General features: G+C 71.9%; 45 protein-coding genes and 1 pseudogene (2 of these 46 only partly in view). 21 read left to right on the forward strand and 25 right to left on the reverse strand.

The genetic code is table 11. From position 1 onward, the window contains the following. Positions 1-1,377 carry the 3' portion of an alpha-xylosidase gene (yicI, locus tag ACZ62B_RS32320; RefSeq protein ID WP_469693066.1) on the forward strand. The gene continues 894 nt to the left of window position 1, outside the view, so only the last 1,377 of its 2,271 coding nucleotides appear in the window; its start codon lies off the left edge, out of view; it ends in the stop codon at positions 1,375-1,377. Positions 1,378-1,382: 5 nt separating this feature from the next. Here yicI and ppk2 read toward each other — a convergent pair whose 3' ends face one another. Continuing rightward, positions 1,383-2,381, reverse strand: coding sequence for a polyphosphate kinase 2 (gene ppk2 / locus ACZ62B_RS32325; protein WP_344562528.1), 999 nt, complete (start codon positions 2,379-2,381; stop codon positions 1,383-1,385). Between the two features lie 185 nt (positions 2,382-2,566). Here ppk2 and ACZ62B_RS32330 point away from each other — a divergent pair, with 185 nt between their 5' ends. Next, complete coding sequence (locus tag ACZ62B_RS32330) at positions 2,567-3,361, forward strand: SDR family NAD(P)-dependent oxidoreductase (protein WP_344562530.1); 795 nt, start codon at positions 2,567-2,569, stop codon at positions 3,359-3,361. A gap of 13 nt (positions 3,362-3,374) precedes the next feature. Here ACZ62B_RS32330 and ACZ62B_RS32335 read toward each other — a convergent pair whose 3' ends face one another. The 3 genes from ACZ62B_RS32335 to ACZ62B_RS32345 all read right to left on the reverse strand — a co-directional run bounded on the left by ACZ62B_RS32335 (position 3,375) and on the right by ACZ62B_RS32345 (position 6,126). After that, positions 3,375-4,121 (reverse strand): sulfite exporter TauE/SafE family protein, encoded by a 747-nt coding sequence (locus ACZ62B_RS32335; protein ID WP_382052388.1) that lies wholly within the window; start codon positions 4,119-4,121, stop codon positions 3,375-3,377. A 129-nt stretch (positions 4,122-4,250) separates the two neighbouring features. After that, positions 4,251-5,042, reverse strand: coding sequence for an SAM-dependent methyltransferase (locus tag ACZ62B_RS32340; protein WP_344562534.1), 792 nt, complete (start codon positions 5,040-5,042; stop codon positions 4,251-4,253). A 91-nt stretch (positions 5,043-5,133) separates the two neighbouring features. Then, entirely contained in the window at positions 5,134-6,126 is a 993-nt protein-coding gene (locus ACZ62B_RS32345; protein WP_344562793.1) for a LacI family DNA-binding transcriptional regulator, read from the reverse strand. A gap of 367 nt (positions 6,127-6,493) precedes the next feature. On the opposite strand from ACZ62B_RS32345, the gene ACZ62B_RS32350 reads away from it, so the two are divergent. The 6 genes from ACZ62B_RS32350 (at position 6,494) to ACZ62B_RS32375 (ending at position 14,760) form a co-directional block, all read left to right on the forward strand. Then, positions 6,494-7,420: a carbohydrate ABC transporter permease gene (locus ACZ62B_RS32350; protein ID WP_344562536.1), complete on the forward strand. Its 927-nt coding sequence runs from the start codon at positions 6,494-6,496 to the stop codon at positions 7,418-7,420. A 7-nt stretch (positions 7,421-7,427) separates the two neighbouring features. Beyond that, positions 7,428-8,369: a carbohydrate ABC transporter permease gene (locus ACZ62B_RS32355; protein WP_344562538.1), complete on the forward strand. Its 942-nt coding sequence runs from the start codon at positions 7,428-7,430 to the stop codon at positions 8,367-8,369. A 68-nt stretch (positions 8,370-8,437) separates the two neighbouring features. After that, positions 8,438-9,784, forward strand: a complete 1,347-nt coding sequence (locus ACZ62B_RS32360) for an ABC transporter substrate-binding protein (RefSeq protein WP_468890521.1) — start codon at positions 8,438-8,440, stop codon at positions 9,782-9,784. A gap of 52 nt (positions 9,785-9,836) precedes the next feature. After that, complete coding sequence (locus tag ACZ62B_RS32365) at positions 9,837-11,879, forward strand: beta-galactosidase (RefSeq protein ID WP_468890524.1); 2,043 nt, start codon at positions 9,837-9,839, stop codon at positions 11,877-11,879. A gap of 126 nt (positions 11,880-12,005) precedes the next feature. Next, entirely contained in the window at positions 12,006-14,048 is a 2,043-nt protein-coding gene (locus ACZ62B_RS32370; RefSeq protein ID WP_469693069.1) for an RICIN domain-containing protein, read from the forward strand. A 118-nt stretch (positions 14,049-14,166) separates the two neighbouring features. After that, positions 14,167-14,760 (forward strand): sugar O-acetyltransferase, encoded by a 594-nt coding sequence (locus ACZ62B_RS32375; RefSeq protein WP_469693104.1) that lies wholly within the window; start codon positions 14,167-14,169, stop codon positions 14,758-14,760. Between the two features lie 17 nt (positions 14,761-14,777). Here ACZ62B_RS32375 and ACZ62B_RS32380 read toward each other — a convergent pair whose 3' ends face one another. From ACZ62B_RS32380 to ACZ62B_RS32405, 6 genes are all read right to left on the reverse strand, one after another. Then, positions 14,778-16,037 carry a vWA domain-containing protein gene (locus tag ACZ62B_RS32380; RefSeq protein WP_469693071.1) on the reverse strand — a complete coding sequence of 420 codons (1,260 nt, stop codon included), beginning with the start codon at positions 16,035-16,037 and terminating at the stop codon, positions 14,778-14,780. After that, positions 16,034-17,266, reverse strand: a complete 1,233-nt coding sequence (locus ACZ62B_RS32385) for an AAA family ATPase (protein ID WP_468890529.1) — start codon at positions 17,264-17,266, stop codon at positions 16,034-16,036. Before ACZ62B_RS32385 ends, ACZ62B_RS32380 begins: the two co-directional genes overlap by 4 nt. A 50-nt stretch (positions 17,267-17,316) precedes the next feature. Then, the gene (locus ACZ62B_RS32390; RefSeq protein WP_469693073.1) at positions 17,317-18,696 is read right to left on the reverse strand and encodes a hypothetical protein; all 1,380 of its coding nucleotides are present in this window, start codon (positions 18,694-18,696) and stop codon (positions 17,317-17,319) included. A gap of 106 nt (positions 18,697-18,802) precedes the next feature. Beyond that, positions 18,803-20,488, reverse strand: a complete 1,686-nt coding sequence (locus tag ACZ62B_RS32395) for a DUF4185 domain-containing protein (protein WP_469693074.1) — start codon at positions 20,486-20,488, stop codon at positions 18,803-18,805. Positions 20,489-20,605: 117 nt separating this feature from the next. Next, positions 20,606-22,240 (reverse strand): fucose isomerase, encoded by a 1,635-nt coding sequence (locus ACZ62B_RS32400; protein ID WP_344562554.1) that lies wholly within the window; start codon positions 22,238-22,240, stop codon positions 20,606-20,608. A 133-nt stretch (positions 22,241-22,373) separates the two neighbouring features. Next, entirely contained in the window at positions 22,374-23,852 is a 1,479-nt protein-coding gene (locus ACZ62B_RS32405; protein WP_469693076.1) for an FGGY-family carbohydrate kinase, read from the reverse strand. Positions 23,853-24,122: 270 nt separating this feature from the next. Between ACZ62B_RS32405 and ACZ62B_RS32410 the strand changes: the two genes are divergently transcribed. The 4 genes from ACZ62B_RS32410 (at position 24,123) to ACZ62B_RS32425 (ending at position 28,572) form a co-directional block, all read left to right on the forward strand. Then, the gene (locus tag ACZ62B_RS32410) at positions 24,123-25,214 is read left to right on the forward strand and encodes a glycoside hydrolase family 172 protein (protein WP_468724680.1); all 1,092 of its coding nucleotides are present in this window, start codon (positions 24,123-24,125) and stop codon (positions 25,212-25,214) included. Positions 25,215-25,383: 169 nt separating this feature from the next. Then, a complete protein-coding gene (locus ACZ62B_RS32415; RefSeq protein ID WP_344562560.1) occupies positions 25,384-26,760 on the forward strand; it encodes an ABC transporter substrate-binding protein in 1,377 nt (458 codons plus the stop codon). Continuing rightward, on the forward strand, positions 26,757-27,722 hold the full coding sequence (locus tag ACZ62B_RS32420; protein WP_344562565.1) for a carbohydrate ABC transporter permease: 966 nt from the start codon (positions 26,757-26,759) through the stop codon (positions 27,720-27,722). Before ACZ62B_RS32415 ends, ACZ62B_RS32420 begins: the two co-directional genes overlap by 4 nt. Next, positions 27,712-28,572, forward strand: a complete 861-nt coding sequence (locus ACZ62B_RS32425) for a carbohydrate ABC transporter permease (RefSeq protein WP_344562567.1) — start codon at positions 27,712-27,714, stop codon at positions 28,570-28,572. Before ACZ62B_RS32420 ends, ACZ62B_RS32425 begins: the two co-directional genes overlap by 11 nt. Positions 28,573-28,666: 94 nt before the next feature. Here the strand turns inward: ACZ62B_RS32425 and ACZ62B_RS32430 are convergent, their stop codons facing one another. The 6 genes from ACZ62B_RS32430 to ACZ62B_RS32455 form a co-directional block, all read right to left on the reverse strand. Beyond that, complete coding sequence (locus tag ACZ62B_RS32430) at positions 28,667-29,689, reverse strand: LacI family DNA-binding transcriptional regulator (protein WP_344562570.1); 1,023 nt, start codon at positions 29,687-29,689, stop codon at positions 28,667-28,669. 204 nt (positions 29,690-29,893) lie between these two features. After that, complete coding sequence (locus ACZ62B_RS32435; protein ID WP_344562572.1) at positions 29,894-31,960, reverse strand: iron ABC transporter permease; 2,067 nt, start codon at positions 31,958-31,960, stop codon at positions 29,894-29,896. A 4-nt stretch (positions 31,961-31,964) separates the two neighbouring features. Beyond that, positions 31,965-32,948: an iron-siderophore ABC transporter substrate-binding protein gene (locus tag ACZ62B_RS32440; protein ID WP_344562574.1), complete on the reverse strand. Its 984-nt coding sequence runs from the start codon at positions 32,946-32,948 to the stop codon at positions 31,965-31,967. Beyond that, positions 32,945-33,799: an ABC transporter ATP-binding protein gene (locus ACZ62B_RS32445; RefSeq protein WP_344562576.1), complete on the reverse strand. Its 855-nt coding sequence runs from the start codon at positions 33,797-33,799 to the stop codon at positions 32,945-32,947. Before ACZ62B_RS32445 ends, ACZ62B_RS32440 begins: the two co-directional genes overlap by 4 nt. Before the next feature lie 80 nt (positions 33,800-33,879). Beyond that, a complete protein-coding gene (locus tag ACZ62B_RS32450) occupies positions 33,880-35,061 on the reverse strand; it encodes a spore photoproduct lyase family protein (RefSeq protein ID WP_469693080.1) in 1,182 nt (393 codons plus the stop codon). A 259-nt stretch (positions 35,062-35,320) separates the two neighbouring features. Further along, a complete protein-coding gene (locus tag ACZ62B_RS32455) occupies positions 35,321-37,600 on the reverse strand; it encodes a catalase (protein ID WP_469693082.1) in 2,280 nt (759 codons plus the stop codon). Positions 37,601-38,108: 508 nt separating this feature from the next. Here ACZ62B_RS32455 and ACZ62B_RS32460 point away from each other — a divergent pair. Next, a complete protein-coding gene (locus tag ACZ62B_RS32460) occupies positions 38,109-40,661 on the forward strand; it encodes a discoidin domain-containing protein (protein ID WP_344562796.1) in 2,553 nt (850 codons plus the stop codon). Positions 40,662-40,685: 24 nt separating this feature from the next. Here the strand turns inward: ACZ62B_RS32460 and ACZ62B_RS32465 are convergent, their stop codons facing one another. Then, a complete protein-coding gene (locus tag ACZ62B_RS32465) occupies positions 40,686-40,910 on the reverse strand; it encodes a hypothetical protein (RefSeq protein WP_344562580.1) in 225 nt (74 codons plus the stop codon). Positions 40,911-41,087: 177 nt separating this feature from the next. On the opposite strand from ACZ62B_RS32465, the gene ACZ62B_RS32470 reads away from it, so the two are divergent. Further along, a complete protein-coding gene (locus ACZ62B_RS32470) occupies positions 41,088-41,561 on the forward strand; it encodes a carboxymuconolactone decarboxylase family protein (protein WP_344562582.1) in 474 nt (157 codons plus the stop codon). A gap of 52 nt (positions 41,562-41,613) precedes the next feature. Here the strand turns inward: ACZ62B_RS32470 and msrA are convergent, their stop codons facing one another. Further along, the gene (msrA, locus tag ACZ62B_RS32475) at positions 41,614-42,126 is read right to left on the reverse strand and encodes a peptide-methionine (S)-S-oxide reductase MsrA (RefSeq protein ID WP_344562584.1); all 513 of its coding nucleotides are present in this window, start codon (positions 42,124-42,126) and stop codon (positions 41,614-41,616) included. Between the two features lie 294 nt (positions 42,127-42,420). Here msrA and ACZ62B_RS32480 point away from each other — a divergent pair. Further along, positions 42,421-42,657, forward strand: a pseudogene (locus ACZ62B_RS32480) (ATP-binding protein); the annotation flags it as partial. A gap of 18 nt (positions 42,658-42,675) precedes the next feature. On the opposite strand, the gene ACZ62B_RS32485 reads toward ACZ62B_RS32480, so the two are convergent. The 4 genes from ACZ62B_RS32485 to ACZ62B_RS32500 form a co-directional block, all read right to left on the reverse strand. Next, entirely contained in the window at positions 42,676-43,119 is a 444-nt protein-coding gene (locus tag ACZ62B_RS32485; protein WP_344562586.1) for an ATP-binding protein, read from the reverse strand. 218 nt (positions 43,120-43,337) lie between these two features. Then, entirely contained in the window at positions 43,338-44,933 is a 1,596-nt protein-coding gene (locus ACZ62B_RS32490) for an MFS transporter (RefSeq protein ID WP_468724668.1), read from the reverse strand. Positions 44,934-45,008: 75 nt separating this feature from the next. After that, positions 45,009-45,485 (reverse strand): MarR family winged helix-turn-helix transcriptional regulator, encoded by a 477-nt coding sequence (locus ACZ62B_RS32495; RefSeq protein ID WP_344562590.1) that lies wholly within the window; start codon positions 45,483-45,485, stop codon positions 45,009-45,011. Between the two features lie 46 nt (positions 45,486-45,531). Beyond that, on the reverse strand, positions 45,532-46,416 hold the full coding sequence (locus ACZ62B_RS32500; protein WP_468724664.1) for an NAD(P)-dependent oxidoreductase: 885 nt from the start codon (positions 46,414-46,416) through the stop codon (positions 45,532-45,534). Positions 46,417-46,534: 118 nt separating this feature from the next. Here ACZ62B_RS32500 and ACZ62B_RS32505 point away from each other — a divergent pair, with 118 nt between their 5' ends. Together ACZ62B_RS32505 and htpG are read left to right on the forward strand one after the other, a co-directional pair. After that, positions 46,535-47,131, forward strand: coding sequence for a TetR/AcrR family transcriptional regulator (locus tag ACZ62B_RS32505; RefSeq protein ID WP_344562594.1), 597 nt, complete (start codon positions 46,535-46,537; stop codon positions 47,129-47,131). 69 nt (positions 47,132-47,200) lie between these two features. After that, entirely contained in the window at positions 47,201-49,099 is a 1,899-nt protein-coding gene (htpG, locus tag ACZ62B_RS32510; protein WP_469693087.1) for a molecular chaperone HtpG, read from the forward strand. An 11-nt stretch (positions 49,100-49,110) separates the two neighbouring features. On the opposite strand, the gene ACZ62B_RS32515 is transcribed toward htpG, so the two are convergent. After that, complete coding sequence (locus tag ACZ62B_RS32515; RefSeq protein ID WP_344562598.1) at positions 49,111-49,677, reverse strand: DUF2269 family protein; 567 nt, start codon at positions 49,675-49,677, stop codon at positions 49,111-49,113. A gap of 51 nt (positions 49,678-49,728) precedes the next feature. Further along, complete coding sequence (locus tag ACZ62B_RS32520; RefSeq protein WP_344562600.1) at positions 49,729-50,814, reverse strand: GNAT family N-acetyltransferase; 1,086 nt, start codon at positions 50,812-50,814, stop codon at positions 49,729-49,731. 848 nt (positions 50,815-51,662) lie between these two features. On the opposite strand from ACZ62B_RS32520, the gene ACZ62B_RS32525 reads away from it, so the two are divergent. The 3 genes from ACZ62B_RS32525 (at position 51,663) to ACZ62B_RS32535 (ending at position 55,934) form a co-directional block, all read left to right on the forward strand. After that, the gene (locus ACZ62B_RS32525; protein ID WP_344562602.1) at positions 51,663-52,976 is read left to right on the forward strand and encodes a cation:proton antiporter; all 1,314 of its coding nucleotides are present in this window, start codon (positions 51,663-51,665) and stop codon (positions 52,974-52,976) included. 297 nt (positions 52,977-53,273) lie between these two features. Then, positions 53,274-54,440, forward strand: coding sequence for a S1 family peptidase (locus ACZ62B_RS32530; protein WP_468885163.1), 1,167 nt, complete (start codon positions 53,274-53,276; stop codon positions 54,438-54,440). Between the two features lie 171 nt (positions 54,441-54,611). Continuing rightward, the gene (locus ACZ62B_RS32535; protein WP_469693089.1) at positions 54,612-55,934 is read left to right on the forward strand and encodes a lipase family protein; all 1,323 of its coding nucleotides are present in this window, start codon (positions 54,612-54,614) and stop codon (positions 55,932-55,934) included. Between the two features lie 192 nt (positions 55,935-56,126). Here the strand turns inward: ACZ62B_RS32535 and ACZ62B_RS32540 are convergent, their stop codons facing one another. Then, positions 56,127-56,675 carry a snapalysin family zinc-dependent metalloprotease gene (locus tag ACZ62B_RS32540; protein WP_344562608.1) on the reverse strand — a complete coding sequence of 183 codons (549 nt, stop codon included), beginning with the start codon at positions 56,673-56,675 and terminating at the stop codon, positions 56,127-56,129. 235 nt (positions 56,676-56,910) lie between these two features. Here ACZ62B_RS32540 and mgrA point away from each other — a divergent pair, with 235 nt between their 5' ends. After that, on the forward strand, positions 56,911-57,671 hold the 5' portion of the coding sequence (gene mgrA / locus ACZ62B_RS32545) for an L-glyceraldehyde 3-phosphate reductase (protein WP_344562610.1). It continues 283 nt past the right edge of the window; only the first 761 of its 1,044 coding nucleotides appear in the window; it begins with the start codon at positions 56,911-56,913; its stop codon lies beyond the right edge, outside the window.

Consider the following 57,671-nt stretch of genomic DNA (forward strand, 5'->3'; position numbering starts at 1 on the left):
CCGCTGTCGGTGTTCCACTTCGACTGCTTCTGGATGCGCGAGTACCAGTGGTGCGACTTCCAGTGGGACCCGGACGTCTTCCCCGACCCGGAGGGCATGCTGGCCCGGCTCAAGGAGAAGGGCCTGCGGATCAGCATCTGGATCAACCCGTACATCGCGCAGAAGTCCCCGCTCTTCGACGAGGCCGCCGCCCTCGGGCACCTGGTGCGCCGTCCGAACGGCGACGTGTGGCAGTGGGACCTGTGGCAGGCCGGCATGGGCCTGGTCGACTTCACCAGTCCCGACGCCCGCGCCTGGTTCCAGTCGAAGCTCAAGCCGCTGCTCGACCAGGGCGTGGACACCTTCAAGACGGACTTCGGCGAGCGCATCCCCACCGATGTCGTCTGGCACGACGGCTCCGACCCGGAGCGGATGCACAACTACTACACCCACCTGTACAACCGGACGGTGTTCGAGCTCCTGGAGAAGGAGCGCGGGCAGGGTGAGGCGGTGCTCTTCGCCCGGTCCGCGACCGCCGGCGGCCAGCAGTACCCGGTGCACTGGGGCGGCGACTGCTGGTCGTCCTTCGAGGCGATGGCCGAGTCGCTGCGGGGCGGTCTGTCCCTGTCGCTGAGCGGGTTCGGCTTCTGGAGCCACGACATCGGCGGCTTCGAGGGCACGCCCGTCCCCGAGGTGTTCAAGCGCTGGCTCGCCTTCGGCCTGCTCTCCTCGCACAGCCGACTGCACGGCTCCACGTCGTACCGGGTGCCGTGGGAGTTCGGCGACGAGGCGGTCGACGTCGCCCGGCGGTTCACCCTGCTCAAGCACCGTCTGATGCCGTACCTGTACGGCGCCGCCACCGAGGCCCACCGCACGGGCGTGCCGATGATGCGGCCCATGGTGCTGGAGTTCCCGCGGGACCCGGCGTGCCGCCCGCTCGACCGCCAGTACATGCTGGGCCCCGACCTGCTGGTCGCGCCGGTGTTCAGCGAGGACGGCGAGGTGGAGGTCTATCTGCCCGAGGGCACCTGGACCCACCTGCTGAGCGGCGAGCGGGTCACCGGCCCGTGCTGGCGCACCGAGCGGCACGGCTACGACAGCCTTCCGCTGTACGTCCGCGAGGGCGCCGTGCTGCCGCTGGCCGGCGACGACTCCCGGCCCGACGGCGACTGGCTGGACGCTCCGGTGCTGCTCGCGCACCCCTCGGCCGCGCCCGACTACGCGGCCGAGGTCACCGTGCCGGACACGGCGGGGCTGCCGGCCGCGACGTTCCGGGTCCGGCGGGACGGCGACGTGCTGCGGGTCACGGCGTCCGGCACCGACCGCCCGTTCACGGTGCGCGTGCCCGGCGGGGCCGAGGCACAGGGCTCGGGCGAGGTGACGCTGCCACTGGGATGACGGGATCACGCGTCCGGGTGACTGCCCGGGCCGTGACCGGGTCCCGCCAGGGGGGTCGGTGAGAGGACCGCGGGTTCCTCACCGGCCTCCAGCAGGGTGTCCGCCGCGCCCACGATCAGCGGGTCCGGCTTGCCCAGGGCCTCGTGGTCCTTCGCCGGATAGTCGCACCGGTCCAGGAGACTGCGCATGGCTTCCAGCCGGCCCCGCCGCTTGTCGTTGTTCTTCACCACCGTCCACGGCGCGTGGGGCGTGTCCGTCGCCCGGAACATCTCGATCTTGGCCTCGGTGTAGTCGTCCCAGCGGTCGAGCGAGGCGAGGTCCATCGGCGACAGCTTCCAGCGGCGCACCGGATCGACCTGGCGGATCGCGAACCGGGTGCGCTGCTCGGCCCGGGAGACGGAGAACCAGAACTTCACCAGCATGATGCCGTCGTCGGTGAGCAGCCGCTCGAACATCGGCGTCTGCTGGAGGAACTGGCGGTACTCGGCCTCCGTGCAGAAGCCCATGACCCGCTCGACGCCCGCGCGGTTGTACCAGGAGCGGTCGAAGAAGACGATCTCGCCGCGGGCCGGCAGATGGGCCACGTAGCGCTGGAAGTACCACTGGCCCGACTCCCGCTCGGTCGGCTTCTCCAGCGCGACCACGCGGGCGCCTCGGGGGTTGAGGCGCTCCATGAACCGCTGGATGGTGCCGCCCTTGCCGGCCGCGTCCCGTCCCTCGCAGACCACCACGATGCGCTGGCCGGTGTCCTTGACCCACCGCTGCATCTTCAGCAGTTCGATCTGCAGGATGCGCTTGGTGCGGTCGTACTCCGCCCGGCGGATCCTGCGGTCGTAGGGGTGGTTCTCCCGCCAGGTCTCGATCGGGGTGCCGTCGGCGTCGAGCAGCACGGGCCGCTCCGGGCGCCGGTCGTCCACCTCCAGCCCGTGGAGCAGATCGTCACCGTTCGCACCGGTCCCGGCCCCCGTCCGGCCGTCCGGTGCGTCCGCGTGTTCGGCCGTCACGTCGCCTCCCGCCTCCTCACGAGTGCGTTATCAGAAGCGTATGCCCAACAGGTGGTTCGCGGTGATTCGACCGTTTTCGCGGGGAAGGAGCAGGAGCAGGCGGAGCGTGTGCGCGGGCAGCGCCTTCCGTCCGTGTTCGGGCATCGCATGCAGGCACTGGTACCCAGGTGGAGGAGAGGCACGACGTGCAGATCGATCTCAAGGGCCGTACGGCGCTGGTCACCGGTTCCACCCAGGGCATCGGCGCGGCGATCGCCACCGGGCTGGCGCGGGCGGGCGCCCGGGTCGCGGTCAACGGGCGCTCCGCCGAGCGCGTACGGGAGAGCGCCGCCGCCCTCGAACGGGAGGTGCCCGGCGCCGACGTCGTACCGGTCGCGGCGGACGTGACCACCGAGGCGGGCGCCGGGCAGGTCGCCGAGGCGCTGCCGCGGGTGGACATCCTCGTCAACAACCTCGGCGTCTTCGGTTCCGCGGACCCGCTGGAGATCACCGACGACGAGTGGCGGCGCTATTTCGAGGTGAACGTCCTGGCCGCCGTGCGGCTGACCCGGCTGTTCCTGCCGGGTATGACCGGGCGCGGCTGGGGACGCGTCCAGTACATCGCCAGCGACTCGGCGATCGTCACTCCCGCCGAGATGATCCATTACGGCATGTCCAAGACGGCGCTGCTCGCGGTGAGCCGGGGTTTCGCCAAGCAGGCGGCGGGCACGGGCGTCACGGTGAACTCGGTCATCGCCGGACCCACCCACACCGGCGGGGTGGAGGACTTCGTGTACGAGCTGGTGGACCGCGACCTCCCGTGGGACGAGGCGCAGCGTGCCTTCATGCGCGAGCACCGGCCGCAGTCGCTGCTGCAGCGGCTGATCGAGCCGGAGGAGATCGCCCACATGGTCGTCTACCTCGGCTCCGACCAGGCCTCCGCGACGACCGGCGGGGCGCTGCGTGTCGACGGCGGCTACGTCGACTCGATCCTGCCCTGAGAGCGGGCGGTGGTCAGCGCAGGAGCTGGACGAGGGCGAGGGTGCCGATCGTGACGATGAGGGCGCGCAGCACCGCGGGGCTGAACTTGCGGCCGGTCCTGGCGCCGAGCTGGCCGCCGAGGGCGGAACCGGCCGCGATGAGCGCGACGGCCGTCCAGTCGAAGTCGGCGACGAAGACGAAGAAGGCCGCCGCGACCGTGCTGACGATCGCCGCGAGCACGTTCTTGACGGCGTTGAGGCGTTGCAGCGGCTCGTCGATGAACAGCCCCATCAGGGACATGTAGATGATGCCCTGCGCGGCGGAGAAGTAGCCGCCGTAGACGCTGGCCAGGGCCATGCCGGCGGACAGCGGCCATCCGCCGTCGCGGCGGGAGGAGTGTCCCTTCGCACGGCGGGCGCGCACCTTCCTGCCGATCAGGGGCTGGAAGGCGACGAGGACGAGGGCGAGCCCCACCAGGGTCGGCACGATGGTCTCGAACGCCTCGGCGGGCAGGGCCAGCAGGAGCGTCGCGCCGCAGAGCCCGCCCAGCGCGGCGCCGACGCCGAACTTGCGGACGCGCCGGCCCTGGCCCGCGAGTTCCCTGCGGTAGCCGATGGCGCCGCTGACGGAGCCGGGGATCAGTCCGAGCGCGTTGGAGACCGTGGCGGTGACGGGGGACAGCCCGGTGGCGAGGAGCACGGGGAAGGTGACCAGCGTCCCCGAGCCGACGACCGCGTTCATGGCGCCGGCGCCGACGCCCGCCGCGAAGACGCCGGCCATCTCCAGCGGCGTCACGCCGTGGCTCCGGTGGCGTCGTCGCCGCCCGAGGGTGCCCGGTGCCGGCCCCGGTCCGAGGAAACGTTCATGTGAGGACGCTAGCCCGCGGACCCTTCGGTGATCACCGAAGGGTCAGGAGAGCCGCGCCACACCCGCGTAGATGTCGCTGTCCTCGGGCGACGGCGCCGGAGCCGTCCGGAACCACTCCGGCGCGGTCACCAGGCCGGGGTCGACGAGGTCCAGGCCGTCGAAGAAGCGGGCGACCTCGGCGCGGGTGCGGAGACCGAGGCGGATGCCGGCGCGGGCGTACTCGGCCGTGACCTGCTCGGCCAGTTCGGAGTGGAGGTCGGAGGCGGCGTGCGACAGCACGAGGTAGCTGCCCGGCGGCAGCGCGGACCGCAGCTCGCCGACGATGCCGAGGGGGTCCTGGTCGTCGGGGAGGAAGTGCAGCAGGGCGATCAGGGACAGTGCGATCGGGCGCTGGAAGTCGAGCACGCCGCGGGCGTGCCGGATGATGTCGCCCGGGCTGCGCACATCGGCCTGGATGTAGTCCGTGGCGCCCTCGGGGCTGCTGATCAGCAGGGCCTCGGCGTGCCGCAGCACGATCGGGTCGTTGTCGGTGTAGACGACCTTCGCGGCGGGGACGACGGCCTGCGCTATCTGGTGCAGGTTCGGCTCCGTGGGGATGCCCGTGCCGATGTCGAGGAACTGGTCGACGCCCTGCCCGGCGAGCCAGGCGGCCGCCCGGTGCATGAACCGGCGGTTCTGCCGGGCGGCGTCCCGCGCCTCGGGCGGCAGCTTCTCCCCCACGGCCTCGTCGACCGGGTAGTTGTCCTTGCCGCCGAGCAGCCAGTCGTAGACCCGTGCCGGGTGCGCCTTGCCGGTGTCGATCCGCGGAAGGTCGTCGGGTGTGCCGGTCGGCATGGCTGAATCCGTCCCAGGAGTGGATCGAGGGTGCCTGACGATCATCAAGTCTCGCACACCAACTGGCTCGTGGAGGGCAGGAGTTCGATCGTCAGACGGCTCCCGGCGGCGGTGCCGTGCTGGCGCGTGGCACCAGCCGGGTCGGGACGAGGGTGGTGCCCCGCTCGGGACCGTCCTGGCGCATCTTGCTCAGCACCGCCTGGACGCAGAGCCGGCCCACCTCGGCGAAGTCCTGGTGGACGGTGGTCAGCGGGGGCAGGAAGGAGGAGGCCTCGGGGATGTCGTCGAAGCCGATGACGCTGACGTCCTCGGGCACGCGCCGGCCGCGTTCGTGCAGGGCGCGCAACAGGCCCAGCGCCATCTGGTCGTTGGCGGCGAAGACGGCCGTGCACTCGTCCCTGGCCGCGAGTTCGAGGCCGGCCCGGTAGCCCGAGTCCGCCGACCAGTCGCCCCGGATGAGGGGCGGCGGCACCCGTCCGGCCTCGGTGAGGGCCGCGCGCCAGGCGTCCGTGCGGCGCTGCGCGGCGAACGACCCCTCGGGGCCGCCCAGATGCCACACCGTGCGGTGGCCGAGGCCGAGCAGGTGCCGGACCGCGGCGCGGGTGCCGCCCGCCTGGTCGGTGTCGACGACCGTGTAGTGGTCGCCGGCGTCGGAGTCGACCACCACCACCTGGACGTGCGGGGGCAGTTTCACCGTCGCGGCGTCCAGCAGATGGACCTCCATGATGACGATCACGGCGTCGACGGCGAGTTCCTCCAGCCGGGAGAACGCCCCGCGCACCTCGTCCTGGGTGGGTACGGCGACCGGCAGCAGCGTCACCGCGTACCCCTCGTGCGCGGCGGAGGTCGCGATCGCCTCCAGGGTGCGGACGTTGCCGGTGGTGGACAGGGTGAAGGTGATGACGCCGATGGTGCGGAACTCGCCGCGTTTGAGGGCGCGGGCCGCGCTGTTGGGCCGGTAGCCGAGTTCCTTCATCGCGGCCAGCACCTGACGGCGGGTCTCCTCGGTGACCCCCGCGTAGCCGTTGGAGACGCGGGAGACGGTCTGCGAGGAGACTCCCGCGAGCCGGGCCACGTCCGCCATGGAGGCCGTGGCGCGGGCACGGGTGCGCCGGTGGGCCGGGGCCCCGCCGGCCGTGTCCCGCGCGGTCCCGGCCGGCTCGGCGTCGGGGCCGGGCAGGTCCACCGGCGTTCTCTCAACCGTGTCCACTCGACGTCAGCCGCCTTCCTGTCGCTGCTCGCGTCACGGTTTCCCCAGGGGACCCTTGACCGTCGTCCTCGGGGCAGTGTAGACATGCCGCCACCGGATGTTTACGTAAACATAACAGCTCAGCCCTCTTTTCGCGGTGGGTGATGTTTGCGTAAACATCGAGTGTGGGAGGCCAGGCCGCCCGGCTGCGCGCCGGGGGGCGGAGCCACCGGTTCGGAAATGTTGACGAGCGAGGAACGACATGACGACGCTGCAACCGCCGGTGGCCGCGGAGCCGCGGCCGGCCCCGCCCCCGGTGAGACGGGACCGCCGCTCCTGGACGGGGTGGGGCTTCATCGGCCCCTTCGTGGCCGTGTTCGCCCTGGTCTTCCTGGCGCCGATCGCGTACTCGGTCCACTTGAGTCTCTTCCGTGACCAGCTCATCGGCGGAACCACCTTCGTCGGCCTCGACAACTACGAACAGGCGCTCCAGGACGACCGGTTCTGGGCCGCCCTCGGCCGGGTCTCGCTCTTCCTCTGCGTCCAGGTGCCGATCATGCTCGGCATCGCGCTGCTGGTGGCCCTGGCCCTGGACAGCGGCCGGCTGTACGGAAAGAACTTCTTCCGCATCTCGATCTTCCTGCCGTACGCGGTGCCGGCCGTCGTGGCCACGCTCATGTGGAGCTTCATGTACGGCACCCGGTTCGGCCTGGTCAGTGACCTCAACGACGCCTTCGGCCTCTCGCTGCCCGACCCCCTCTCCCCCGACCTGGTGCTGGCCGCGATCGGCAACATCGTCACCTGGGAGTTCGTCGGCTACAACATGCTGATCTTCTACTCGGCGCTGCGGGTGATCCCCCACTCCCTCTACGAGGCGGCGGAGATCGACGGCGCCGGGCAGATCCGCGTCATCACCGCCATCAAACTGCCCGCGATCCGCGGTGCGCTCGTCATCGCGACGATCTTCTCCGTCATCGGCAGCTTCCAGCTGTTCAACGAACCCAGCGTCATGCAGAAGCTGGCGCCCAACGCCATCACCACCGACTACACCCCGAACTACTACACGTACTCGCTGTCCTTCTCCGGCCAGCAGCACAACTACTCCGCGACGGTCGCCATCGTCATGGGGCTGATCACCATGGTCATCGCCTATGTCGTCCAGCTCCGCGGCATGCGCAAGGGAGTGTGAAGCAGCGATGACCAGTACCGTCACCCCCGCCTCCGCCGGACCGGCGGCGTCCCCGCAGGGCTCCGCCGTACGGCTGCGCACGCCCCGGCGTGCGCACTCCCCCGGCCGCCCCCGGCGCAGCGTCCTGCTGACCGTGCTCACCTCCCTGGTGCTGCTCTACAGCCTGGTGCCGCTGGTGTGGCTGCTGATCAGCGCCACCAAGACCCAGGAGGGGCTGTCCCGTTCGTTCGGCCTGTGGTTCGACGGCGACTTCGCCCTCTGGGACAACATCGCCGAGACGTTCACCTACGACGACGGCGTCTTCACCCGCTGGCTGCTCAACACCCTGCTGTACGTGGTGGTGGGCGCGGGCGGTGCCACCTTCCTCGCGGTGCTCGGCGGTTACGCGCTCGCCAAGTTCGACTTCCCCGGGCGCCGGGCCGTGTTCGCCGTCGTCATCGGCGCGGTGGCGGTGCCGGGGACCGCGCTGGCGGTGCCGACCTTCCTGATGTTCAGCAACATGGGTCTCACCGACACGCCCTGGGCGGTGATCATCCCCTCGCTGATCTCCCCGTTCGGTCTCTATCTGATGTGGGTGTTCGCGAGTGAGGCCATCCCGACCGAGCTGCTGGAGGCGGCGCGGATCGACGGGGCGGGCGAGGTGCGCACCTTCTTCACCGTCGCGCTGCCGCTGCTGGCGCCGGGCATCGTCACCGTCTCGCTGTTCACCATGGTCGCGACCTGGAACAACTTCTTCCTGCCGCTGATCATGATCAAGGATCCGGACTGGTATCCGCTCACCCTGGGCCTGCACAGCTGGAACGCCCAGGCCGCGACCGCCGGCGGCCAGCCCGTCTTCCATCTGGTCGTCACCGGCTCACTGGTCACCATCGTCCCGCTGATCGCCGCGTTCCTGATGCTGCAGAAGTACTGGCAGTCGGGTCTCGCCGCCGGAAGCGTCAAGGAATGACTCCCCCTCCGCCCCCTCTCTTTGCCCATCGGTCACGGTTTCGGCCACGAAGAAGTGGAAGCACGTCCATGCGCAAGCACTCCTCCCGCCGCCTGCTGCGCGGCACAGCCCTCGTCTGCGCCCTCGCCCTGGGCGCCACCGCCTGCGGCGGATCCGACGACGAGGGGTCCGGTCCCAAGACGGTCTCCGAGTCGGACGTCCGGGCCGCGCTGAAGAAGGGCGGCACCCTCACCGTCTGGGCGTGGGAACCCACGCTGAAGCAGGTGGCCGCCGACTTCCAGAAGGAACACCCGAACGTCAAGGTGAACCTGGTCAACGCGGGCACCGGCAACGACCAGTACAAGGCGCTGCAGAACGCCATGTCCGCGAAGAAGGGCGTCCCCGACGTCGCCCAGGTCGAGTACTACGCCATGGGCCAGTACGCGCTGACCGAACAGCTCACCGACCTCAAGGGCTTCGGCGCCGACAAGCTCGCCGAGAAGTTCTCCCCCGGTCCGTGGAACGGTGTGAAGGCCGGTGGCGAGGGCGTCTACGGCCTGCCGATGGACTCCGGTCCGATGGCGCTGTTCTACAACAAGAAGGTCTTCGACAAGTACGGGATCGAGGTGCCCACGACGTGGGACGAGTACGTGGACGCGGCCCGCGCCCTGCACAAGGCGGACCCGAAGGCGTACATCACCAATGACGCCGGCGACGCGGGCTTCACCACCAGCCTGCTGTGGCAGGCCGGTTCACGCCCGTACCAGGTCGACGGCACCGAGGTGGGCATCGACTTCACCGACGAGGGCGCCAAGGCCTACACCGGCACCTGGCAGAAGCTCCTCGACGAGAAGCTGGTCGCGCCCGTCACCAGCTGGTCCGACGAGTGGTACAAGGGCCTCGGCGACGGCACCATCGCCACCCTGGCCATCGGCGCCTGGATGCCCGCCAACCTCGCCTCCGGGGTGAAGGACGCCGCCGGTGACTGGCGCGTCGCCCCGCTGCCCCAGTGGAAGGCCGGCGGCAAGGCGAGCGCGGAGAACGGCGGCAGCGCCCTCACCCTGCCCGAGCTCGGCGAGAACGAGGCGCTCGCCTACGCCTTCGTCGAGTACGCGGGCGCCGGCGAGGGGGTCGACACACGGGTGAAGGGCGGCGCCTTCCCGGCCACCACCGAGCAGCTGAACTCCGAGGCGTTCCAGAACACCGAGTTCCCGTACTTCGGCGGGCAGCAGGCCAACAGGATATTCGCCGAGTCGGCCGCGAACGTCGCCGACGACTGGTCGTACCTGCCGTACCAGGTGTACGCCAACTCGATCTTCAACGACACCGTCGGCAAGGCCTACGTCTCGGACACCACGCTCGCCGAGGGCCTGAAGACCTGGCAGGAGGCCTCCGTCGAGTACGGCAACGAGCAGGGCTTCACCGTCGAGAAGTAGCACTTGTCGGGCGGCGCGGACGTCCCGCGCCGCCCCATCCGGAAGGACCGCCATGATCTCCACCCTCCTGTCCCGCACCGGCGGGGCGGACGGTGACCCCGCCCCCCGTCTCGTCTACGGCGCCGACTACAACCCCGAGCAGTGGCCCCGCACCGTGTGGGAGGAGGACGTCCGGCTGATGCGCGAGGCCGGCGTGAACCTCGTGTCCGTGGGGATCTTCTCCTGGGCCCGGCTGCAACCGGCCGAGGACACCTGGGACTTCGCCTGGCTCGACGAGGTGATGGACCTGCTGCACGAGGGCGGCATCGGCGTCGACCTCGCGACCGCCACCGCCTCCCCGCCGCCCTGGCTCACCACGGCCCACCCGGAGATCCTCCCGGTCACGGCCACCGGCGAGACCCTGTGGCCGGGGGCGCGCCAGCACTGGCGCCCCACCTCGCCCGTCTTCCGCGCGTACGCGCTGCGCCTGGTCCGGGAGCTGGCGACCCGGTACGCCGGTCATCCGGCGCTCGTCGCCTGGCACGTCAACAACGAGCTGGGCTGCCACAACGTCTACGACTACTCCGACGACGCGGCCCGCGCCTTCCGGGACTGGCTGCGCGCCCGCTACACCACGGTGGACGCGCTCAACACCGCCTGGGGCACGGCGTTCTGGTCGCAGCGGTACGGCGACTGGGAGCAGATCCTGCCGCCGCGGCTGGCCGCCTCCCACCCCAACCCCACCCAGCAGCTCGACTTCAAGCGGTTCTCCTCGGACGCGCTGAAGGACCATCTGCGCGCCGAGCGGGAGATCCTGCGGGAGCTCACCCCGGACGTCCCCGTCACCACCAACTTCATGGTGATGGGCGGCACCAAGGGCATGAACTACCCCGACTGGGCGGACGAGATCGACTTCGTCTCCAACGACCACTACGTCCACCCCGGCCCGCAGGACCGCGACGAGCTGTCCTTCTCCGCCAACCTCACCAGCGGCATCTCCGGCGGACGGCCCTGGTTCCTGATGGAACACTCCACCAGCGCCGTCAACTGGCAGCCCGTCAACGTGGCCAAGCGCCCCGGCGACCTGGCCCGCGACTCGCTGCTGCACGTCGCCCACGGCGCCGACGCGGTCTGCTTCTTCCAGTGGCGGCAGTCGGCGGCGGGCGCCGAGAAGTACCACTCGGCGATGGTCCCGCACGCCGGTGCGGACAGCGAGCTGTTCCGCGCGGTGACCGGCCTCGGCGCCACCCTCAAGGACCTCGCCCCGATCGCCGGGTCCGAGCGGGAGCCCGCCCGGGTCGGCATCCTCTACGACTGGGAGTCGTGGTGGGCGAGCGAGCAGGACTCCCACCCCACCTCCCTGCTGGACTACCGGCAGGAGGCGCTCGACTGGTACTCGGCGCTCCTCGCCCTCGGCGTCCGCGCCGACCTCGTCACCACCCGGGCCGACCTGCACCGCCACCAGGTGCTGATCGCCCCCGTGCTGCACGTGGTCCCGGCCGACCTGGCGAAGACCCTCACCCGGTACGCCGAACAGGGCGGCCATCTGATCACCACGTACTTCTCCGGTGTCGTCGACGAGCACGACCACGTCTGGCTCGGCGGCTATCCGGGCGCCCTGCGGGACCTGCTCGGCATCCGCATCGAGGAGTTCGGCCCGCTGCTCGCCGGTGACAGCGTGGAGCTCGACGACGGCACGAGCGGCGCCCTGTGGACCGACCGGATCACCGTGACCGGCGCCGGGACGGAGGTGCTGGCCCGCTACCGCACCGGCGAGCAGTCGGGCAGGCCCGCCGTCACCCGGCGGCCGGCGGGCGGGGGGTCCGCCACGTACGTCTCCACCCGGCTCGGTGTCGAGGGGCTCACCTCGCTGCTGCCTCGCCTGCTGGAACGGGCCGGGGTGGAGAGCGAACTGCCCGTCCCGGTACGCGGGTCGGTCGAGCCGGTCGTACGCCGGGGTGCCGAGGGACGGTTCCTGTTCCTGGTGAACCGGACCGACGACACCGTTGTGGTGCCCGGCCTCGACGGAGAGGTGCTCGTCGGCACCACCGGCACCGACGGCGCCCTCACGCTCGGGCCCCGCGCGGTCGCCGTACTGCGGCAGCCGCCCGCCTGACACCCACCCCCACCACTCCCCGGAACGGCACGCACCCGTTCCGGGGGCCGTCCCCTCCCGCCGGCAGCGACTGCGACGGGAGGGTCCACCGAAGCGCGACCACACCTCATTGTTGGGAGCACACCGATGGCACGCCGCACCCGCAACAGACGGCTCCTTACCGCCGCCGGGCTCACCGCAGCCCTGGCCACCGGGGCCGCCCTGATCCCCGGGCCGACGTCCGCCGCCGCCCAGGCAGCGGACCTCCCCTCCGTCACCGTCCGGCCCGACCCCTCCTACCAGCAGGAGGAGTTCGAGGGCTGGGGCACCAGTCTCGTCTGGTTCGCCAACGCCACCGGCGACTACCCGCCGGAGATCCGCGAGAAGCTCGCACGGCTGCTGTTCGGCGACGACGGTCTCGCCCTGAACATCGCCCGGTACAACGTCGGCGGCGGCAACGCCCCCGACGTGCAGGACTACCTGCGCGCCGGCGGCGCGGTCGAGGGCTGGTGGAAGGCGCCCGCGGGCACCACCCGCGAGGACACCGACTGGTGGGACGCCGAGGATCCCGCCGACTGGAACGAGAACGCCGACGCCACCCAGCGGTGGTGGGTGGACCGCATCAAGAAGGACATCACCCACTGGGAGACCTTCAGCAACTCCCCGCCCTGGTTCATGACGGTCAGCGGTTATGTGTCCGGCGGGTTCGACGCGACCGCCGACCAGTTGAAGACCGAGTCGGTCGACGACTTCGCCGCCTACATGGCGGGCGCCACCAAGCGGCTGGAGAAGGCGCACGGCATCGAGGTCGACACCGTCGACCCCTTCAACGAGCCGAACACCGACTACTGGAGCACCCGGCTCGGCGCGGACGGCGAACCCGTCGGCGGCCGTCAGGAGGGCGCCCACATCGGTCCCGAGCTCCAGGAGAAGGTGCTCCACGCGCTCGCCCCGGCGCTGAAGAAGGCGAAGACCAAGGCGGAGATCTCCGCCATGGACGAGACCAACCCGTCCATCTTCGCGCGGAACTGGAACACCTACTCGCCCGAGGCGCGTGACCTCGTCGGCCAGATGAACGTCCACACCTACGGCACCGGTCAGCGCACCACCGTGCGCGACATCGCCAAGGCCGAGGACAAGCGGCTGTGGATGAGCGAGGTCGAGGGCGACTGGGGCGACGGACAGAGCTTCACGGACATGCGTCCCGGTCTCGGCCTCGCCCAGCGCATCGTCGACGACCTGCGTGAACTGGAGCCGCGCGCCTGGGTGTTCTGGCAGCCCGTCGAGGACTACGACAACATGAAGCCCGGCGGCGAGTCCGCCAAGGGCGGCAACTGGGGCGAGATCCAGCTCCCCTTCAGCTGCACCTCCGAGGACACCCTCGAGACCTGCCCCATCCACACGAACACCAAGTTCGACACCGCCCGCAACTTCACCCACTTCATCAAGCCCGGTGACCGGCTGATCAAGGTGGACGACACCTCCAGCGCGGCGGCGGTGACGAAGAACGGCAGGGGCGCCGCGGTCGTCCACGTCAACAGCACCACCGAGGCGCGCGACGTCACCGTCGACCTGTCCAAGTTCCGTCACATCAGCCGGAACGCGACCGTCACGCCCGTGGTGACCAGCGCCGACGGCAAGCTGGAACGGCACCGGGCCGTCAAGGTCACCGACCGCGCGGCCACCTTCGCCGTGCCCGCCCAGTCGGTGACGTCCTTCGAGGTCAAGGGCGTCTCCGGCGTCGCGGAGGACGCCCCGCAACTGCGCAAGGGCCACACCTACACCCTGACCGGTGTGCAGAGCGGCAAGGCCGTCACCGTCGCGGACGACGGCACGCACCTCGTCATCGGCACCGGTGACGACCCGGCCGCCCGGCAGTGGCGGCTGAGCGCGGTGCGCCCCGACGACGGCGTGCGGGAACGCTACGAGTTCACCAACCCGGTGGACGGCAGGCGGCTGACCGTACGGGACGACGTGCCGGTGGCCGAGCCCGACACCGGTGAACGCGACCCGGCCGCCGAGTGGATCATGTCGACCACGGGCGACGGCACCTGGACCCTGGTCAACGCGGCCACCGGGCGCCTCCTGGAGGTCGGCGGGCAGGCCACGCACGAGGGCGCCGCGGTCACGACCTGGCAGCCCAACTCCGGTTCCAACCAGCGCTGGACGGTCACGGACGTCACGGACTGACCGATCCACCCGCATCCGGCCGCACCACCGCCCGGTGGTGCGGCCGGACCGCTTCCACGACACCCATGGAGAACCAGTGGCACACGACGACGACGCCGAGCGCGAGGTACGCCGCCGCATGGCGGCCCACGAGCTGTACACCGACTCGGCGCCCGGCCTCGGACTGCTCGAGGAGCAGCGGCTGCGCGGCAAGGAACTCGCCGCCGAGTACAACGCCACCGGGCCGCGCGACGAGGAGGCCCGCCGCGCCCTGCTGGGCGAACTGCTCGGCTCGGTGGGCCGGGGCGTGTGGATCGAACCGCCGTTGTACGTCGCCTACGGCCGGCATGCGCACCTCGGCGACGACGTGTACGTCAACTTCGGTCTCACCCTGGTCGACGACGTCGAGGTCTTCGTCGGCGACCGCGTGATGTTCGCGCCCCATGTCACCATCAGCACCACCGGCCATCCCGTCCACCCCGGACTGCGCCGGGACGGCAGCCAGTTCTCGGCGCCGGTGCGCATCGAGGACGACGTGTGGATCGGCGCCAGCGCGGTGATCCTGCCCGGGGTGACCGTCGGGCGGGGCTCGGTCGTCGGGGCCGGCAGTGTGGTGACCGCCGATGTGCCGCCGATGACGGTCGTCGCCGGGACCCCGGCCCGCGTACTGCGGCCGATCACCGACGCGGACCGGGAGTGGACGTACCGGCCGCCGGGTACCGCGCGGAGCTGAACGGTTCCCGCCGCCCCTCATCGGGCGTCGGCGCCCAGGGTCACCACACGGGCCCAGTCGGGCGGGGTGTCCGGTACGTAGTCGGGGTCGTCCTCGTCCCATGACGTCCGCGCGCGGGGGAACAGGCCCACCACCGTCCGGCACGGTGGCCGGGTGTCCGGCCACGGTGTCTGTCCGTCGGTGAGGACGACGACGACATCCGGCCGGGGCCGGGACCCGAGGGCCTCGGCGAAGCCGGTCCGCAGATCCGTACCGCCACCGCCCGTCAGCGGTATGCCCTCGGCACGGCACAGCCGGTGCACCCGGCCGGCCGCCGCGTCGCAGGACACCGCGGAGACCATGTCGCGGCGGCCGCCCACGGCCCGGGAGATCGCGGTGACCTCCAGCAGCGCGCTGCCCAGTTCGGCGTCGCTGACCGAGCCCGAGGTGTCGATGACGACCGACACCCGGGGCGGCCTGCGCCGCAGGCTCGGCAGTACGGCACCGGGCACCCCGGCCGAGCGCCGGGCCGGCCGCCCGTAGCTGTAGTCGTCCCCCGCGCCCGATCCCAAGACCGCCGAGCGGAGTGCCGCGCCCAGCAACTCCCGCCAGGGCTGCGGCGGATGGAACGCCTCCTCGGCCCACCGCCGCCATCCCTTCGACGCGTTGCCCGGCCGTGCGGTGATGCCCCGCGCCACCCGGAAGCGCACGGCGTCGCGTTCCTGCTCGCTGAGCCCGTGGGCGCCGTCCGGGCCCAGGTCCCAGTCCCGTTCGAGTCCGTCGGCGCCGCTGCCGCAGTCCAGCCAGACCATGCCCTGGGTGTACGGTCCGAGCCGGAACTGGCGCAGGTAGTCCTCCATCAGCTCCCCACCGGACAGCCCCAGGGTCTCCGGCAGGACCACGTCGTCGGGGCGCGCCAGCCCGTCGCCGTAGATGTCGTCGTTGATCTCGCAGTCGGCGGCGATGTTCATCCGCAGCCGCTCCCCCGGGCCGTGCAGTCCGCGTTCGCGGGCGACGCGGTCGCCGCGTCCGTGGTGGTCGCGCAGCAGGTGCGACACCTCGTGCACCCAGACGCTGGCCAGTTCCTCCACCGGTGTGGCGTCCACGAACGCCGGCGACACGTAGCAGCGCCAGTGCCGGTCGACGGCCATCGTGGGGACGCGCCGGGACTCGACGGGGTGCAGCGCGAACAGCGCCGTCGCGAGGTAGGGCCGGGCGCGGGCGGCCTGCAGCCGGGCGGAGAGGAGCTTGCCGAGGTCGAGTGCGGGGGCCGGTGTCCGAGGCGGGTGCGTGGTCATCGGCCCGCCGTCGTCCCGACCGCGACGCGGGCGGCGGCCCGGTCCGCGCGCCGGGACAGGGACACGGCCGAGGCGAGCCGTTCGATCGTCGCCGGTACGTCCCAGTCCTCGCGGCGCAGCGTGGCGAGGGTGGTCGCGGGGACGACGACCAGGTCGGGCGCCCCGGTGTCGACGGCGCGGGCGAGGAGCGCCCAGGCGGCGTCCCAGCGGGACTTCTCGGGGCGTGCGCGTACGGCGGCCACCACCGCGTCGAGCACGGCCTGGCGCAGGTCGCCCCGCTCGGGCAGGTCGGCGCCGGCCGGGTCGGCGAGCAGTACCTCGGGGTCGGGGAGGTCCATCCGGTCCAGGCTCGCCAGCAGCTCCAGGCCGGGTCCGTCGCCGACGGTGCCCCGGACCAGCAGGGAGAGGACGTCGCGGGTGGAGCCGGCCGCGGTCGCGAAGGCGATCAGGGTGAGGGTCATCTCCCAGCTGCGCGGGGAGGGCCAGGGGCCGCCCCGGCGGGTCTCGCTGTTGGGCAGCCGGTGCACGAGCGGGGGCCGGGCGGTGAGGAATTCGCACACCGCGCGGCGGGCGAAGCGCACCGCCTCGGGCAGCTTCCCGGGGTCGAGCCGGGGCAGGGTGGCGCGGGGCCAGGTGCCGCCGAGGCCGCGGACGACGACCTCGTGGTCGTGGGTCCAGTTCAGGTGCACGAACCGGTTGGCCAGCGGCGGGCTGAGCTCCCAGCCGTCGGCCGCCGAGGCGCGCGGATTGGCGGCGGCCACGATCCGTACGCCGGGCGGCAGCCGCAGGGCGCCGATCCGCCGTTCCAGCACCAGCCGCAGCAGGGCGGCCTGCACGGCGGGCGGCGCGGTGGACAGCTCGTCGAGGAACAGCAGGCCCCGGCCGGCCCGGACCAGCCGCACGGCCCAGTCCGGCGGGGCCATCGGCACGCCCTGTTCGGCGGGGTCGTCGCCGACGACGGGCAGCCCGGAGAAGTCGGACGGCTCGTGCACGCTGGCGATCACGGTGGTCAGGGGGAGGTCCAGGGAGGCGGCCAACTGGTTCAGGGCGGCGGTCTTGCCGATCCCCGGCTCGCCCCACAGCAGTACGGGCAGGTCGGCGGCGACGGCCAGGGTCAGGGCCTCCAGTTGGACGTCGGGGCGCGGTTCGGTGGAGGTGTCGCGCAGGAGGGTGAGCAGGTCACCGGCGACATCGAGTCGGGAGGGCGCGGAAAGGGCGGAGGAAGACATGGGTGATCACCTGTGTGGGTAAGTGGGCGGGAACGCGAGTCCCCGGGGAGTCAGCCGCGCGTCGCGTGGCGCGGGTGGGAGCGACGGTCGTCGGGGCGGGGGCGAGCCGGGTGGAGCCACCCGGGTGCGGGTCCGCTGAGACCCGACCGGTACAGCCCGTAGGTGATCCGCCGCCGTGCGGCCGCCTCGAGTTCGTCCCGCAGGGGTCCGCCGCGCAGGCGCGCGTCGGGTCCCAGCAGGTTCTCGACGACGGCGAGCGCCCCGGCGATGTCGCCGTGGTCGAGGCGTTCGCGTACGCCCGTGAGGCAGTCCGGCCGCCGGTGTGCCCGGTCGACGGCCTGGAGGCAGGGAAGCGGGGTGCCGGTCAGTTCGGCCAGCAGTTCCTCCCGCCGGATCTCGTCCGGGTCGTGGTCCAGGGGGACCAGTACGCCGTCGACCAGGCCGATCCGGTGCCGTGCTCCGCGGCACTCCACGATGTGGGGCTGCCCGGTCCGCTCCGGTGTCCGGGGCGGACCGGTCGCCGTACGGCCCGGCACCAGCGCGGCGGCCACCAGTGGATGCAGCCGCCCGGCCTCGATCGCGCCGGTGCGGAGCAGGTCGAGGTCGGGCAGGACATGGGTGGCCGCGTCGGGCAGGACGGGCAGTGGGGTGGCGGAGCCGGCGGTGTCGGCGGGCGCGATCCGCGCCTCGGGCGGGGCAGGTCCGTCGCCGTCGTCGGGGAGGGTCAGGAGCAGCCGGTGCGCGGCGCCGATCCGGACGATGAGGGTGCCGGCCGTACGCCCGGCGTCGCGCAGGACGATGCGTGCCTCGTCGGCCCAGCGGTCCACGGCGCAGTGGTGTCCGGGCGGGAGGAGTCCTGGCGGTTCGGGCGGTTCGGGTTCGGCCGTCGGCCGGTCGGCGCCGGAGCGGGCCCGTAGTTCACCGGTTCTGCGGGCGTCCCACAGGTGGCGGTGCAGATCCAGGCGGAACCGGGGCCCGGGACGCGGATGCGGATGGTGCCGGGCGTCGGCGCCGAGCCGGCCGGCGTCCCACAGGGCGAGGCTGATCCGCTGGCCGCCGTCCGCCCAGGCGGGCGGCGTCCGGACCACGAGGTACACCGGGTCCTGACGGCCGTAGCGGGCCAGGGCGACGGTGAGGCCGGGACGCAGCAGTCCGTCGGGGGCGACTCTCGGCATGTGCCAGCGCAGCAGGTCGGGCGCCAAGTGACGTAGATCGGCCCGGACCTGGGCCGCGAGCTCCCGGCCGCGGGTGTGGGCCAGGGGACGGAGACGGAGGTCGACGTCGATACCCGCCGCGGCGCAGGCGCCCGCCCAGTCGCCGACCTGTCGGCGGGCGGTGGCGGTCTCGATCATGGAGGGCGGTACGGCGTACTCCCGTACGCGGCGCCAGAGGGAAAGGCGGGGATTCCCGTTCGCGGTCTGTGAGTGCATCAGCAATCACCTTGCGCGGACGGGACCCCCAATCCGAGAACAGAGTGAGTGGTCATCGCGGCGAGCGTAGCCCGCCGCGCGACGATCTGTCAGGTGCCTTTCGCCGTCAGCGGTAGTAGGCCTCCAGTTCGGCGATCGACGTGAAGGTCTGGGTCCCTCCGCTGCCGCCGGTGATCCGTACGCCGTCGCCGCTGGCGGTGTCGAAGTCGAAGACGTAGGTCCGGTTGGTGCCGGCGGCCGGTGACGTCGGGTAGGACGGGGTCACGCTCTGGCCGGTGACGTCGGTCCAGACTCCGTTACGCCGTACCTGGATCCGGGGAGCGTCGCTGAACCAGCCGCCGTCGCCGAACATCGTGCCGGTGGTGTAGGCGACCCGGTTGACCCGGTACTCGCGCGGCCAGGTGTAGCCCCACCAGCTGGTGGTCTTGCGTTCGTCGTTCCAGTCGTCCTCGTTCTGGGCCTTGTCGCCGTCGTTGTGGACCGCGGTGCCGAAGTGGGTGGCGCGTTCGACGGGCACGGTGCCGTCCTCGCGTGCGAGGTTGCGGGTGGCGTCAGGAGTGTTGTCCGGGGTGGTGGGGACGGCCGGGGTGAGCGAGAGCTTGCGCAGCGAGTAGGTGTAGGCCCAGAAGTCACCGGGCGCGTAACCGCCGCCGCAGGGGCAGACGTTGGACTGCAGCCACATCGACTTGCCGTCGGCGCTGATGTACTTGGACGGGATGGTGGTGGCGTAGCCGCCGTGCTTGGTGTGGGTCCAGGGGTAGCCGCCGAAGTCCTTGGGGGTGAAGTGCTTCCACGGGCCCCAGGGGGTGGGCGCCTCGTAGAACTCGAAGGTGTACTCCGTCCAGGACGTGTAGATGTACCGGTCGAGCGGCTTGTTGTGGACGACGCCGCCCTGGCTGATCCTGCTCAGGTCCCTGACCCGGCCGGGCGTGCCCACGTTCTGGTAGATGCGGCGGTCGTCGTGGAGGACCGGGACCCGCCGGTCGAGGCTGGAGGTCCACTGGGGCCTGCCGCCGCTGTCGCCGGCGTAGAACCGCCAGGTGGAGCGGTCCTGGATCGAGTTCGCGGGGACGCGGGCGAGGTAGAGGTCGGTCGGGTCCGGGTCGGGGTCGAAGGTGTCACGCCAGTTGTGGTCCATGCCGTAGGCGTAGACGTATCCGTCGGGACTGCCGGCGTTGTCCTTGCCGTGGTCCAGGAACATCACCGTGGTGAACTTCTCGTCGGAGAACATCGGGCTGGTCTTGTCCGACGTCCATGTCTCGCCCTTGTCCGTGGACTTGACGATCGTGGCGCTGGGCGCGTGGTCCAGGGTGCCGCGCTTGAGGTCCTGGACGGCGAGGTACAGGTCGCCGTTCACACAGACCATGCCGGTGGGCTTGCGGTAGTACTGGGCGGGGTCGCCCCAGATCCGGCCGACCTCGTCGCCCACGGCCTTCTGGGTGCCGTTCAGGTCGCCGGGCATCCCGCTGATCCTGGCCACGCCGATGTCGTGCCAGGTGTCGGCGAAGCCCACGCCGTCGCCGTACGCCGAGTAGACGTGGTCGTCGTCCGACCAGCAGGACGGCCACAGGTCGCCGTGTTCCTTGTTGTCGCCGATCGCGGGGGCACCGACGGTGGCGCCGGGGGCCACCTCCGCGGTGGAGAAGTAGGTGCTCTCGGGGGCGTTGGCGAGTGCCTTGGCGGCGGGGACCTTCCGGCCGTCGGCCAGGGCGGCGGGCGCGGCGGGGGCGGTCATGGTGGTGACGGCGGCCAGCCCGGTCACCAGGGTGATCAGGACTCTGGTTGTGCACACGGTGTACTCCTCGGCGGATTCCGGTACGTGCGGTGCGGGTCCGCCCGCCGCGCGCGGGGGGCGGGCGGCGGGCGGACCATGGGAAGGGCGGCGCGTCGGGGGACGCCGCCGCTGGGGTCAGAGCGTCACGTCACCGCACAGGTGGACCTCGACGCCGAGTTCGGCGAAGAGGGCGGCCTTGGCGCGCAGCGCCTTGTCGGCGGTGTCCGCGTCGGGCGCGTAGGCGACGTTGAGGTGGTTGGCGCGGTGGCGGGCCATGAACTGGTCACGGGTGACGCCGTGCAGCACCGCGTGCATGATCGGCCACTGGTGGTTGGTGGCGTCGAGCCGGCGCCGGGTCTCCTCCTCCGGCAGCTCGACGGCGCTGGCGCGGCCGAGGTCGACGTGGAGGCGGCCGTCCATCAGGAAGACGCGCGACCAGACGATCTCGCCGGGCTTGGAGACGCCGCTGAGGGTGCCGCCGCCGAGCGGGAAGAACATCGGGGGCTGGCGCATGCTGTACGACTTGTCGTAGCCGCCGTGGTGGGAGGCGGGGACCGAGCCGGAGATCTCGAAGACCCACACGAACCGGCCGTCGTACTCCTCGCCCCAGCGGATGTCGTGCAGCGTGGTGGCCGGGTCCAGGCCCATGGCCGTCCAGATGCGGTTGGTGACGAGGGAGTCGACGGCGACGCCCTCGTCGACCTCGTTGAAGTGCGGCAGCGGAGCGCCGGCGTAGAGCTCGCGGGAGCCGTCCCGGCTGTGTACGGGCGGACGCTGCACGTTGTTGAGCAGGCCCTCGGCGAGGTCGCTGGCCGGGACGGTGTCCTTGAGGCCCTGCTGGTACTGGATGCCGACCGCGTCGAGTCCGAAGTCGTCGGAGATGCGCAGCGCGGCGATGTACATCTTGAACTGGCTGAGCAGTTGGGCGTCGGTGAGTTCGGTGGCCTCGTCGGTGCCGGTGTGGAAGGTCATGCCGGCGTCGTCGAGCCAGGCGCGGACGGCCTGGGCCTCGGCGTCGGAGACCTTGTTCATCTCGGCGACGAGGGCGCTCTGCGAGAGACGCTCCTTGTATATGCCCAGGGGGTTGAGGAGTTCGTCGTCGATGATGGCGTTGTACATGCCCATGCAGCCCTCGTCGAAGACGCCGATGATCGCCTTCTCCTCGCGCAGCTGCCGGGCGAGGGCGGTGCCGAGTTCGGTCTCGGCGTCCTTCGCCAGCGGCGGCAGCGGGCGGACGTGGCTCTGGTCGTGGGTGAGGGTGCCCGTCTCCAGCCAGGTGCGCAGGCCCTCGCGCGCCCAGTCGTCGGTGAAGTCGGGGCTCCACAGGACCGAGTAGTCGCGGCCCGCCTTGGTGAGGCTGCCGGCCAGGTTCAGCAGGCCGACCAGGCCCGGGAACTCGCCGCTCCAGTTGGCGACGACCAGGATCGGACCCTCGTGGCTGCGCAGGCCGGCGAGGACGTGGTGGCTGTACTGCCAGACGGCCTCGACGACGATCAGCGGGGCGTCCTTGGGGATGTTCTTGAAGACCTCGATGCCGGCGCGCTGGCTGTCGATGAATCCGTGCCCCTTGGCCTGGTCGACGGGGTGGCCGCGGCGGACCGTCCACCCCAGGTCGGTGACGGCCGCGGCGAGGTCGCTCTCCAGTTTCTCCTGGGTGGGCCAGCAGGTGGTGTTGGCGGCGGGGCGGAGATCGCCGCTGGCGACGGTGTGGACGGTGTTCGGCTCGGCGGCCGGCGGCCGGTGGAGCTCGGGCAGGGTGTACGCGGTCATGCGTTCTCCGTTGGTAGTGCGTCCGGCCCGGGGTGCGGGCGGAGGGTCTTGCGGTCGGTGGTCGGTGTCCGGTCGCCGTGTCGGCGCACGGGGAGGTGGGCGCCGCTGCCGTCGGCGGCCTCGCGGCCGGGTGTCAGCGGTCCTGGAAGGACGCCAGGGCGTGCACCGTCGCCATCGTGTCCGGGTACAGGCGGCGGTACAGGGCGTACAGCTCGTCGTAGCGTCCGGTGTGCTCCGCGCGGGGGGTGACCGTCTCGCGCACCGGGTTCCAGTCGTCGATGGAGACGTCCGCGACGAGCTGCGCGGCCAGCAGTGCGCCGCCGTAGCTCGCGCCGATGGTGATGGTGCGCAGTTCCTGGGGGCGGCCGGTGATGTCGGAGACGATCTGGGTCCACAGCGCGCCCTGGGTGCCGCCGCCCACGGCGACCACGCGGCGGATGTCGCCGCCGGCCGCCTCGATGCCCTCGATGTTGTGGCGGACGCCGAAACCGGTGGCCTCCAGGGCGGCCCGGTAGAGGTCGCCGCGGGTGTGGGAGAGGGTCAGTCCGGCGATCACTCCGCGGGCGTCGGGGTCCATGATCGGGGTGCGTTCGCCGGAGAAGTAGGGGAGCATCAGCAGTCCGTTGGCGCCGGGTCCGGACTCGGTCGCGAGGCGGGTGAGCTCGGTGTGGTCGGCGCCGGTGAACAGGTCGCGCAGCCAGTTGGTGACGGCGCCGGAGGTGGCCATGCCGCCGGCCAGGTTGCGGGTGCCGGGCAGCGCGCCGACGGTGCCCCACAGGGACGGGCTGGTGAGCGGCTCGGGCACCGTGTGGATGAGGAACATGGTGGTGCCATACATGAGCATCAGGTCACCAATATGCTGAGCGCCCACGCTGAGGGCCTCGGCCCAGGCGTCGATGGTGCCGGTGGTGACGGGGATGCCGGCCGGCAGTCCGGTCTCGCGGGCCGCCTCGGCGGTGAGCACGCCGGCCGTCTCGCCGGACCAGCGCAGCGGTGGCAGGTCGATGCCGGGCGCCACCTCGGCGGCCCAGGGGGCGTACCAGTCGCCCGCGTGGGTGTCGTACAGCGGGGTGCACTGGCTGGCCGAGTGGTGGTCCAGGACGTAGGCCCCGGTGAGTTTCCGGACCAGCCAGGAGCTGGGCATGTAGAGGCGGCGGGCCCGCGCGTAGAGCCCGGGTTCCTCCTCGGCGATCCAGGCGATCTTGGGGCCCGCGGCCTGGGTGGTCAGGGCGGAGCCGCAGCGGCGGATGATCTCGTCGGCGCCGAGCCGCTTCTCGAGGTGGTGGATCTGCGCGACGGAGCGGGTGTCCACGCCGTAGAGGACGGCCGGCCGCAGCGGGGTGTCGTGCTCGTCGGTCAGCAGGACGCAGGGGCCCATGCCGCTGACGCCGACGGCGACCACCGTGGCGTCACCGGCGGCGGTCAGCTCCCGGGCGAGCTCGGTGAACTCGCGCCACCAGACCGAGGCGTCCATCTCGAAGCGGCCGGGTCCGGGCCTTTCGGGAGTGTGCTCCCGTACGGCGGAACGGATCAGCGTGCCGTCGAGGCCGACGAGGACGCCCTTGCTGCTCGAGGTGCCGATGTCCACACCGATGACTGCGTTGCGAGGCATGACCCGCACGGTTGCAGAAATCGATTTCAGCGTCAAGAGGCCATGTGCGAGCGGTCACTCTCCTGGAGAAAGGCACGTCAGGCGGGCGAAGGGGGATGGGGAAACGACCAGCCGTCTCACCTCTTGACACCCCCTGGGACCCGCTCTACGTTTCGGTGAAATGGATTTCAGAGGTGCTCGGACCAGCCGGTCCGGCGGCGCCTCGACCGAGCGCCACCATGCCCCGGGGCGTCCGGCGCACCGTAACCCCACCACTTGAGGCAAGACACGATGACGACCTTTGGACTCGACGGCATCTCGCGCAGGTCGCGTGCCGTGAGCCGTTCCATCAGCGCCGAGAACTTCACCGGCGTCAAGTCCGGCGGCGGCCGTGCCACCGAGGGCACCGGAGCGGTCGCGGCGAGCCGGCTGGGACCGGGCTGGAAGATCTCCCCCAGCATCGACATCGCCGCCGGCGAGACGGCGGTGCTCGCGGACATCGACGGCCCCGGCACCATCCGCCATCTGTGGTGCACCACCGACCCGCACCGGGCGTGGCGCGGCACCCTGCTGCGGATGTACTGGGAGGGCGAGGAGACCCCGGCCGTCGAGGTCCCGCTCGGCGACTTCTTCTGCAACGGCTGGAACACCTTCAGCCAGGTGTCGTCCGTGCCGGTCGCGGCCAACCCCAACGGCGGTTTCAACGCGTACTGGCCGATGCCGTTCCGCCGCAAGGCGCGCATCACGCTGGAGAACCTGACCGCCGAGAAGGTCACGCTCTATTACCAGGTGGACTACGAACTGGACGAGGTCGGCGACGACGCCTCGTACTTCCACGCCCAGTGGCGGCGCAGCCACCCGGTGCCGTTCGGCGAGGTGCACACGCTGCTCGACGGCGTCACCGGCGCCGGCTCCTACGTCGGCACGTACATGGCGTGGGGCGTCAACAGCCCGGGCTGGTGGGGCGAGGGCGAGCTGAAGTTCTACCTCGACGGCGACGACGAGTTCCCGACGATCTGCGGCACCGGCACCGAGGACTACTTCGGCGGCGCCTGGAACTTCGACGTCCCCGGCCAGGGATACACCGCGTACACCACGCCGTACCTCGGCCTGAACCAGATCCTGCGCCCCGACGGGCTGTACGGCAGCCAGCAGCGGTTCGGGATGTACCGCTGGCACGTCCTGGACCCGATCCGCTTCTCCGAGGACCTCCGCGTCACCGTGCAGAGCCTCGGCATCGGCCCCGGCCAGGGCAACGGCCTGCCGCACCGCTACCGGCACACCAGCGACGACATCGCCAGCACCTCGCTGTTCTACCTGGACGCCCCGAGCTCCGCGTCCCTCCCGGCCACGCCGGACCTGCTCACGCTCGAAGTCGACTGACCGTCCCCGTACGGCACGTCGTCCACGGACGGCCGGCGACAGCCGCCGGTCACCGCGGATCCGCCCGCCGGATGCGCCGGCCCTCCGCACACGAGGGCCGGCCACCCACGGCCCGCCCCCCAGGATCCGCTCCCACATGGCCCTATAACACTCCGACAGGAGCGCACGCATGCTCCAGCACGGCAACGAAGCCGGGCACCCGGCCACCTCCCCCGGCGTCCCGCGCCGCCGCGTCCTCACCGCCATGGCGGGTGCGGGAGCCGCGGTGGCGTCCCCGGCACTGCTCACCGGTTGCGGCACCGCACAGGCGAAGGGGGGCAACCTCCAGTTCTGGAACTTCTACGGACCCCAGCGCTCGCCCGACCCGGCGATCAACGCGCAGTCCAAGTGGTTCGTCGACATGGTCGACCGGTGGAACGCCACCCACAAGCAGCAGATCGACCTCGTGTACCTGCCGCAGCCCACCTATCTCAACGGGTTCAAGCTGCCGTCCGCCTTCGCCACCGGCGAGGGCCCGGACATCTTCATGCTCTCCCCCGGCGACTTCCTGCGCTACTACAACGGCGGCGTCCTGGAAGACCTCACTCCGCACATGGAGCAGGCCGCCATCGACGACTTCGGCTCCGCGCTGGACAGCCGCAAGGTCGACGGCAAGGTCTACGCCCTCCCCATGGAGATCGAGCCGCTGGCGATGTTCTACTCCCGGAGCATCTGGGAGAAGGCCGGACTGTCCGAGGCCGACATCCCCACCACCTGGGACCAGATGCTCGACATCGGCGACAAGCTGCGGTCGAGGACCACGGCCGGCCTGGTCTTCGAGACCAACCCCGGCTACTACCAGAACTTCACCTGGTACCCGTGGATGTGGCAGGGCGGCGGCGACGTGCTGGACGCCCAGGGCAACGTCGCCTTCGACTCCAAGGCCACCCGGCGGGCCCTGTCGTTCTGGCAGGACGCCGTGCGCCACGGCATCACGCCCCGCACCCTGCCCGCGGCCGGTGACGTGATCGGCGGTTTCAAGGCCGGCAACGTCGCCATGTGGCAGCAGGGCATCTGGCAGGTCTCCAGCTTCAAGGCGTTCGCCCCCGACTACGAGTACGGCGTGTTCAAGCTCCCCGTGCCCGACGGCGGCGAGTACGTCACCACGCTGGGCGGCTGGTCGTTCTGCGCCAACGCCCAGGGGCGCAACCCCGAGGCGGCGGCCGAGTTCTGCGTCTGGGCGCTGGGGTCGATGAAGGACGACTCCATCGACCGGATGGTCGACTGGTGCACCGGCGCCAAGTCCGATGTGGCGCCCCGCGCCACGGCCCTGGAGCGGGGCGCCGCCAAGGGCGGCTACGACTCCGAGATCATGAGGAAGTTCAAGGACGAGATCTTCCCGGGCGGCCGCGCCGAGCCGCGCTATCCCCCGGTGGTCTACAAGGCGATCTCCGACGCCATCCAGGGCACCATGCTGGCCGGCCACGGCGTCGACGGCGCCGCGGAACGGGCGGCCCGGTCCATCGAGGCCTACACCAAGAGCTACAAGGGGGCGAGCCTGATATGAGCAGCGTCGCCGCACAGGACCGACGGTCCGCCGCCACGGCCCCGGCGGAGGCACCGGCCTCCTCCCCCGGGCGGAGACTGAGCCGCAAGCACCGCGAGTGGCTGGCCGCCGGCCTGTTCCTCGCCCCCGACGCCCTCGGGCTGCTGGTCTTCGTCGCCGTCCCGATGGTGCTGTCCATCGTCCTGAGCTTCTTCCAGGTCAGCGGCTTCGGCAGCTACGAGTGGATCGGGCTCGGCAACTACGAGCGGATGATGAACGACCCGCTCTTCTGGGACTCCATGAAGATCACCGGCCTGTACGTGGTGATCCTCGTCCCCGTGCTGTTCTGCGTGAGCCTCGCCCTGGGACTGCTGGTCAAGCAGAAGCTGCCCGGCATGGGCGTGTACCGCACCGTGCTCTTCCTGCCGTACGTCATCAGCCTCGTGGTGGTCGGCGTGCTGTGGAAGTTCCTGCTCGACGAGCAGACCGGCGCGGTCAACCGGGCCATGCGGGCGGCCGGCTTCGACGGCGAGTCCTGGCTCGGCAGCCCGTCCCTCGCCCTCGCCTGCGTCATCGCCGTCATGGTGTGGGTGATGATGGGCTACTACATGATCATCTTCCTGGCGGGTCTGCAGGAGATCCCCAAGGAGTACTACGAGGCCGCGAAGCTCGACGGCTCGGGCCCGTGGACCACGTTCCGCACCATCACCTGGCCGCTGCTCCGTCCGACCAGCTTCTTCGTGCTGCTGATGTCGACGGTCGCCGCCATCACCGGCGGTCTCGACCTGATCTTCGTCCTGACCAACGGCGGTCCCGCCAACGGCACCTCGCTGGCGATCTTCTACATCTACCAGCAGGCCTTCGGATTCGGTGAGTACGGCTACGCGTCGGCCATGGGCTCGTTCCTGGTGCTGATCATGGTCGCCGTCTCCGCGGTCGTCTTCAAGTTCACGAGAGGCGGGAGGTTCGACGATGGCGAGTGACACCACGGCGGCCCGGTCCACCACACCGGCCGGCCGGCGCCGGCCGCTCTCCTCCCGCACGGGACTGACGGTTCTCGCCGTCGTCGTGTCGCTGATCAGCCTCTTCCCGGTGCTGTGGATGCTCACGTCGTCCTTCAAGACGCGGGAGACCGTCACCGACGGCAAGCTGATCCCCACGGACTTCACCTTCGACAACTTCGTGTACGTCTTCACGGAGGTGCCGTTCGCCCGCTACCTGTGGAACAGCTTCTTCACCTCCGCGGTGATCACCGTGGTGGCGCTGTTCTTCCACTCGATGGCCGCGTACGCGCTGGCCCGGCTGCGCTTCCCGGGCCGCGAGAAGGTGTTCGGCGCGATCTTCGCGACTCTGCTGGTCACGGCGCCCGTGGTGCTGATCCCGCTGTTCCTGGTCGTGCGTGAGCTGGGCATGCTGGACAGCTACGCCGGCCTGATCATCCCGGCGATCTTCAACGCCTTCGGCATCTTCCTGCTCCGCCAGTTCTACCTGGGGCTGCCGAAGGAGCTGGAGGAGGCGGCGGTGATCGACGGATGCGGTCACTGGCGGGTCTACTGGAACATCGTGCTGCCGATGTCCCGGCCGATCCTCTCGGCGCTGGCGATCTTCTTCTTCCTCGCCAACTGGAACGCCTTCGTCTGGCCGCTGGTCGCCACCAGCGACCAGGACCTGACGGTGGTCCAGCTCGGTATCGCCTCGTTCCAGACGCAGTACACCTCCAACTGGAACTACATCCTGGCGGCGGCGACGATCGCGGCGCTCCCGATGCTGATCCTGTTCTTCGCCTTCCAGCGACAGATCGTGGAATCCGTCAAGACGTCCGGCCTGAAGTAACCCCGGCCGCCGTCTCCGCGCCCACCCGCACGAACGGCGCCGCACCGGACGAATGACGTCCGGTGCGGCGCCGGTGCGTTCGGCGGCGGGCCGGTCAGCTCGTCGGCGGCCCCGCCGTACTCTCGCGGACCTGAAGGGTCGTGCGCAGAACGACCGTCTGGAGCGGAGACGCGCTCCCCTCCATCCGCTGCAGCAGCAGATCCGCCGCGGTGCGTCCGAGTTCGTACGAGGGAAGCTCCACGGCGGTCAGCGAGGGACGGACCAGTGACGCCCACGGCACGTCGCCGAACGACAGGACGCCGACGCCGGGCGGGGTCCGGCCGACCTCGCCGAGGGCGTCCAGGACACCGATGGTCATGAGGTTGTTGGCGACGAACACCGCGTCGGGCGGCTCGGGCAGGGCCAGCAGATCGCACATCGCGGCGCGGCCCCCCTCCACCCGGAAGTCGGCGTGCCGTACGTAGGCGTCGTCGCCCGCCACTCCCTCCTCCCGCGCGGAGTGCAGGGCGGCGCGGTAGCCGGCCAGGCGCTCCTCGGAGGTCGAGGCGCCGGCGGGGCCGGTGATGCAGGCGATCCTGCGGTAGCCGGCCCGGACGAGATGGCGGGTGGCCACCTCACCGCCGTGCCGGTCGTCCACCCTGACCGCGTCCACCTCGGCGTCGCGGGGCCGCCGGTCGACGGCGACCACGGGCACGCCCCGGGCGGTCAGCGGGCCGAGGTCCGTCTCGTCCCGGGACGCCGCCGCCACGATCACGCCGGCCATCTGCTCGCCGAGCGCGACCTCGAGGTAGCGGCGTTCCTTGTCGGTGTCCTCGTCGGAGTTGCACAGGACGACCGACAGGCTGGTGCGCTGTGCGGCGTCCTCGACGCCCCGGGCGAGCGAGGTGAAGAACGGGTTCTCGATGTCCGGGATGATCAGGGCGATCACGCTGGACCGCTGCTTGCGCAGCGACCTGGCGACCCGGTTGGGCGCGAAGCCGAGGGCCGCGGCGGCCTCCTGAACGGACTGGGCACGTGCCGGTGTGACATTGCCGCCGTTGAAGACTCGCGAGACCGTGGCCGGGGACACTCCGGCGGCTCGCGCCACATCATGGATCGTCACCACCTGCGTACGCATCCTTTCACCGTCTGTGGCTCTCACCCTACCTTGCCGTTGAAAAGGATTTCATCCCTTGATTCGGGGGGCGTGATCGGGACGCGCGCGTCCCGGAGACCACGGTTCACCGGCCGGCACGCGGCGCGGCCCGCGCCGACCGGTCCGACCGCCGGTCGCCGCCGGCCCCGTCGGGCGGGCGGCGACCGGCGGTCGGTACGTCGGGGCCTACCGGCGGCTGCGCACCAGCACGTACAGGAAGTACGGCGTTCCGATCACGGCCGTCATCAGGCCGGCGCCCAGCTGGGCGGGGGCGATCACGGTGCGGCCCAACAGGTCGGCCGTGCACACCAGTACGGCGCCGAGCAGCAGCGCGACCGGCAGGACGCGGGTGTGCCGCCGCCCGACGAGGGCGCGCGCCGCGTGCGGGGCGACCAGGCCGACGAAGCCGATGGTGCCCGCGGCGGCCACGGCTGCGGCGGTGAGCAGCACGCTCAGCACGAGGAAGCCCAGCCTCCCGCGCGCCAGGTCGAGTCCGAGGAGCCGGGGGGTGTCCTCGTCGAGGGAGACCAGGTCGAGTTCCCGGTGCCGTACGCCGGCCACCGCGACACCGACGGCGAGGACGGCCGCGAGGGGGAGGACGTCGGGCATGGTCCGGCCGTACGTGGAGCCCGACAGCCAGGTGAGGGCCTTGGTCGCGTTGAACGGGTCGGTGAGCACGATCAGCAGGCTGATCAGGGCCGTCGTCGCGGTCGCGGTGCCGATTCCGACGAGTACCAGCCGGTTCTGCTGGTAGCCCCCGCGTGCGGCGAGGCCGAACACGACGACCGCGGTGACCGCGGATCCCGCGAAGGCCGCCCCGGCGACGCCCCACCCCCCGACGACGGGAACCGTCGTCACCAGGATCACCGCGCCGAGCGCGCCACCGCCGGAGACGCCCAGGACGGCGGGTTCCGCCAGCGGGTTGCGGGTGACGGCCTGCACCAGGGTTCCGGCCAGCGCGAGCGCCGCCCCGGCGAGGAGCGCGGCGAACACCCGGGGCATACGGGTGTCCAGCACGAAGGAGACGGTCCTGCCCGCCCTGCCCTGCGCCCAGTTGACCACGTCGCCCAGCAGCAGCTTGCTGTCGCCCAGCAGGACGGCGGCGATCGTGACGCCGACCAGGACGACCGTCAGCACGGTGAGCGTGGTGAGGAAGACGGCGCGGCTGCGGATGCGCAGCTTGTCCGGCGCGGCGACGCCGGCGGTGTCGCGGAGCCGGGCCGCCATCACCACCAGGAACGTCGCGCCGACGAGGCTGGTGACCACGCCGGTGGGGACGGCGACCGCGGTGTCCGCGTCGACGAACGTCCGCAGCAGCACGTCCGCCCCGAGCACCAGCGCGGCGCCGACGAGGCCCGCGACCGGCACGCCCGCCCGCAGCAGCCGCAGTCCCCGGACGCGGCGGGCGAGCGGGCGGGCGAGGGCCGGGGCGCACAGGCCGACGAAGCCGATCGGGCCGGCCAGGGTGACGGCCGCCGCGGAGAGCAGGGTCGCCAGGACGACGGCCGTGACGCGGGTGGCCCGCACCGGGACGCCGAGTCCGCGGGCCGCGTCGTCGCCGAGGGCGAGGGCGTCGACCCGGCGGGCGATGAGCAGCAGGCCGGCGAGTCCGACGACGGCGACGGGCAGCATCTGCAGGACACCGTCGAAGCCGTTCTGGCCGATGTTGCCCTGGTTCCACTGGTAGAGGCCCTCGGTCTGCTGCGGGAACAGCAGGAGCAGCCCCTCGGTGACGGCGGTGAGCCCGAGGGCGAGCGCGGTGCCGGCGAGCACCAGCCGTACGGTGCCCGCGCCGAGCCCCGACAGTCCGAGGACGACGGCCGCCGCCGCGAGCCCGCCGGCGAAGGCGACGCCCGAGGAGGCGAGCAGCGGCAGGGACACTCCGGTGACGGCGGCGATGCCGAGGGCGAAGTAGGAGCCCGCGTTGACGGCGAGGGTGTCCGGGGAGGCCAGGACGTTGCGGCTGACGGCCTGCAGGGCGACGCCGGCCATGCCGAGGGCCGCGCCCACGAGGAGCCCGGCGGTCATGCGGGGCAGCCGTGAGGCGATGACGACGGACGCGTCGGCCGGGTCGGCCCGTCCGGTGAGGGCCTTGAGGACCTCGGCCGGGCCGACCGCGGCGGTGCCCTGGGTGATGTCGACGACGGCGAGGGCCGCGACCAGGAGCACGAGCGCGGTCGTCACCGCGGCCGCGCCCGTCCGGGACGACACCGTCGCCGGACGGGCGGTGGGAGTGGTGGCGGTGACGGCCATCGCGCTACTTCGTCAGCGAGGCGACGAGGGCGTCGGCGTACGCCTCCATCGAGCCGGTGCCGCCGAACATCCAGATGCCGTCGTCCAGCCGGTGGACGTCACCGGACTTCACGAACGGCAGCGACTTCCACACGGAGTTGTCGGCGAGCTCCTTGCCGAACGGGTCGCTGCTGGCGTCGTCCTTGTTGCCGATGTAGGCGAAGTGGACCTCGCCCAGGTCGGTCAGCCCCTCGACGTCGGTGGAGGCCAGGCCGTAGGCCTCGTCGCCCTTCAGCTTCCAGGCGTTCTTCAGGCCGAGCCGCTCGTTGACGGCGCCGATCAGCGAACCGGAGGTGTAGGGGCGGACGGAGACCTGGTTGGAGGCGACGTAGCCGTCGGCGAAGGCGATCCCCGCGCCGTCCAGGCCGGCGTCGGCGAGGGCCTTCTGTCCCTCGGCGAGCTTGGCGTCGAAGTCCTTCTTCAGCGTGGCCGCGCGCTCGGTGGTGCCGGTGGCCTCGGCGATGAGGTCGAGGTTCTTCAGCATCTGCCCGATCGGGTCGGCGGCGTCGGCGGACTTCACCTCCAGGACCGGGGCGACCTTGCGCAACTGCTTGACGGCGTCGGGCTGCAGGTCGGTGGTGGCGACGATGAGGTCGGGCTTGAGCGAGGCGATGGTGTCCATGCTGGGCTCGCCACGGGTGCCGATGTCCTTGGGCTCGTTCTTGAGCGGAACCGCGGTGTCCCAGGTCTTGTAGCCCTTGACGTCGGCGACGCCCACCGGGTCGACGCCGAGGGAGACCAGGTGCTCGACGACGTTCCACTCGGTGCCGACGACCTTCTTGGCGGGGCCGTCGAGTTCCACCTTCGCGCCGGTGGCGTCGGTGAGGGTGATGGCCTGCGCGGACTCCTTGGCGCCGGCGTCGTCGGCGGCGGGTTCGGTGGTGCCGCAGGCCGCCAGCAGGAGGGTGGCGGCGGTGGCCAGGGGCGCGGTGAGCAGGAGGCGTCTCATGAGGTGGTGCCGAGCCTTTCGCTTCGGGTGTGGTGACGGCCGATGGCGCGGGTGCGCAGCCGGCCGGTGAGGGGGTCGGTGTCGACCTCGATCCGGATGCCGTAGACCTCGGTCAGGCGCTCCGGGGTGAGGACGTCCTCGGGCGGGCCCTCGGCGACGACGCGTCCGGCCGCGAGGAGCACGATCCGGTCGGCGACGGCCGCCGCCTGGTCGAGGTCGTGCAGGACGACGCCGACGGCGATGCCGTGTTCGTCGGCGAGGTCGCGCATGAGGTCGAGGAGTTCGACCTGGTAGCGCAGGTCGAGGTAGGTGGTGGGTTCGTCGAGGAGGAGGACGCCGGTCTCCTGGGCGAGGCAGCCGGCCAGCCACACGCGCTGGAGCTGTCCTCCGGAGAGGTGTTCGGCTCCGCGGTCGGCGAGTTCGGCGACGCCGGTGAGGGCGAGGGCGCGGTCCACGGCGGCGCGGCCGCCGGGGTCCGTGCCGCCCCATCGGCCGCGGTGCGGGTAGCGGCCGAACTCGACGACGTCCCGCACGCTGAGACCGCTGGGGGTGGGGCGTCCCTGGAGCAGCAGGGCGACGCGGCGGGAGAACTCCCGGGGGCCGAGGGCCAGCGCGTCGGTGCCGGCGTCGATCGTGAGCGTGGCGGTCCGCGGCCGTTGCAGCCGGGCGACGGTGCGCAGCAGGGTCGACTTGCCGCTGCCGTTCGGGCCCACCAGGACGGTCACTTCGCCGGGGCGCAGGGTCAGCGCCGCGTCGTGCACGACGTCGGCGCCGTCGTACGCCACGGTCACATCGGTGGCCGACAGTTGATGGCCGCGCGGGCCCAGGGCCGCCTCTTCAGCAGGAATCACGTGGCAAGGTTAGCCTACCCTTAATTCCCGTTATCAGGGGGTGACCTGGGAGAAAGCCGGAACGGGTTGGTGCCGGGCCGTCAGAAGGCGTAGCGGATATCGAGCCACGGTGTGTGCCGGGTGGCCAGTTCCCGCAGGTCCGCGAGGGCGCGGCGCTTGATGTCGGCGCGGTAGCGGAGGTTGAGGGCACCGTTCTGGGAGCGTTTGGTCTCCTGCGCGGCGGGCCGCCACAGCACGTCCTCGCCGCGCGGGTGCCAGCGGAGGTTGACCTCGTGCAGGTCCGCGTTGTGGGTGAGCGTGATGACTTCGGCGCGGGCCTGCCGCTTCACGCGCTCGGGCAGTACGTCGTCCATGTGCCGCAGCAGTCCGGCCCAGGCGTCCTGCCAGCCGGGGCGGACGACGACGGGTGAGAGGTTGAAGTGCACCTCGTACCCGGCGTCGAGGAAGTCCGCGGCGGCGGCGATCCGCCGGTCGACCGGGCTGGTGCGCAGGTCCAGCAGGCGTGAGTCGTCGGCCGGCATCACCGAGAACCGGATACGGGTACGGCCGCGCGGGTCGAGCTCCAGCAGGTCGGGGTTGACGAACTTGGTCGCGAAGGACGCCTTCGCGGTGGGCCAGTCGCGGAAGGCGCGCACCAGGTCGGCGGTGTTGTCGCAGACGAGGGCGTCGACGGAGCAGTCGCCGTTCTCCCCGATGTCGTACACCCATGCCTCGGGATCGCACTGGTTGGGCTCCGGTTTGGTGCCCTGGGCGGCGACGTGGCGGCCGAGGTGGGCGATGATCCGGTCGATGTTGGTGAAGAGGGTGATCGGGTTGGCGAAGCCCTTGCGGCGGGGGACGTAGCAGTACACGCAGGACAGGGCGCAGCCGTTGGACGGGCCGGGGGCGATCCAGTCGGCGGAGCGGCCGTTGGGGCGGGTGGTGAGCGTCTTCTTCACGCCCAGGACGAGGGTCTCGCGCTTGATCCGCATCCAGCGGTCGGCGCTGCCCTCGTTGCCGTGCAGCTCGGGGATGCGCCAGTGGGAGTCCGTCTCGATCAGCCGGGCCCCGGGGAACCGGGCGAGGATCTGCCGCCCGCGGGGCGAGGCGGCGGCGGCCGGTTCGGCGTGGATCTCCCGGATCGCGAGAAGCCGGCGCGCCTGCGCGGAGTCCCGGAAGGCGGAAGCGGACGCCGCCGGCCCTGCCGCCGGTGCCGCCGGCAGCTCGTCGAGACCGAAGAGGGGCTCCTGGGAGCCGGGGGACGAGGACGGGTGGTGGCGCATGTGCGGGTCGGCTTCTCGGGCGCGGAGACGATACGGAACGCCCGCCTGCCGGGTTCCGTGGAATCCGGCAGGTGAGGGCCGTCCTCCCCACTGTACGGCGACGGAGCCGGCACCCCACCACCGAGCAGGCCACGGGAACACCGGCGTCCCCCGCGACCGCCGTGGGCAGCCGCCCCGCAGGGCGGAACGGCTGGGCACGGCCTGTGGCGCCGGTGCGCTTTCGGACCGGGTTGACGGGTGCTCCCGTCGTGGCCGGGTGTCAGGCCCGGGTCGTGAAGCGTTCCCAGACCCGGTGTGAGGCCAGCAGTTCACGGATCTCGCCGAGGACGGCGGGGCCGGAGTCGGCGACCACGATGCCGGGGGCGTCGGTGGGGACGCCGGACGCTTCGAGGGCGGCTTCGCCGCCCGCCCACGCGCCGATCGCCTTGCCGTGCCGGAACGCCTCGGTCAGCAGCAGCCCGATCCGCGGATCGATCGCCGTCCGCTGCGCGGCGGAGGCCGCGCCCTTGCCGTCGCGCACGCCTGCCGTGTCGTCGCCCATGGCCGGCACCCCGGCCAGCAGTACGGCGTCGAACTCGACGGAACGCGCGGTGACATAGCTGCGCTGGACCGTCAGGGCCGAGTCGCCCGAGCCGAGCGTGCCGCCGGTCGGCGCCACGATCAGCGGGACCATGCCCGCCTCGAGCACCGCGTCGCGTACCGCGTGGACGCCGTCGAGGTCGCCGTCCGGGCCGGCGACGACGCCGATGACACGGCCGTCCACCGGCCAGGTCCGCCCGATCTGCGAGAGGGCCGGGCTCGGTTCGACGTCGGCGAGCGGCACGGTGGGCTCCGGCGCGGGCAGGCCGAGCCCCTCGGCGACACCGGCGCACAGCTCGGGGTCGATGTTGGCGAGGACCTGCAAGGTCCGTTCCCTGATGGCCTGTTCGTAACACTTGCCCAGCTCGAAGGTGTAGGCGCCGATGATGTGCTCGCGCTCCACCGGGCTCATGCTCAGCCAGAACCGGCGGGGCTGGCTGAAGTGGTCCGCGAACGACTCCGGCGCCTCGCGCACCTTCGACGCCTCCGGGATGCGCACCGGCGCCTCGATGAACGCGCTCGTGTCCGCGCCCGCGGTGAACGGGCAGCCGCCGTCGAGGGAGTTGGGCCGGTAGGGGGCCACCCCCCGGTGCACGGCCGTCTGGTGCATGCCGTCGCGCAGCATGTCGTTGACCGGTGCCTGCGGCCGGTTGATCGGCAGTTGCGGGAAGTTGGGGCCGCCCAGGCGCGTGATCTGGGTGTCCAGGTACGAGAACAGCCGTCCCGCGAGCAGCGGGTCGTCGGTGACGTCGATGCCGGGCACGAGGTGACCGACATGGAAGGCGACCTGCTCCGTCTCGGCGAAGAAGTTGGACGGGTTCCGGTTGAGGGTCATCAGCCCGACCGGCTGCACCGGGGCGATCTCCTCGGGCACGATGTTCGTCGGGTCCAGCAGGTCGATGCCCTCGAAGGTCTGCTCCGGGGTGTCGGGGAAGGTCTGGATGCCCAGTTCCCACTGCGGGTAGGCGCCCGCCTCGATGGCGTCGGCGAGGTCCCGCCGGTGGAAGTCCGGGTCGACGCCGTTGATCGTCTGCGCCTCGTCCCACACCAGGGAGTGCACGCCCAGCTTGGGCTTCCAGTGGAACTTCACCAGTGTCGTGGCGCCCTCGGCGTTCACCAGCCGGAAGGTGTGGACGCCGAAGCCCTCCATCATCCGGAAGGAGCGCGGGATGCCGCGGTCGCCCATGAAGAAGATGGTGTGGTGGGTCGCCTCGGTGTGCAGGGAGACGAAGTCCCAGAAGGTGTCGTGCGCGCTCTGCGCCTGGGGGATCTCCCTGTCGGGGTGCGGCTTCGCGGCGTGGACGACGTCGGGGAACTTGATGGCGTCCTGGATGAAGAAGACCGGGATGTTGTTGCCCACCAGGTCGAAGACGCCCTCACTGGTGTAGAACTTCGTGGCGAAGCCGCGGGTGTCGCGCACGGTGTCGGCGGACCCGCGTGAGCCGACCACGGTGGAGAACCGTACGAACACCGGCGTCTCGACGTCCGCGGCGAGGAACCCCGCCTTGGTCACGGAGGCCGCCGTGCCGTAGCTCTGGAAGACCCCGTGCGCGCCCGCGCCGCGGGCGTGGACCACGCGCTCCGGGATGCGCTCGTGGTCGAAGTGCATGACCTTCTCGCGCAGATGGTGGTCCTGGAGCAGTACGGGGCCGCGCGGACCCGCCTTGAGCGAGTGGTCGGTGTCGTACAGCCGGGTGCCCTGCGCGTTGGTCAGATAGCTCCCGGACTGCGCCACCCTGGCCTGGTCGGCGCCGGTGGGCTGGCCGGTGGGTGACACGGTGGCCGGGCCGCTCTGGTCCGGCTTCGGCGGCAGCGGCTCGCGGGGCTCGGTCGGCTCGGCCACGGACGGCGGCCGGGAGCCCGGCCGTCCGGGAACGCCGTCGGCCGGGGCCGATCCGTCGTCCTGCAGCTTTTCGGCGATCTTCTTCGCCGCCCGCTTGACGGGGTTGGCCTCGCTCATGGGGTGACACTCCTCCGCTTCAGACCGGCCACGGACGGGGTGGCCGTGCGTTCAGTTGCCGACTGCGGGCGATCCAGGAGAACAAAGCGCTCGAAAAGGGCATCGGGTGCCGTCAACGTCTCACGGCGGGCACGCCCTCGCAGCGGGCACCCGCCGTTGGGGTGAAGCCCCCGCCCCGGAACGCCGCGCCCCGCGCCTCGGCACACCCGCACTTCCCCTCCGCTCTCCCCCGCCGGATCCGACCGCCCAGCCCGCGTACCCCCGGCCCGGCGGTCAAGGCATGCGGATCCGGCCCGGCGTGCCGCCCCACCGACGGGCACCCGCTCACCAATTCCCGTCCGAGGGCTTGCCCGCGTCATGTCTCACCACTTAAATCAAACCCTGAACTAAGCGGTCGCGGGGCCGTGTTCAGTCCTCCGGCATGCCCGTCCGCACGCGGGCTCGCCCGCATCCCCACATCGCACCAGCAGAAGGCTGACGCATGAGACACATGAAGCACTCGAGCCGCCTGAGACGCAGAGCCCTGGGTACGGCGCTCGTCGCCACGGCGGCGCTCGTCACCCTGCCCGCCGCCCAGGCCCCGGCCGCCGCGGCCGAGACCCCGTTGTCCCAGGGCAAGGCGGCCACCGCCTCCTCGACCGAGAACGCCGGCACCCCCGCGAGCGGCGCGGTGGACGGCGACACGGGCACCCGGTGGTCGTCGGCCGCGAGCGACGACCAGTGGCTGCAGGTCGACCTCGGCGCCACGGCGTCGGTCACCCGGGTCGTCCTGAACTGGGAGGCCGCCCACGGCAAGGACTACAAGATCCAGCTCTCGCAGGACGGCGGGAGCTGGTCCGACGCCAGGACCGTGACCGGGAGCGACGGCGGCACCGACACCGTGGACGTGTCGGGGCAGGCCCGCTACGTCCGTATGCAGGGCCTGGACCGGGCCACCGCGTGGGGCTACTCGCTGTGGGAGTTCCAGGTCTTCGGCACCACGGGCGACGGTGACCCGCCCGCCTCCTGCGGCACGGCCAACGCCGCCCGGGGAAAGCCCGCCACCGCCTCCTCCACGGAGAACGCGGGCACCCCCGCCTCCGCCGCCTTCGACGGTGACGCCGGCACCCGCTGGTCGAGCCAGGCCTCGGACCCGCAGTGGGTGCGGGTCGACCTGGGCGCGGTGCGCGACCTGTGCGGGGTGGACCTGAACTGGGAGGCCGCCTACGCCGAGGACTTCCGGATCGAGGCCTCCGCCGACGGGCAGAACTGGACCACGCTGGAGTCCGTCACCGGCGCCACCGGAGGCCGGGCGTCCTACGGGGTGAGCGGCTCGGGCCGGTACGTACGCGTCCTCGGCACGGCCCGCGCGACCGGCTACGGCTACTCCCTGTGGGAGGTCGCCGTGCACACCACGTCGGACGACGGCGGCGGTCCGATCGAGGGCGGCGGCGACCTGGGTCCGAACGTCATCGTCGTGGACCCGTCCACGCCGGACCTCCAGCAGAAGTTCGACCAGGTCTTCGCCCAGCAGGAGACGAGCCAGTTCGGCAGCGGGCGCTACCAGTTCCTGCTGAAGCCGGGCACGTACAACGGCATCAACGCCCAACTCGGCTTCTACACCTCGGTCTCCGGGCTCGGCCTCAACCCCGACGACGTCCAGATCAACGGCGACATCACCGTGGACGCCGGCTGGTTCAACGGCAACGCCACGCAGAACTTCTGGCGTTCGGCGGAGAACCTCGCCGTCAACCCCGTCAACGGCACCAACCGGTGGGCGGTCGCCCAGGCGGCCCCGTTCCGCCGGATCCACGTCAAGGGCGGCCTCAACCTCGCCCCGAACGGCTACGGCTGGGCCTCCGGCGGCTACATCGCCGACTCGAAGATCGACGGCACCGTCGGCCCGTACTCCCAGCAGCAGTGGTACACCCGGGACAGCTCGGTGGGCGGCTGGACCAACGGCGTGTGGAACATGACGTTCACCGGCGTCCAGGGAGCTCCGGCGAGCAACTTCGAGACCGGCCCGTACACCACGTTCGACACCACGCCGATCTCGCGCGAGAAGCCGTTCCTGTACCTCGACGGCGACGAGTACAGGGTGTTCGTGCCCGCCAAGCGCACCGACGCGCGCGGTGTGTCCTGGCCGGCCAACGCGGGCGGCACCTCGCTGCCGCTCGACCGGTTCTACGTGGTCAAGCCCGGTGCCACGGCCGCGACCGTCAACGCCGCGCTCGACCAGGGCCTCAACCTGCTGTTCACGCCCGGCGTCTACCACATCGATCAGACCATCGAGGTCGACCGTGCCGACACGGTCGTGCTCGGTCTCGGTCTGGCGACGATCATCCCGGACAACGGGATCGACGCCATGCACGTGGCGGACGTCGACGGCGTCCGGCTGGCCGGCTTCCTGATCGACGCGGGCCCGGTCAACTCCGACACACTGCTGCGGATCGGCGAGGAGGGCTCCTCCGCGGACCACTCCGCCAACCCGACCACCATGCAGGACGTGTTCATCCGCATCGGCGGCGCGGGTCCGGGCCGGGCCACCGACTCCGTCGTGGTCAACAGCGACGACGTGCTCATCGACCACACCTGGATCTGGCGCGCCGACCACGGCGAGGGCGTCGGCTGGGAGACCAACCGCGCCGACTACGGACTGCGCGTCAACGGCGACGACGTCCTCACCACGGGCCTGTTCGTCGAGCACTTCAACAAGTACGACGTGGTCTGGAGCGGCGAACGCGGCCGCACGGTCTTCTTCCAGAACGAGAAGGCGTACGACGCCCCGAACGAGGCCGCCATCACCCATGACGGCATCGTCGGATACGCGGCCTACAAGGTCGCCGACTCGGTGAACGAGCACGAGGCCTGGGCGCTCGGCAGCTACTGCAACTACACGTCCGACGACACCATCGTGCAGCACCACGGATTCCAGGTGCCGGTGAAGCCCGGCATCAGGATGCGGCACCTGCAGGTGATCTCGCTCGGCGGCAAGGGGCAGTACCGCCACGTCATCAACGACACGGGCGCCCCGACATCGGGGACGGACACCATCCCGTCCAAGGTCGTCCGGTTCCCCTGAACGTGACAGTGCCCCGCGCCGGATTCAGAAAAGCCGCCCCTGCCCGTCGGGGGCGGTCCGGCGCGGGGTACGGCGCGGTCCGGGGCCCGGGACCGGGGTCTCCTCCCCGAACAGCGGCGCCGTGCCGTACTCGTCCGGCTCGGCCGGCACCACGACGGGACCGGTTCCCACGTTGAGGCACAGCGGGGCGTCGAGGTCGAAGTCCCCGGGCGTCATGTCCGTCCAGTCGCGTTCCCGACGCTCACTCACCGACGCTCCGCTCCCCGTTCATCCGGCCAGGCTATCGGTCGTCCGGCACCCCGAGAACGGCGCGCTGCCCGGTGTCACCCGACGGTGAGACGCAGGTCACACTCCCCTTCCGGTCACACACGGGGGAGCCCGTCCGTCAGTGCTGTGCAACCACGAAAAACGACCGGGGAGACCATCATGGAAGCGCGCCTCGACTTCTTCACCAACCCCCTCGCCGCCAAGGTGATGAAGCACGTCAACTCGGCGGGCAAGGCGGTGGCGGACTCCGGGCTGCCGGACGCCACCCAGGAGCTGGTGAAGATCCGCGCCAGCCAGATCAACGGCTGCGGCTTCTGCACCGACATGCACACCAAGGACGCCGCCGCGGCCGGGGAGACCTCGGTCCGCCTCAACCTGGTCGCCGCCTGGCGGGACGCCACGGTCTTCACCGAGGCGGAGCGCGCCGCGCTGGAACTGACGGAGCAGGGCACCCGGCTCGCCGACGCGGCCGGTGGCGTCAGCGACGAGGCCTGGGCGAACGCCGCCAAGCACTACGACGAGGAGCAGCTCGTCGCGCTGATCTCGCTGATCGCCGTGATCAACGCCTACAACCGCGTCAACGTCATCAACCGGCAGCCCGCCGGCGACTACCGGCCCGGCCAGTTCGGCTGACCCGCCGCGCCCGCCCCGGCCCACGACGGGCCGGGCCGGGGCGGGCGTCCGGTCAGCCCTCCGCGCGCTTCGGCAGCCGCCAGCCGGGCCGCGGGAAGTGGCAGGTGTAGCCGTCCGGGTAGCGCTGGAGGTAGTCCTGGTGCTCCGGCTCGGCCTCCCAGAACGGGCCGGCCGGCACGACCTCGGTCACCACGGCGCCCGGCCACAGCCCCGAGGCGTTCACATCGGCGATCGTCTCCTCGGCGACGCGCTTCTGCTCGTCGTCGACGTAGAAGATGGCGGAGCGGTAGCTCGTCCCGATGTCGTTGCCCTGCCGGTTCTTCGTGCTCGGGTCGTGGATCTGGAAGAAGTACTCCAGGATCGTGCGGTAGTCGGTGACGGCGGGGTCGTAGGTGATCTCGATCGACTCGGCATGGGTGCCGTGGTCGCGGTACGTCGCGTTCGGCACGTCACCGCCGCTGTAGCCCACCCGAGTGGTCAGCACGCCCGGGAACGTGCGGATCAGCTCCTGCATGCCCCAGAAGCAGCCGCCCGCGAGCAGCGCCCTCTCCTCGTTCGTCGTCATCTTCGTCTCGCCCTTCTCCCACATGTCCTGCGGCGTTCATCGGTGAGAACCGCACCGGCGACCCCATTGTTCCGGCCGTGCCGGCCCCGCCGGACAGCGGGCCGGACGGCGGCGCGCCGACGCGTTCGCTCCCGCCCGCGCGGCGGTGCCGGAAAAGGGACACGGCCGGTCTCCCGGGCCGCCTCCGCCCGGTGGTGACCGCGACCTCCGCCCGGGCGCCGGGGCGTGTGCACGGCGCCGGCCACCGAGGACCCCGGTGCGGTGCCGCGGCCCCGGGCCGAGGCGGCGCGAGGCGTCCGCCACGCCTCGCCGCCCGTCCGGGTACGGCTCGTCCGCGACCGCGCCCTGATCCGCGAGGTGTCCGACGGCAGCAGCGCCTCCCCGCCCCTGCGCCGGGCGACCACCACGGACGAGGACGGACGCGGGCTGTTCCTCGTCGCCGGGTTCGCCGAACGCCGGGGCACGCGGTACACGGCGGACGGCAAGGTCATCCGGACGGAACAGCCGCTGCCGGCCGGGGACGGCGGGTGAGCCCCGGGGTCCGGCGGTTCAGGCGAGGAGCGAGATGCGGGCCGTGATGCTCTTGCCGGCCGGCTCCTGCCGTACGTCCAGTGCCTGGGCCACGGCCATCACGATCTCCAGTCCGTGCTGGCCCACCCGGCCGGGGTCCGCGTCCCGGGCCACCGGTGGCGCGGGGTTGCCGTCCCGGACGATCACCTCGACGGCGTCGCCGGCGACCCGCAGGTCGAGGCCGACGGGGCCCGGAGCGTACTTGCGGGCGTTGGTGACCAGCTCACTGACCACGAGCTGGGTGACCTCCACCGCGCGGGTCGACACCGGCAGGCCGTCCTCCGCCCGCGCCCGGGTCAGGAACGCGGCGGCGAGACGGCGTGCCTGGGCTATCCAGGCTCCGTCGTCGTCCAGGGCGTACGAAGCCCGCAGCCGCGGTGCGCCTGGCACCGTGTCCCCCTCGTCGACTGGAACTGGTTCCATCCGGTCCGCCTTCACTCACCGATCACACCGCGCGACTACCCGCATCGCTCCCCCGCACGCCACTGAAGTGTGACAGGTGTCTCCGACATCGGGTCGCCGTGGTCGGCGGGAAGCCCGCCTCGCGACGGTGAACTGCGGGTTCTGCCTGGTCAGCGCGGTGCGTTGGTCCGGTGGCGGGGTGACGGGCACCCCCGGGCGGGGTGCCCGTCACCTCCGTGTCAGTGCGCCGCCGGCTCCCGCGCGGGGCGGGAGACGCCCACGGCGGCCAGTGCCGCGCCCGCCAGGCACAGCAGACCGGTGACGACGACGGCCGTGTGGACGCCGTTGAGGAAGGCCTGGCCGCTGCCCTGCGCGACGGCCGCCCGCAGGCCGGCCGGCATGTCGGCGGAGACGGGGGCGACGCCCATGGCGACCGCGTCCTTGGCCTCGCGCAGCCGCTGCGCCAGGGCCGAGGGCACGCCCGCCGCGGTCAGTTCCCCGGTGAGTGTCGCGCCGACCCTGCCGCTGATCAGGGAGACCAGGACGGACGTACCGAGCGCGCCGCCGATCTGCAGGGTGGTGGCCTGCAGTCCGCCGGCCACGCCGCCGTCGCTGACCGGGGCGCTGCCGACGATGGCCTCGGAGGACGCGGCCATCACCATGCCGACGCCGAGGCCGAGCGCGACGAACGGCGGCCACATCGTGGCGTACGACGAGTCGGTCTGCCAGGTCAGCATGCCGAAGCAGGCGGCGGCCTGGAGCAGCATGCCGAGCGGCATGGTGAACCGGGCGCCGAGGCGCTGGGTCAGGGCCGCGCCGAGCGGGGAGGCGACCAGGGAGGCCAGGCTGAGCGGCAGGGTGTGGACGCCGGCCTCGACGGGGGTGAGGCCGCGTACGTTCTGCAGGTACAGCATCACGAAGAAGATCACGCCGAGCATGACGAAGAAGTTGAGCGCGGTGATGACCGCGCCCACCGTCAGCGTCCGGCTGCGGAACAGGCGCATCGGCAGCAGCGGGTGCTCGACGCGGGTCTCGTAGAGGCCGAAGACGGCCAGGAGCAGCACACCGGCGGCGACGGCGCCCAGGGTGCCCGCCGAGGTCCAGCCCCAGGTCTCGCCCTTGACCACGCCGAAGACCACGCACAGCAGTCCCAGGGCGAGCAGGACGACGCCGGGGAGGTCGAAGCGGTGGCGGCCGGTGCCGTTGCGGCTCTGCGGGAGCACGCAGGCGCTGAAGATCAGCGCGGCGACGCCGATGGGCGCGTTGATGTAGAACACGGACTCCCAGCTGACGTGTTCGACGAGCAGGCCGCCGACGATGGGGCCGAGGGCCGTCGACACGGCCGAGACCATGGCCCAGATGCCCACCGCCATGCCGAACCTGCGCGGCGGGAACACCGCCCGCAGCAGGCCGAGGGTGTTGGGCATGAGGAGGCCGCCGAAGACGCCTTGGAGCGCGCGGAAGACGACGACGCCCTCGATGGATCCGGACAGGCCGATGGCGACCGAGGCGAGGGTGAATCCGACGACGCCGGCGAGGTAGTACGTGCGCCGTCCGAAGCGGTCGCCGAGCTTGCCGCCGAGGATGAGGGTGGCCGCGAGGGCGAGCAGGTAGGCGTTGGTCACCCATTGCAACTGGGCGGTGGTCGCGTGGAGTTCGCTGCCGATGACCGGGTTGGCGATGGCGACGACGGACGCGTCGAGCTGCACCATGAACAGGCCGAACGCGACGGCGCACAGGGTGAGCCAGGGGTTGGACCGCAGCCGGCCGGCCGGCGCGGGCGCCGGGGCGGTCGCGGGCAGGGGGGAGCGATCCACTGATGTGGACGAGGGCATGGGTGAGCCTTCTCTTGATGAGGTGGAACACGTGGAACGAAGGGACGGCGGGCGGCGCCGGGAGCGCGCGGCTCGTCAGTGGGCGGCGGGGTGCAGCCGGCTCGTCAGGGCGGTGAGCGCCCCGACGGCGGAACCGAGGGCGCCGAGTTCGCCGTCGGTGAGGGACATCAGGGCCTGCCTGATGTGGGCGGTCTCCAGTTCGCGCACCTCGGCCACCCGCCGACGGGCGGTGTCGGTCGGGTACAGGTGGGCGACCCGCTTGTCGGCGCTGTCCTGCCGGCGCTCCAACAGCCCCGCCTCGGTCATCTGGGAGACCAGGGTGCTGACGTTGTTGGGCTTCATCAGCAGTGCCCGCGCGGCCTCGCGCACGGTGGCGCCCTCGTTCCGCGCGACGAACCGCAGCAGCGCGAGCTGCCCCTCGGGGGGCTTGGGGTGCGGGTAGGAGGCCGCGACGTGCCGGTCCAGGGCCCGGTGCAGCGCGGGCAGACACGCCGCGAGGCCGGAGGCCGTGCGGTCGATGTCCCGGCTGGGGACGCTGGCGGAGTCGGTCACCCGAGGAGGATAGATATGGACCTATAGGTATGTCAAAAGAGGTGACTCAGCCGGCCGGGGTCCCATCGGTCCTGGTCTCCAGTGCGCGCAGGACGGCCACCATGTCCTCGCCGCCGTGACCGCCGGCCACGGTCTCGCCGAAGAGGGCGTGGCAGACGTCGAGGAGCGGGGAGGCCAGGCCGGCCTTGCGAGCGGCCTGAGCGATCAGGCGGTTGTTCTTCAGCACGTCCGCGGCGGCGGCCTGGACCGCGAAGTCACGGGCGAGCAGCTTGGGCGCCTTCATCCGGGAGACGGCGCTGGCCATCGGGCCGGCGTCCAGGACGTCGAGGAAGCGGCGGCGGTCGAGCCCGTGCCGGTCGGCGAAGTGGAACGCCTCGGTCAGTCCGGTGACCTGGGTGATCAGGAACAGGTTCACCGAGAGCTTCATCAGCAGCGCGCCCGGCACCGCGCCGCAGTCGAACGCCTCGCGGCACATCGGGGCGAGCAGGGGCCGTACGGCCGCCGCGGCGGAGGGGTCGCCCGCCAGCATCGCGACCAGCCGCCCCTGTTCCGCCGGGGCCCGGGAGCCGGAGACCGGGGCCTCGACGTAGGCGCCGCCCGCCTCGCGGACGGCGTCCTCCAGGGCGGCCGAGTACTCCGGCGAGGTCGTGCCCATGTGAACGACGGTGCGTCCGGCGACGCGGGCGGCGAAGTCCGGGGTGCCGCGCCCCAGCACCGCGTCGACGGCCGTCTCGTCGGCCAGCATGAGGAGCACGGTGCCGGCCCGCTCGAACACCTCGCCGGCGCTCCCGGCGACCTCGGCCCCGGCCTCGCGCAGAGGGGCGCACCGGGCGGGGGTGCGGTTCCAGACGACGAGGGGTGTTCCGGCGCGGGCGAGGTTGAGCGCCATGGGCCGGCCCATGACTCCGAGTCCGATGAAACCCACGCGCACGACGCACCGCCGTTTCCGGGCCGCGCTCACGCGGCACCCGCTCTATGACCACTGTCATAGTAGCCGCCGTCATGACAGCCGTCATAGGGTGAGGGAGGGAAATCGCGGGAGGTCGGGGATGGCGGTGTCCGAACGGGGACCACGGGAGCGGATGGTCTTCAGCGCGGCCCAGCTCATCCGGCGCGACGGGGTCGCCTCGACGGGGATGCGCGAGGTGGCCGCGCACGCGGAGGCGCCGCGCGGATCGCTCCAGCACTACTTCCCGGGCGGCAAGGAGCAGCTCGTCAACGAGGCGGTGGGGTGGGCGGGCCGGTACGCGGCCGGGCGCGTCGCCCGGTTCCTCGCCGCGCTGCCCGAGCCCACGCCCGGCGGGCTGTTCGCGCAGATGGTCCGGCAGTGGACCGACGAGTACGAGAGCAAGGGCTTCGGCGGCGGCTGTCCGGTCGCCGCCGCCACGGTGGACTGCGCCGAGTCCGCCACGTCGACCCGTGAGGCCGTGTCGGCCGCCTTCGCCGGGTGGACCGGTGCGGTGGCCCTGGCCCTGTCGGACATGGGCGTCCCCGCCGAACGCGCCCGGCCCCTCGCCACCCTGATGATCAGCTCCCTGGAGGGGGCGATCCTCATGGCCCGCGCGGAGCGGGACATCCGCCCCCTGACGACGGTGTCCCGCGAACTGGGCCCCCTCCTGGACTCGGCGGCGAACACGCCCGGCTGACGCCCTCATTCACTAAAGTGATCGCGTCAGTATCCGGTGATCCGTGGATCAGTGAGGTAATCACGCATCATGCCGACCGAAACGTTTGAGTTCCAGGTAGAGGCCCGTCAGCTGCTCCAGCTGATGATCCACTCGGTCTACTCGAACAAGGACGTCTTCCTCCGTGAACTCGTCTCCAACGCCTCCGACGCGCTCGACAAGCTGCGTCTGGCCAAGCTGCGGGACGACTCCCTCGACGCCGACCTCTCCGACCTGCACATCGAGCTCGAGATCGACAAGGACGCCCGCACCCTCACCGTGCGGGACAACGGCGTCGGCATGTCGTACGACGAGGTCGGGCAGCTCATCGGCACGATCGCCAACTCGGGCACCGCTCAGCTCCTGCGGGAGCTGCGGGATGCGCAGGACGGGACCGGGACGGAGGGGCTGATCGGCCAGTTCGGCGTCGGCTTCTACTCGGGCTTCATGGTCGCGGACGAGGTCACCCTGCTCACCCGGCGCGCGGGCGAGGGGCAGGGCACCCGGTGGACGTCGCGCGGCGAGGGCACGTACACCCTGGAGCGGGTCGACGACGCGCCGCAGGGCACCTCGGTCGCGCTGCACCTCAAGCCGGCCGACCCCGACAACCAGCTGCACGACTACACCTCGGTGTGGAAGATCAAGGAGATCGTCAAGCGCTACTCGGACTTCATCACCTGGCCGATCAGGCTCGTCGGGGAGACGGGCGGGGACGGCGAGGCGGCCGGGCCCGAGACGCTGAACTCGATGAAGGCGCTGTGGGCGCGCTCGCGCGAGGAGGTGTCCGAGGAGGAGTACCACGAGCTGTACAAGCACATCGGCCACGACTGGCGCGAACCGCTGGAGACCATCCAGCTGCAGGCCGAGGGCACCTTCGAGTACCAAGCCCTGCTGTTCGTCCCGTCGCACGCCCCGCACGACCTGTTCGCCCGGAACTCCGGGCACGGGCTGCAGCTGTACGTGAAGCGCGTCTTCATCATGGACGACTGCGAGGCGCTGCTGCCGCCGTACCTGCGGTTCGTCAAGGGCGTGGTCGACGCACAGGACCTCTCGCTGAACGTGTCCCGCGAGATCCTCCAGCAGGACCGGCACATCCGGATGATGCAGCGCCGGCTCACCAAGAAGGTGCTGGCGTCGGTCAAGAGCATGATGACCGGTGACACCGAGCGGTACGCCACGTTCTGGCGGGAGTTCGGCGCGGTGCTGAAGGAGGGCCTGGTCACCGACCCCGACAACCGTGACGCCCTCCTCGCGGTGACCTCGTTCGCGACCACGCGCGGGGACGACGGCACGGCCACACTGAAGCAGTACGTGGAGCGGATGCCGGACGGGCAGGACGACATCTGGTTCATCACCGGCGAGTCGCGGGAGAGCATCGACAGCTCCCCGCACATGGAGGCGTTCCGGGAGCGCGGCATCGAGGTGCTGCTGCTCACCGATCCCGTCGACGAGATGTGGGTCGACGCCGTGGGCGAGTACGAGGGCAAGCGGCTGCGGTCGATCGCCAAGGGCGAGGTCGACCTCGGCGCGCGGGAGGACGACAGGAGCGAGGGCGAACGGCAGCAGCAGGCCGAGGAGTACGCGGGTCTGCTCGACTGGATGCGGGAGCGGCTGGACGAGGACGTCAAGGAGGTGCGGCTGTCCACGCGGCTGACGGTGTCCCCGGCCTGTCTCGTCGCCGACGCGAACGATCTCACGCCGGCGCTGGAGAACATGTACCGGGCCATGGGCCAGGAGATGCCGCGCACCAAGCGCATCCTCGAGCTCAACCCGGATCACGCGCTGGTGAAGGGCCTCAACGAGGCGTACGGGGAGCGCGAGGACCGCTCGGACCTCACCGACACCGCCGAACTCCTCCACTCCCTGGCTGTGTTGGCGGAGGGCGGCCGGCCGAAGGACCCGGCGCGCTTCGTGCGGCTGATGGCGGACCGGCTGGAGCGCACCCTGTGACGTGCCCCTGATCAGAGGCGTGCCGGTTCGGCCCGCCCCGGCCTCCGGGCGGCCTCGCGGAGGCGTCGGCCGCGGCGGGTCAGCCCCCATGGCTTGAGGATCGAGATCACCGTCATGAAGACGTAGGCGGTCAGGGAGACGATCGGCCCCATGAGGACGTCGCCCCCGTCGGGCAGGGGGTGCCCGGCGGACACGGCCGCCGCGGCGGCGTTCACGCCCGGCCGCAGCACGAAGGCCGTGGCGGTGGTCGTGGCCAGGGTCAGCCAGAACTTCGTCCACACCCAGCGGTGCCTCGCCAGTCCCCAGGGCGTGCCCAGGGACAGGACGAGACCGCTGAGGAGCGTCAGGAAGGCGACCGGCAGCATGAGCCAGTCCGCGAAGAGCTTCATGGCCCGGACGGACGCCTCCACCACGGCCGCGGACCCGGTGGTGTTCGCGGTGATGCCGAGCGCGAGCAGCCCGACGGTGAGTCCGAGCCAGCCGGCGGAGGCGAGGACATGGATGACGAGGTGGGCCCGGCGTGCGGGGCGGCTGAGTTTCACCCGACCCACGGTGCCGGGCCCGGGCGGCGCGGACATCTGACGGCGGGAGTAACCCCGCGTACTGACGTCGGCGTACGCCGGACGCGGTCAGCGCTCGCGCAGCCGGCCCACCCCCGTCAGGGCGCGCCGGGCCGCGTCGGCCAGCAGGGGACGGCCGCGCACGAAGCGACGGGCGGCCCGCGCCGGCTCCCGGCCCAGCCGGTACGCGGCCCCGCCCGGTCCCGGACGCACCACGGCACCCTCGTAGACCGGGAGTTCACGGGTCTTGAGGGAGTCCTTGTAGCGGGCGGGGCCGCTGCCCAGGTCGACCGTGCGGATGCCGTCCGCGGCGGCGGCCCGGAGCATCCGCAGGTGCAGCACCAGTCCGGGTGAGTACCGGCCGTGGTCACGGTCGTACGCGGGGAACCACCAGGACAGCACGGTGGCCGAGCGCAGGCCGAAGTGGGCGGCCACGGGGCGGCCGTCGGCGTACAGCACGGAGAGCAGTCCGCGGCACTCGGGATCGTCGCCGTGCGCCAGCAGGTCCACCAGCCGGGTGATCCACTGCTGGGCGAACCGGTCCCGGCGGCCCGTCCGCCGGTACTGGGCGGATTTCCAGCGCATCAGCGCCCGTAACGCCTCGGGGTCCCGGGCGTCGTACACGAACCGCACCTCGCCGACCTGCCGGGCGAGCCTGCGCTCCTTGGCCAGGGTCTGCTTGAGGAAATGGGGGGAACGGGCGCGCAGCCCGTCGGTGTAGTGCTCGTATCCCCGGTCGAGGTCGACGACCGGGCTCGCGAGTTCCTCGACGGCGTGCGGCACGAAGAGGTGCTGACCGGCCTCCAGGTTGTCGAACTCCCACGAGGAGAGCGCGCAGGCCGCGAGCAGGGTGCGCGGGTCGAGCCGGAGGCCGGGGCGCAGGACGGCGCCCTGGCTGTCCGACACCCCGAGCCCGATGGCCCGGCCCTGGCCCAGCGGCCCCTTCTCGTACGGGAGGAATCCGACGGGTGTCCCGTCGTCCTGTAATACGGCCACCCTGGCGCCGGGCCTGACCCGTCCGACGGCCGTGGTGAACGCCGGGTCGAGAAACGGGTTCTCCGGTGCGCCGGACTCGGCGCGCAGGTCTCTCCACGTCTTGTGCTCGCTCGGCCCGAGTTCGTCGGGCCGCACCACGAGAACGCGCTTTCCGTGCATGTGTGTGCCTCCTGTGTCGTCACGGTTTCCGGGACACGAGAAGGCCTGCTCGTCACCGTGGACCGGCTCGGGGAGCGCGCGACGGGCGGTACCCGGCCGCACGGCGCAGGCCTTGGGCGGTACCGCGGTCGCTCAGCAGCGGAATGTCTGCAGGCCGGCGGTGCTGGGGGCCGGATCGGCCGGGCCCCGGCCCGGTGGCGGTCCCACCGGGTACGGCCGGGGAGCGGATCGTCGCCGTGCGCCGGCCGTCGGATGGGCGGGGCCGGCCGCCCCTGCCGCTTCCGAGGCCCTCGGCGGGCGGACGAGGGGCCGGTGGAGCGAGGCTTCGCCCTCGCCGGGCAAGGGCTTGCTGACGGTCTCGGGCATGTCGACGGCCCCGGGAGCCGCCTCGGCCGGACCGTGCTGCTGTGCGGCGGGATGCGCCGGGGCGGGCCGGTCCGCCGCCGGCACCGGGGAGCACAGGGTCCAGAGCAGCACCGAGGCCAGCAGTGCGACTGCCGCCGCCCATCGAGACCGCACCGGTCACCCCTTCGGCATGCGTCCGGCGGGGGTGGGTACACCGGGTCGGCGCCGGGCGGGCCCCCCACGCATGTGCGCCCGGCACGTCTTCCAGTAGCGCCGAGCGCGTCCCGCTCCGTCAAGTCCTCCGCGTCGCGAGGCGGCGCACTCGGCGCGCACCGGCCGCGGTGTCTCCCGCGGGCCCCGCCCTTCACGCCGGAGCGCGCGTCCCGGCGGACGGCGAGGACCGCACCCGTCCGTCCGTCCGTTCGGGCGGGCTCCCGCCGCCGGGATGATGTTTCGGCCGAAGCCACGGCGTGCCCCCGGCCGGCTCCGGGCACCTGTGATCGGTGACCTCCCCTGACTACCTCTTCACCCTGCTCGGGGCCGGCGCACTCGGCGCGGCCGTACTGCCCCGGCTGGTGGCCCGCAGACCGCTGTCGCTGCCGCTGGTGTTCCTCGTCTGCGGGGTCGCCCTCCAGTTGCTGCCCATGCCCCTGCCCATGCCGGAGATCGACCCGGTGGCGGACCGGACGTGGGTGGAGCACGTCACCGAGATCTGTGTGGTCATCTCCCTCATGGGCGCCGGCCTCGCCCTGAACCGGCCGTTCGGCCGCCGGCGCTGGCAGGGCACCTGGCGGCAGCTGGGCGTCACCATGCCGCTGACCATCGCGGCCGTGGGTCTCCTGGCGTGGGGTCTGCTCGACTGGCCGCCGGTCGCCGCGCTGCTGCTGGCGGCCGTGCTGGCGCCGACCGATCCGGTGCTCGCCTCGGAGGTGCGGGTGGGCGCGCCCACCGACTCCGAGCACGACGAGGACGAGGTGCGCTTCACGCTGACCAGCGAGGCCGGGCTGAACGACGGTCTCGCCTTCCCCTTCGTCATGGCGGCCGTCGCCCTCGCCGCCGCGGGCGGGCGTCCCACCGGTGACGGGGTCACCCACTGGGCGCTGGTCGAGGTGCTGTACAAGTGCGTGGTGGGCGTGTCCGCGGGGCTCGTCGTCGGCACGCTGCTCGGGTGGCTGTTCTTCCGGGCGGGCCGGCGGGCGATGCGGCTGTCCGAGCACCGGGAGGGGTTCGTCGCCATCGGCACCACGTTCCTCACCTACGGGGTGACGGAGCTGCTGCACGGCTACGGCTTCGTGGCCGTGTTCGTCACCGCCTGCCGGATCCGCAGGGCGGAGCGCGCCCACGGCTACCACAGGGTGCTGCACGATTTCGTGGAGCAGGTGGAACGGCTGCTGACCGCCGTACTGCTGTTCCTGCTCGGTGTGTTCGTCGCGCAGGGCGGTCTGGCGTCGCTGACCTGGCAGGGGGCGGTCGTGGGTCTGCTGCTGCTGTTGGCGGTCCGGCCGCTGACGGCGTGGGCCGCTCAGTTCGGTACGTCCGCCGGGCCGCGGGAGCGGGTGGTGATCGCCTTCTTCGGGATCCGCGGCATCGGCTCGCTGTTCTACCTGGCCCACGCGCTCGGCACCCCCGGTTTCGGCGTCCCGGCCGAGCGGTTGTGGGCGGTGGTGACCTTCACGGTGCTGGCGTCCGTCGTGCTGCACGGGGTGAGCGCCACCCCCGTCATCTCACGCCTCGACCGGCTGCGGGCCCACCGGGCCCGGGCCGGCGGTACGAAACCGGAGCCGGACGAGGACGAGGTGGCGGGCGAACGCCTCTGACCACCCTTCTCCCCGGAGGGAGGGGACTCACGTCCCGGGCCGCCCTGCCGAGGAACGGCTCCGTGACCGACGCACGGAGCAGGGGGACGCCGACGCCTCGGTGGAGTGGGCACGCGAGCACCGCCGGGTGACCGCGGACAGCGACCGTCACGCCCGAGCCGTACGGGAATCAGTCCCCGCATTGGCATAGACCTGACACCGCTCGGCCCGCTACGCTCTGCTCGACTCAGACTGAGAGCGCTCTCACACTGCGGTTGTTCCACCCCCACCTTGCTGGAACGACGAAGGGCACCTTCCATGAGACGCACCCGACTCACGCACGCCGGCGTGGCCGCTCTGCTCATGATCGGCAGCTGGACCGCGGCCGGCACCCTGCCGGCCTCGGCGCAGGACGCCCCCGACTCCCCCACCGCCCGCTCCGCGCCCGCCTCCGACGGTCTGCTCCAGGCGATGCAGCGGGACTTCGGGCTGACCCGCGCCGAGGCGGAGGACCGGCTGGCCGCCGAGCGCGAGGCCACCGAGCTCGCGCCCGAGGCCCGCAAGACCGCCGGACCGGCGTACGGCGGCGCCTGGTTCGACGCGAAGAGCGAGAAACTGACCGTGGCCGTCACCCCGGACGCCGACGCCTCGACGGTACGGTCCCTGCGCGCGTCCGGCGCGGCCGTCCGCACCGTCGAGCACAGCGCCCGGCAGCTCGACGCGGCCAAGTCCCGTATCGACCGCCTCGACGCGCCCTCGGGCGTCAGCAGCTGGGCCGTCGACCCGACCGCCAACACGGTCGTCGTGAACGTCGTCGCCGACAAGCGCGCTGACAACGATGTCCGCTCCTTCGTGGACGAGGCCCGCGAGGCCGGCCCGGTCACCGTGCGGACCGTGGAGGCCGCGGCGGAGACCTTCGCCGCCGGGACGGTGGGCGGCGACCCGTACTACACCGGCAACGTCCGCTGCTCCATAGGCTTCTCGGTGCACGGCGGCTTCGTCACCGCCGGGCACTGCGGCGGGGCGGGCCAGCAGGTCAGAGGCTGGGACGGCTCGTACATCGGCAACTTCCAGGGCTCCTCGTTCCCGGGCAACGACTACGCCTGGGTGAACGTGGGCAGCGGCTGGTGGACGGTGCCGGTGGTGCTCGGCTGGGGCACGGTGCCGGACCAGTTGGTGCGCGGCTCGGCGGAGGCACCGGTCGGCGCCTCGATCTGCCGCTCCGGCTCCACGACCCACTGGCACTGCGGCAGGGTCCTGGCCAAGAACGAGACGGTCAACTACAGCCAGGGCGCGGTCCATCAGATGACGAAGACCAGTGTCTGCGCCGAAGGCGGCGACTCGGGCGGTTCGTTCATCAGCGGTGACCAGGCGCAGGGCGTCACCTCCGGCGGCTGGGGCAACTGCTCCAGCGGGGGCGAGACCTGGTTCCAGCCGGTCAACGAGATCCTCAACCGCTACGGGCTGACGCTGCACACGGCCTGACCGGTCACGACCGGGAGCGGGCCCCGCCGGGCGACCGGCGGGGCCCGCTCCTGTGTGCGCCCGGCACCCCCACAAAAGTTACCGTGACGTAACTTACTCGCGGGTTACCGGCGGTAAGTAAGCACTGCTAGTTTCCGGTTCACCTTCCTGGAGCAGAGCGAGGAGTGAGCCGTGAGCCGTATCAGCACCGTGCTGACCACCGTGGTCGCCACGACCGCCTGTGTCTGCGTGTCCGCGCCGCCCGCCGCCGCGAGCGACCCCGTGGTGTCGCGGGGCGTCACCATCCCCGCCTTCTACACCCCGCCCGCCGAACTCCCCGCGGGCCAGGGCGTACTGGTCCGCCACGAGCCACTGCGTCTCGGGCTGAGCCTGCCCGGCCTGGACGGCCGCACCCTGCCCGGCACCGCGACCCGCCTGATGTACACCTCCACCGACTCGGGCGGGCGGCCGGTGGCCGTCACCGGGGCCTACATCGAGCCGTCCGCCGGCTGGAAGGGCGACGGCCCCCGCCCCCTGGTGGTCGTCGGCTCCGGAACCATGGGCCAGGGCGACCAGTGCGCGCCCTCGCTGGCCCTGCAGAACCCGCTGACCCTGACCGGGGAGACGCTGTCGGTCGGATACGACAACCTGGCCGTCTACCGGCTCCTGGCCACCGGCGCCGCCGTCGTGGTGACCGACTACGTCGGGCTCGGGGCGACCGACCGGCTGCACACCTACGTCAACCGGCTCGACCAGGGGCACGCCATGCTGGACGCGGCCCGCGCGGCCCGCTCCGTGCCGGGCGCGTCGGTCACCGCCGACTCGCGCGTGGGCCTGTACGGCTACAGCCAGGGCGGCGGGGCCAGCGCGTCCGCCGCCGAACTGCACTCCGCCTACGCGCCCGAGGTGAACCTCGTCGGCACCTACGCCGGCGCGCCGCCCGCCGACCTGACGGCGGTCATGAAGGGCATCGACGGCAGCGCCCTGGCGGCCGCGCTGGGCTGGTCGATCAACGGTTTCGCCCAGGCGGAGCCCGCGTTGCGGGAGATCGTCGACCAGCACGTCAACGCCACCGGCCGGACCGCCCTCGACTCCATCGCCACGAGCTGCGTCGGGGACGCGATCCTCAGCCACGGCTTCACCAAGAGCACCGAGTGGACGAAGGACGGCGGCTCGCTCGCCGACGTCATCGCCGACGAGCCGGACGCCCGGGCCGTCCTCGACGAGCAGCGCATCGGCAGGCTCGAGCCCACCGGCCCGGTCCGCCTGGCCACCGGCGTCCAGGACGACATCGTGCCGCACGCACAGGCCCGTCAACTGGCCCTGGACTGGTGCCGCAAGGGCGCCGACGTCACCTACAAGGCCGTCGTGCTGCCCGACCTCGGCGACAAGATCCTCACCAACCACCTCGTGCCGCTGCTCACCGACCAGGGTGACGCGGTGGAGTGGCTGACCGACCGGCTCCAGGGCGAGCCGGCGCGCTCCAACTGCTGGACCATGCCGGTCCAGCCCTGAACCGGCGGCAACGCGACGAGCCCCGTCCCGAAGCTTCGGGACGGGGCTCGGACGGAGCGCCGGGCAGGCCTTGCACCTGCATCTCCCCGCAGGAAGCGGGGCGTCTTTCCTTGGACCACCAACGCACGGTCGGGCTTGGGAGATTTCCGTCGCCTCGACCTGGGACAACCATAGCGGTGATCGCCCCGGTCGTCACATCCGCCCCAGGAGCGCCCCGCTGGGGGCTCCCTCGAAGTTCCGCTCGACCTGCGCCTTCTCCGCCGCGCTCGGGTAGGGGTTGGTGCACGAGGTTCCGGCGCTGGCGCCCGACATCAGGCTGGAGCAGGGGCCGGGCTTGCGGTCCGGCAGGCCCAGCATGTGACCGAGTTCGTGGGCCGCGATACGGATCGTGGAGTGGCCCTGGTCCACGGCCTGACGGCCGATGTAGACGGTGCCGTTGCCCATCGAGGTGGGGACGGAGCGGGGCCAGCCGTTGTCCGCCACGATCCGCACGTCGGCGCGCTGTCCGGCCGCGGCCGGACGCAGCTCGACGGTCTCGACGCTCTCGTTCCAGATCGCCGCTCCCCTCTCGACCGCGGCCTTGAACTCCGCGGCGCCGCTCGTGTCGTAGGTGACCACGTCGTCGGCCGCCTGACGCCGGGCCGCGTCGGCGGGCGCGACGGCCACGGCCGGGCCGTTCAACAGCGGGCCGGACAACACGAGGACCGCGGCCAGGCCGCCGGTCAGCGTACGGACTCTCATGGTCGATCTCCTTGTGGGGGGGAGGAGCGGGCGGTCGTGCTCATGCCGCTTCCGCTTTCGCCTGCCCGTCGGCGCGGACTCCAATCCGTCGTCGCGGCCACCCGCCGATTCAGAAGCCGTGCTGCTGAATTCCATGGAAGGGATCGGTTGGACTTCCCGATCGGGCGGGGGCACTGTGGCAAGGATCAACACCATCCCACGGGACACCCCCACTCGCATCACCGGAGAACCGCCGATGAACCACATCGCCCGCCCCGAGCGTTACGACGGCACCATGCGCTACCGGCGCACCGGCCGCTCGGGACTCGACCTCCCCCTGCTGTCCCTGGGCTACTGGCACAACTTCGGCGACGACAAGCCGTTCGAGACGCAGCGCGAGATCGCCCTGCGCGCCTTCGACCTGGGCATCACCCACCACGACCTGGCGAACAACTACGGCCCTCCCTACGGCTCCGCCGAGATCAACTTCGGCCGGCTGATGAAGCGGGACCTCGCGCCGTACCGCGACGAGCTGGTGGTCTCCACCAAGGCCGGCTGGGACATGTGGCCCGGCCCGTACGGCCAGGGCGGCGGCTCCCGCAAGTACCTGCTGGCCTCGCTGGACCAGTCGCTGAAGCGCATGGGCCTGGAGTACGTGGACATCTTCTACTCGCACCGGCTGGACACCACCACTCCGCTCGAGGAGACGATGGGCGCCCTCGACACGGCGGTCCGCCAGGGCAAGGCGCTCTACGTCGGCATCTCCTCGTACGACGCCGAGCGCACCCGCGAGGCCGTGGCCATCCTCCGGGACCTCGGGACCCCGCTGCTGATCCACCAGCCGTCGTACAACATGCTGAACCGCTGGATCGAGACGGACGGCCTGCTGGACGTGGCCCAGGAGGAGGGCTTCGGGGTCATCGGCTTCACGGCGCTCGCGCAGGGGATGCTGACCGGGCGCTATCTGGACGGCGTCCCGCGGGACTCGCGGGCGGCGGCCGGCAAGTCGTTCGACAC

The sequence above is a fragment of the Streptomyces sp. NPDC053426 genome (assembly GCF_055585405.1).

Excerpts from the sequence above, each read along its gene's own strand:
- htpG (WP_469693087.1), top strand. The coding sequence starts at position 47,201 with ATGCCGACCGAAACGTTTGAGTTCCAGGTAGAGGCCCGTCAGCTGCTC.
- ACZ62B_RS32335 (WP_382052388.1), bottom strand. The coding sequence starts at position 4,121 with ATGGCCGGCGTCTTCGCGGCGGGCGTCGGCGCCGGCGCCATGAACGCG.
- ACZ62B_RS32430 (WP_344562570.1), bottom strand. The coding sequence starts at position 29,689 with ATGCGTACGCAGGTGGTGACGATCCATGATGTGGCGCGAGCCGCCGGA.
- ACZ62B_RS32355 (WP_344562538.1), top strand. The coding sequence starts at position 7,428 with ATGACCAGTACCGTCACCCCCGCCTCCGCCGGACCGGCGGCGTCCCCG.
- ACZ62B_RS32540 (WP_344562608.1), bottom strand. The coding sequence starts at position 56,675 with ATGAGAGTCCGTACGCTGACCGGCGGCCTGGCCGCGGTCCTCGTGTTG.
- ACZ62B_RS32410 (WP_468724680.1), top strand. The coding sequence starts at position 24,123 with ATGACGACCTTTGGACTCGACGGCATCTCGCGCAGGTCGCGTGCCGTG.
- ACZ62B_RS32425 (WP_344562567.1), top strand. The coding sequence starts at position 27,712 with ATGGCGAGTGACACCACGGCGGCCCGGTCCACCACACCGGCCGGCCGG.
- ACZ62B_RS32405 (WP_469693076.1), bottom strand. The coding sequence starts at position 23,852 with ATGCCTCGCAACGCAGTCATCGGTGTGGACATCGGCACCTCGAGCAGC.
- ACZ62B_RS32505 (WP_344562594.1), top strand. The coding sequence starts at position 46,535 with ATGGCGGTGTCCGAACGGGGACCACGGGAGCGGATGGTCTTCAGCGCG.
- ACZ62B_RS32530 (WP_468885163.1), top strand. The coding sequence starts at position 53,274 with ATGAGACGCACCCGACTCACGCACGCCGGCGTGGCCGCTCTGCTCATG.
- ACZ62B_RS32490 (WP_468724668.1), bottom strand. The coding sequence starts at position 44,933 with ATGCCCTCGTCCACATCAGTGGATCGCTCCCCCCTGCCCGCGACCGCC.
- ACZ62B_RS32470 (WP_344562582.1), top strand. The coding sequence starts at position 41,088 with ATGGAAGCGCGCCTCGACTTCTTCACCAACCCCCTCGCCGCCAAGGTG.
- ACZ62B_RS32375 (WP_469693104.1), top strand. The coding sequence starts at position 14,167 with ATGGCGGCCCACGAGCTGTACACCGACTCGGCGCCCGGCCTCGGACTG.
- ACZ62B_RS32420 (WP_344562565.1), top strand. The coding sequence starts at position 26,757 with ATGAGCAGCGTCGCCGCACAGGACCGACGGTCCGCCGCCACGGCCCCG.
- msrA (WP_344562584.1), bottom strand. The coding sequence starts at position 42,126 with ATGACGACGAACGAGGAGAGGGCGCTGCTCGCGGGCGGCTGCTTCTGG.
- ACZ62B_RS32385 (WP_468890529.1), bottom strand. The coding sequence starts at position 17,266 with ATGTCTTCCTCCGCCCTTTCCGCGCCCTCCCGACTCGATGTCGCCGGT.
- ACZ62B_RS32440 (WP_344562574.1), bottom strand. The coding sequence starts at position 32,948 with ATGAGACGCCTCCTGCTCACCGCGCCCCTGGCCACCGCCGCCACCCTC.
- ACZ62B_RS32390 (WP_469693073.1), bottom strand. The coding sequence starts at position 18,696 with ATGCACTCACAGACCGCGAACGGGAATCCCCGCCTTTCCCTCTGGCGC.
- ACZ62B_RS32485 (WP_344562586.1), bottom strand. The coding sequence starts at position 43,119 with ATGGAACCAGTTCCAGTCGACGAGGGGGACACGGTGCCAGGCGCACCG.
- ACZ62B_RS32350 (WP_344562536.1), top strand. The coding sequence starts at position 6,494 with ATGACGACGCTGCAACCGCCGGTGGCCGCGGAGCCGCGGCCGGCCCCG.
- ACZ62B_RS32450 (WP_469693080.1), bottom strand. The coding sequence starts at position 35,061 with ATGCGCCACCACCCGTCCTCGTCCCCCGGCTCCCAGGAGCCCCTCTTC.
- ACZ62B_RS32455 (WP_469693082.1), bottom strand. The coding sequence starts at position 37,600 with ATGAGCGAGGCCAACCCCGTCAAGCGGGCGGCGAAGAAGATCGCCGAA.
- ACZ62B_RS32360 (WP_468890521.1), top strand. The coding sequence starts at position 8,438 with ATGCGCAAGCACTCCTCCCGCCGCCTGCTGCGCGGCACAGCCCTCGTC.
- ACZ62B_RS32515 (WP_344562598.1), bottom strand. The coding sequence starts at position 49,677 with ATGTCCGCGCCGCCCGGGCCCGGCACCGTGGGTCGGGTGAAACTCAGC.
- ACZ62B_RS32345 (WP_344562793.1), bottom strand. The coding sequence starts at position 6,126 with ATGGCGGACGTGGCCCGGCTCGCGGGAGTCTCCTCGCAGACCGTCTCC.
- ACZ62B_RS32380 (WP_469693071.1), bottom strand. The coding sequence starts at position 16,037 with ATGACCACGCACCCGCCTCGGACACCGGCCCCCGCACTCGACCTCGGC.
- ACZ62B_RS32400 (WP_344562554.1), bottom strand. The coding sequence starts at position 22,240 with ATGACCGCGTACACCCTGCCCGAGCTCCACCGGCCGCCGGCCGCCGAG.
- ACZ62B_RS32370 (WP_469693069.1), top strand. The coding sequence starts at position 12,006 with ATGGCACGCCGCACCCGCAACAGACGGCTCCTTACCGCCGCCGGGCTC.
- ACZ62B_RS32340 (WP_344562534.1), bottom strand. The coding sequence starts at position 5,042 with ATGCCGACCGGCACACCCGACGACCTTCCGCGGATCGACACCGGCAAG.
- ACZ62B_RS32365 (WP_468890524.1), top strand. The coding sequence starts at position 9,837 with ATGATCTCCACCCTCCTGTCCCGCACCGGCGGGGCGGACGGTGACCCC.
- ACZ62B_RS32435 (WP_344562572.1), bottom strand. The coding sequence starts at position 31,960 with ATGGCCGTCACCGCCACCACTCCCACCGCCCGTCCGGCGACGGTGTCG.
- ACZ62B_RS32520 (WP_344562600.1), bottom strand. The coding sequence starts at position 50,814 with ATGCACGGAAAGCGCGTTCTCGTGGTGCGGCCCGACGAACTCGGGCCG.
- ACZ62B_RS32415 (WP_344562560.1), top strand. The coding sequence starts at position 25,384 with ATGCTCCAGCACGGCAACGAAGCCGGGCACCCGGCCACCTCCCCCGGC.